The organism is Martinezella sp. CNPSo 3964 (assembly GCF_057784375.1).
In genome coordinates this window covers 54,827-111,698 of sequence record NZ_JBXSOW010000017.1, presented here as the reverse complement: position 1 = coordinate 111,698, position 56,872 = coordinate 54,827, and the positions used below count along the sequence as shown (strand labels likewise).

54 protein-coding genes and 1 riboswitch (2 of these 55 cut by a window edge) are annotated in these 56,872 nt (G+C 59.9%); of the genes, 30 read left to right on the top strand and 24 right to left on the bottom strand.

Features of this window, described 5'->3' with window-relative positions:
* A protein-coding gene (locus AC13Q5_RS32830) for a diguanylate cyclase (RefSeq protein WP_488504556.1) crosses the window boundary here: on the top strand, positions 1-1,084 show its 3' portion. Its footprint begins 248 nt before the window's first position; 1,084 of the gene's 1,332 nt are visible here — the last part of the coding sequence; its start codon lies beyond the left edge, outside the window; the stop codon is at positions 1,082-1,084.
* 40 nt (positions 1,085-1,124) lie between these two features.
* Here AC13Q5_RS32830 and AC13Q5_RS32825 read toward each other — a convergent pair whose 3' ends face one another.
* The 3 genes from AC13Q5_RS32825 to AC13Q5_RS32815 form a co-directional block, all read right to left on the bottom strand.
* Complete coding sequence (locus AC13Q5_RS32825) at positions 1,125-2,144, bottom strand: GlxA family transcriptional regulator (protein ID WP_348627044.1); 1,020 nt, start codon at positions 2,142-2,144, stop codon at positions 1,125-1,127.
* A gap of 303 nt (positions 2,145-2,447) precedes the next feature.
* A complete protein-coding gene (locus tag AC13Q5_RS32820) occupies positions 2,448-2,651 on the bottom strand; it encodes a YjiS-like domain-containing protein (RefSeq protein ID WP_075850811.1) in 204 nt (67 codons plus the stop codon).
* A gap of 74 nt (positions 2,652-2,725) precedes the next feature.
* On the bottom strand, positions 2,726-2,971 hold the full coding sequence (locus AC13Q5_RS32815; RefSeq protein WP_075850810.1) for a hypothetical protein: 246 nt from the start codon (positions 2,969-2,971) through the stop codon (positions 2,726-2,728).
* A 123-nt stretch (positions 2,972-3,094) separates the two neighbouring features.
* Here AC13Q5_RS32815 and AC13Q5_RS32810 point away from each other — a divergent pair, with 123 nt between their 5' ends.
* Positions 3,095-3,994: a LysR family transcriptional regulator gene (locus AC13Q5_RS32810; RefSeq protein ID WP_488504555.1), complete on the top strand. Its 900-nt coding sequence runs from the start codon at positions 3,095-3,097 to the stop codon at positions 3,992-3,994.
* 16 nt (positions 3,995-4,010) lie between these two features.
* Here AC13Q5_RS32810 and AC13Q5_RS32805 read toward each other — a convergent pair whose 3' ends face one another.
* The 7 genes from AC13Q5_RS32805 to AC13Q5_RS32775 form a co-directional block, all read right to left on the bottom strand.
* A complete protein-coding gene (locus AC13Q5_RS32805; protein ID WP_488504554.1) occupies positions 4,011-6,053 on the bottom strand; it encodes an ASKHA domain-containing protein in 2,043 nt (680 codons plus the stop codon).
* Positions 6,054-6,065: 12 nt separating this feature from the next.
* On the bottom strand, positions 6,066-6,401 hold the full coding sequence (locus AC13Q5_RS32800) for a hypothetical protein (RefSeq protein ID WP_488504553.1): 336 nt from the start codon (positions 6,399-6,401) through the stop codon (positions 6,066-6,068).
* A gap of 1 nt (position 6,402) precedes the next feature.
* Positions 6,403-7,368: a methyltetrahydrofolate cobalamin methyltransferase gene (locus AC13Q5_RS32795; RefSeq protein WP_075850806.1), complete on the bottom strand. Its 966-nt coding sequence runs from the start codon at positions 7,366-7,368 to the stop codon at positions 6,403-6,405.
* Between the two features lie 103 nt (positions 7,369-7,471).
* The gene (locus AC13Q5_RS32790; protein WP_075850805.1) at positions 7,472-8,578 is read right to left on the bottom strand and encodes a methylenetetrahydrofolate reductase; all 1,107 of its coding nucleotides are present in this window, start codon (positions 8,576-8,578) and stop codon (positions 7,472-7,474) included.
* Between the two features lie 3 nt (positions 8,579-8,581).
* On the bottom strand, positions 8,582-9,160 hold the full coding sequence (locus AC13Q5_RS32785) for a methylenetetrahydrofolate reductase C-terminal domain-containing protein (RefSeq protein WP_174179716.1): 579 nt from the start codon (positions 9,158-9,160) through the stop codon (positions 8,582-8,584).
* Positions 9,153-9,455: a virulence factor gene (locus tag AC13Q5_RS32780; protein ID WP_457881745.1), complete on the bottom strand. Its 303-nt coding sequence runs from the start codon at positions 9,453-9,455 to the stop codon at positions 9,153-9,155. The genes AC13Q5_RS32785 and AC13Q5_RS32780 overlap by 8 nt, the downstream gene beginning before the upstream one ends.
* A 237-nt stretch (positions 9,456-9,692) precedes the next feature.
* A complete protein-coding gene (locus AC13Q5_RS32775) occupies positions 9,693-10,331 on the bottom strand; it encodes a DUF1638 domain-containing protein (RefSeq protein ID WP_488504552.1) in 639 nt (212 codons plus the stop codon).
* Positions 10,332-10,351: 20 nt separating this feature from the next.
* On the opposite strand from AC13Q5_RS32775, the gene AC13Q5_RS32770 reads away from it, so the two are divergent.
* Positions 10,352-10,513, top strand: a complete 162-nt coding sequence (locus AC13Q5_RS32770) for an entericidin domain-containing protein (protein ID WP_075850801.1) — start codon at positions 10,352-10,354, stop codon at positions 10,511-10,513.
* Between the two features lie 167 nt (positions 10,514-10,680).
* Here AC13Q5_RS32770 and AC13Q5_RS32765 read toward each other — a convergent pair whose 3' ends face one another.
* Complete coding sequence (locus AC13Q5_RS32765) at positions 10,681-11,382, bottom strand: corrinoid protein (protein ID WP_075851835.1); 702 nt, start codon at positions 11,380-11,382, stop codon at positions 10,681-10,683.
* 260 nt (positions 11,383-11,642) lie between these two features.
* Between AC13Q5_RS32765 and AC13Q5_RS32760 the strand changes: the two genes are divergently transcribed.
* The 3 genes from AC13Q5_RS32760 to AC13Q5_RS32750 all read left to right on the top strand — a co-directional run bounded on the left by AC13Q5_RS32760 (position 11,643) and on the right by AC13Q5_RS32750 (position 14,831).
* Positions 11,643-13,223 carry a trimethylamine methyltransferase family protein gene (locus AC13Q5_RS32760; RefSeq protein WP_488504550.1) on the top strand — a complete coding sequence of 527 codons (1,581 nt, stop codon included), beginning with the start codon at positions 11,643-11,645 and terminating at the stop codon, positions 13,221-13,223.
* 101 nt (positions 13,224-13,324) lie between these two features.
* Positions 13,325-14,017, top strand: coding sequence for a ferredoxin (locus AC13Q5_RS32755; RefSeq protein ID WP_488504549.1), 693 nt, complete (start codon positions 13,325-13,327; stop codon positions 14,015-14,017).
* 67 nt (positions 14,018-14,084) lie between these two features.
* Positions 14,085-14,831: a phosphodiester glycosidase family protein gene (locus AC13Q5_RS32750; RefSeq protein WP_488504548.1), complete on the top strand. Its 747-nt coding sequence runs from the start codon at positions 14,085-14,087 to the stop codon at positions 14,829-14,831.
* 71 nt (positions 14,832-14,902) lie between these two features.
* Here AC13Q5_RS32750 and AC13Q5_RS32745 read toward each other — a convergent pair whose 3' ends face one another.
* Positions 14,903-16,117, bottom strand: a complete 1,215-nt coding sequence (locus tag AC13Q5_RS32745) for a glycosyltransferase family 2 protein (protein ID WP_075850798.1) — start codon at positions 16,115-16,117, stop codon at positions 14,903-14,905.
* A 297-nt stretch (positions 16,118-16,414) separates the two neighbouring features.
* Between AC13Q5_RS32745 and AC13Q5_RS32740 the strand changes: the two genes are divergently transcribed.
* Positions 16,415-17,404 (top strand): glycosyltransferase family 2 protein, encoded by a 990-nt coding sequence (locus AC13Q5_RS32740; RefSeq protein ID WP_488504546.1) that lies wholly within the window; start codon positions 16,415-16,417, stop codon positions 17,402-17,404.
* Between the two features lie 96 nt (positions 17,405-17,500).
* Here the strand turns inward: AC13Q5_RS32740 and AC13Q5_RS32735 are convergent, their stop codons facing one another.
* Positions 17,501-19,381, bottom strand: a complete 1,881-nt coding sequence (locus AC13Q5_RS32735; RefSeq protein WP_488504544.1) for a glycosyltransferase — start codon at positions 19,379-19,381, stop codon at positions 17,501-17,503.
* Positions 19,382-19,739: 358 nt separating this feature from the next.
* On the opposite strand from AC13Q5_RS32735, the gene AC13Q5_RS32730 reads away from it, so the two are divergent.
* Both AC13Q5_RS32730 and glf read left to right on the top strand, forming a co-directional pair.
* Positions 19,740-20,879, top strand: a complete 1,140-nt coding sequence (locus AC13Q5_RS32730; RefSeq protein WP_488504543.1) for a DUF707 domain-containing protein — start codon at positions 19,740-19,742, stop codon at positions 20,877-20,879.
* Between the two features lie 112 nt (positions 20,880-20,991).
* Positions 20,992-22,167 (top strand): UDP-galactopyranose mutase, encoded by a 1,176-nt coding sequence (gene glf, locus AC13Q5_RS32725; RefSeq protein ID WP_488504542.1) that lies wholly within the window; start codon positions 20,992-20,994, stop codon positions 22,165-22,167.
* A 115-nt stretch (positions 22,168-22,282) separates the two neighbouring features.
* Here glf and bmt read toward each other — a convergent pair whose 3' ends face one another.
* The 5 genes from bmt to AC13Q5_RS32700 all read right to left on the bottom strand — a co-directional run bounded on the left by bmt (position 22,283) and on the right by AC13Q5_RS32700 (position 27,627).
* Positions 22,283-23,296 (bottom strand): betaine--homocysteine S-methyltransferase, encoded by a 1,014-nt coding sequence (bmt, locus tag AC13Q5_RS32720; protein ID WP_075850794.1) that lies wholly within the window; start codon positions 23,294-23,296, stop codon positions 22,283-22,285.
* Positions 23,297-23,460: 164 nt separating this feature from the next.
* Positions 23,461-24,513 carry a quaternary amine ABC transporter ATP-binding protein gene (locus AC13Q5_RS32715; RefSeq protein ID WP_075850793.1) on the bottom strand — a complete coding sequence of 351 codons (1,053 nt, stop codon included), beginning with the start codon at positions 24,511-24,513 and terminating at the stop codon, positions 23,461-23,463.
* Complete coding sequence (locus AC13Q5_RS32710) at positions 24,506-25,417, bottom strand: ABC transporter permease (protein WP_075850792.1); 912 nt, start codon at positions 25,415-25,417, stop codon at positions 24,506-24,508. Before AC13Q5_RS32710 ends, AC13Q5_RS32715 begins: the two co-directional genes overlap by 8 nt.
* Positions 25,418-25,665: 248 nt before the next feature.
* Entirely contained in the window at positions 25,666-26,664 is a 999-nt protein-coding gene (locus AC13Q5_RS32705) for an ABC transporter substrate-binding protein (protein WP_075850791.1), read from the bottom strand.
* 819 nt (positions 26,665-27,483) lie between these two features.
* Positions 27,484-27,627 (bottom strand): hypothetical protein, encoded by a 144-nt coding sequence (locus AC13Q5_RS32700; protein ID WP_092855131.1) that lies wholly within the window; start codon positions 27,625-27,627, stop codon positions 27,484-27,486.
* A gap of 235 nt (positions 27,628-27,862) precedes the next feature.
* Between AC13Q5_RS32700 and AC13Q5_RS32695 the strand changes: the two genes are divergently transcribed.
* The gene (locus tag AC13Q5_RS32695) at positions 27,863-29,317 is read left to right on the top strand and encodes a cobyric acid synthase (RefSeq protein WP_488504541.1); all 1,455 of its coding nucleotides are present in this window, start codon (positions 27,863-27,865) and stop codon (positions 29,315-29,317) included.
* 98 nt (positions 29,318-29,415) lie between these two features.
* Here AC13Q5_RS32695 and AC13Q5_RS32690 read toward each other — a convergent pair whose 3' ends face one another.
* Positions 29,416-31,212, bottom strand: a complete 1,797-nt coding sequence (locus AC13Q5_RS32690) for a chloride channel protein (protein ID WP_488504540.1) — start codon at positions 31,210-31,212, stop codon at positions 29,416-29,418.
* Between the two features lie 180 nt (positions 31,213-31,392).
* Positions 31,393-31,790, top strand: a riboswitch (cobalamin riboswitch).
* Between the two features lie 141 nt (positions 31,791-31,931).
* On the opposite strand from AC13Q5_RS32690, the gene cobU reads away from it, so the two are divergent.
* From cobU to cobO, 5 genes are read left to right on the top strand one after another with little or no spacing between them, the layout of a single operon-like run.
* On the top strand, positions 31,932-32,456 hold the full coding sequence (cobU, locus tag AC13Q5_RS32685) for a bifunctional adenosylcobinamide kinase/adenosylcobinamide-phosphate guanylyltransferase (protein WP_488504539.1): 525 nt from the start codon (positions 31,932-31,934) through the stop codon (positions 32,454-32,456).
* A gap of 5 nt (positions 32,457-32,461) precedes the next feature.
* Positions 32,462-33,511, top strand: a complete 1,050-nt coding sequence (cobW, locus tag AC13Q5_RS32680; RefSeq protein WP_488504538.1) for a cobalamin biosynthesis protein CobW — start codon at positions 32,462-32,464, stop codon at positions 33,509-33,511.
* A gap of 9 nt (positions 33,512-33,520) precedes the next feature.
* Entirely contained in the window at positions 33,521-37,519 is a 3,999-nt protein-coding gene (gene cobN / locus AC13Q5_RS32675) for a cobaltochelatase subunit CobN (protein ID WP_488504537.1), read from the top strand.
* The gene (locus AC13Q5_RS32670; protein ID WP_488504536.1) at positions 37,516-38,115 is read left to right on the top strand and encodes a dimethylsulfonioproprionate lyase family protein; all 600 of its coding nucleotides are present in this window, start codon (positions 37,516-37,518) and stop codon (positions 38,113-38,115) included. Before cobN ends, AC13Q5_RS32670 begins: the two co-directional genes overlap by 4 nt.
* Positions 38,112-38,756, top strand: coding sequence for a cob(I)yrinic acid a,c-diamide adenosyltransferase (gene cobO, locus AC13Q5_RS32665; RefSeq protein WP_488504535.1), 645 nt, complete (start codon positions 38,112-38,114; stop codon positions 38,754-38,756). Before AC13Q5_RS32670 ends, cobO begins: the two co-directional genes overlap by 4 nt.
* A 15-nt stretch (positions 38,757-38,771) precedes the next feature.
* Here the strand turns inward: cobO and AC13Q5_RS32660 are convergent, their stop codons facing one another.
* From AC13Q5_RS32660 to AC13Q5_RS32650, 3 genes are all read right to left on the bottom strand, one after another.
* On the bottom strand, positions 38,772-39,575 hold the full coding sequence (locus AC13Q5_RS32660; RefSeq protein WP_488504534.1) for a helix-turn-helix domain-containing protein: 804 nt from the start codon (positions 39,573-39,575) through the stop codon (positions 38,772-38,774).
* Complete coding sequence (locus tag AC13Q5_RS32655; RefSeq protein WP_488504533.1) at positions 39,572-39,937, bottom strand: nuclear transport factor 2 family protein; 366 nt, start codon at positions 39,935-39,937, stop codon at positions 39,572-39,574. Before AC13Q5_RS32655 ends, AC13Q5_RS32660 begins: the two co-directional genes overlap by 4 nt.
* 100 nt (positions 39,938-40,037) lie before the next feature.
* Positions 40,038-40,823: a TSUP family transporter gene (locus AC13Q5_RS32650; RefSeq protein WP_457877747.1), complete on the bottom strand. Its 786-nt coding sequence runs from the start codon at positions 40,821-40,823 to the stop codon at positions 40,038-40,040.
* A gap of 147 nt (positions 40,824-40,970) precedes the next feature.
* On the opposite strand from AC13Q5_RS32650, the gene AC13Q5_RS32645 reads away from it, so the two are divergent.
* From AC13Q5_RS32645 to AC13Q5_RS32580, 14 genes are all read left to right on the top strand, one after another.
* Positions 40,971-41,375, top strand: a complete 405-nt coding sequence (locus tag AC13Q5_RS32645; RefSeq protein ID WP_488504532.1) for a cobalamin biosynthesis protein — start codon at positions 40,971-40,973, stop codon at positions 41,373-41,375.
* 163 nt (positions 41,376-41,538) lie between these two features.
* On the top strand, positions 41,539-42,498 hold the full coding sequence (locus AC13Q5_RS32640) for a nucleoside hydrolase (protein ID WP_488504531.1): 960 nt from the start codon (positions 41,539-41,541) through the stop codon (positions 42,496-42,498).
* 289 nt (positions 42,499-42,787) lie between these two features.
* On the top strand, positions 42,788-43,636 hold the full coding sequence (cobA, locus tag AC13Q5_RS32635) for a uroporphyrinogen-III C-methyltransferase (RefSeq protein ID WP_488504530.1): 849 nt from the start codon (positions 42,788-42,790) through the stop codon (positions 43,634-43,636).
* Positions 43,633-44,940: a cobyrinic acid a,c-diamide synthase CobB gene (locus tag AC13Q5_RS32630; RefSeq protein WP_488504528.1), complete on the top strand. Its 1,308-nt coding sequence runs from the start codon at positions 43,633-43,635 to the stop codon at positions 44,938-44,940. Before cobA ends, AC13Q5_RS32630 begins: the two co-directional genes overlap by 4 nt.
* Positions 44,937-45,956 carry a threonine-phosphate decarboxylase CobD gene (gene cobD / locus AC13Q5_RS32625; RefSeq protein WP_488504527.1) on the top strand — a complete coding sequence of 340 codons (1,020 nt, stop codon included), beginning with the start codon at positions 44,937-44,939 and terminating at the stop codon, positions 45,954-45,956. Before AC13Q5_RS32630 ends, cobD begins: the two co-directional genes overlap by 4 nt.
* 90 nt (positions 45,957-46,046) lie before the next feature.
* Positions 46,047-47,027 (top strand): adenosylcobinamide-phosphate synthase CbiB, encoded by a 981-nt coding sequence (gene cbiB / locus AC13Q5_RS32620; RefSeq protein ID WP_075850776.1) that lies wholly within the window; start codon positions 46,047-46,049, stop codon positions 47,025-47,027.
* Between the two features lie 117 nt (positions 47,028-47,144).
* On the top strand, positions 47,145-47,573 hold the full coding sequence (locus tag AC13Q5_RS32615; protein ID WP_457877740.1) for a L,D-transpeptidase: 429 nt from the start codon (positions 47,145-47,147) through the stop codon (positions 47,571-47,573).
* Between the two features lie 221 nt (positions 47,574-47,794).
* Positions 47,795-48,073, top strand: coding sequence for an acyl carrier protein (locus tag AC13Q5_RS32610; protein WP_069613139.1), 279 nt, complete (start codon positions 47,795-47,797; stop codon positions 48,071-48,073).
* A gap of 123 nt (positions 48,074-48,196) precedes the next feature.
* Positions 48,197-48,670: a 3-hydroxyacyl-ACP dehydratase FabZ family protein gene (locus AC13Q5_RS32605; RefSeq protein ID WP_075850774.1), complete on the top strand. Its 474-nt coding sequence runs from the start codon at positions 48,197-48,199 to the stop codon at positions 48,668-48,670.
* Positions 48,671-48,713: 43 nt separating this feature from the next.
* Positions 48,714-49,919, top strand: a complete 1,206-nt coding sequence (locus tag AC13Q5_RS32600) for a beta-ketoacyl-ACP synthase (RefSeq protein WP_488504526.1) — start codon at positions 48,714-48,716, stop codon at positions 49,917-49,919.
* Positions 49,920-49,929: 10 nt separating this feature from the next.
* Positions 49,930-51,210, top strand: coding sequence for a beta-ketoacyl-ACP synthase (locus AC13Q5_RS32595; RefSeq protein ID WP_488504525.1), 1,281 nt, complete (start codon positions 49,930-49,932; stop codon positions 51,208-51,210).
* Between the two features lie 54 nt (positions 51,211-51,264).
* Positions 51,265-52,293 carry a zinc-binding dehydrogenase gene (locus tag AC13Q5_RS32590; protein WP_075850771.1) on the top strand — a complete coding sequence of 343 codons (1,029 nt, stop codon included), beginning with the start codon at positions 51,265-51,267 and terminating at the stop codon, positions 52,291-52,293.
* 5 nt (positions 52,294-52,298) lie between these two features.
* Positions 52,299-53,231: a lipid A biosynthesis lauroyl acyltransferase gene (locus tag AC13Q5_RS32585; RefSeq protein ID WP_075851831.1), complete on the top strand. Its 933-nt coding sequence runs from the start codon at positions 52,299-52,301 to the stop codon at positions 53,229-53,231.
* 272 nt (positions 53,232-53,503) lie between these two features.
* The gene (locus AC13Q5_RS32580) at positions 53,504-54,226 is read left to right on the top strand and encodes a PAS domain-containing protein (protein WP_457877621.1); all 723 of its coding nucleotides are present in this window, start codon (positions 53,504-53,506) and stop codon (positions 54,224-54,226) included.
* A 187-nt stretch (positions 54,227-54,413) separates the two neighbouring features.
* Here the strand turns inward: AC13Q5_RS32580 and AC13Q5_RS32575 are convergent, their stop codons facing one another.
* The gene (locus AC13Q5_RS32575) at positions 54,414-55,619 is read right to left on the bottom strand and encodes a GTP-binding protein (protein WP_488504524.1); all 1,206 of its coding nucleotides are present in this window, start codon (positions 55,617-55,619) and stop codon (positions 54,414-54,416) included.
* Between the two features lie 80 nt (positions 55,620-55,699).
* Positions 55,700-56,674: a zinc ABC transporter substrate-binding protein ZnuA gene (znuA, locus tag AC13Q5_RS32570; RefSeq protein ID WP_488504523.1), complete on the bottom strand. Its 975-nt coding sequence runs from the start codon at positions 56,672-56,674 to the stop codon at positions 55,700-55,702.
* 100 nt (positions 56,675-56,774) lie between these two features.
* On the opposite strand from znuA, the gene AC13Q5_RS32565 reads away from it, so the two are divergent.
* On the top strand, positions 56,775-56,872 hold the start of the coding sequence (locus tag AC13Q5_RS32565; RefSeq protein WP_488504522.1) for an ATP-binding cassette domain-containing protein. The gene runs 790 nt beyond the window's last position; 98 of the gene's 888 nt are visible here — the first part of the coding sequence; it begins with the start codon at positions 56,775-56,777; its stop codon lies off the right edge, out of view.

The window sequence follows — 56,872 nt, the reverse complement described above, 5'->3', positions numbered from 1 at the left end:
CCTGGATGTTGCCGTCGCCCATGACGTTCCTACCATCGTCTTTACGGCGTCTTTCGACATGGCGACGCGCAATCGCATTATGGAGCGCAATGTCGTCGACTATGTGCTCAAGGATGGAGAGTTCGCTCTCGACAATCTCGTCTCTTCCGTAAGGCGCGCCATTGCCAACCGGTCGATGCGTGTTCTGGTTGTAGATGATGTGCCTTCGGCCCGGAAAATGCTGACGGATTTGCTGCACGCACAGCAATTCAAGGTCGCCGAAGCCGGCACGGGTGTCGAAGCCCTGGCGATGCTCGAGACATTCGACGACATCGAAATCGTCGTCACCGACTACAATATGCCCGACATGAACGGCCATGAACTGACCCGCCGCATCCGCCATCGCTATGGCTCGGACCGAATGCGGATCATCGGCATTTCGTCTTCGAACGATCGTTTGCTGTCTGCGACATTCCTGAAGGCGGGCGCGAGCGATTTCATCTATCGCCCCTTCGTTCAGGAGGAGCTGCAATGCCGCATCGCATTGAATGTCGAGACGCTGTCGCAGCTGAAGCAATTGCGAGCGGCAGCGGCAAGCGACTATCTGACCGGGCTCTACAACAGGCGCTATTTTTATGATCACGGCCCGCGCCTGGTCAACGAGTGCCTGCGTCGCCAACGTCCAAGTTCGGTCGCCATTCTCGACATCGATCACTTCAAGCATCTGAACGATACTTATGGTCACGAAATCGGCGATCAGGTGCTGAAGGCCGTTGCGGGCCGGCTTCATGGACTGTTGGAGGGCACCGATAATCTGCTCTCTCGCCTTGGGGGTGAAGAGTTCGCCATTCTTTTTGCTGAAATGAATTCGCGCGCGGCGACCACGCTATGCGACGAGGTCCGCCTTAGCCTCGCCAGCCTGAAGGTTCATGCCGACGACGAAGAGCTTTCGGTGACGGTTTCCATCGGCGTGGCGGAGATTGCTGGTTACGAGTCCTTCGACAACTATCTCAATGCCGCGGACCAGTTTCTCTACATGGCGAAGCACAATGGCCGAAATCAAGTCTATTCCGATTTCAAGATGGCCCAAGAGGCGGCCCAGTAGGCCGCCTGCAATGATCCGATTGCTTTGATTTCCAGCATTCTCAGACGACGATACCCGTGCGGTTGGTCGACATGGTCAGCTTGCGTTCCGCGCGCTCTTGCTGCGGGGAACGATTATAGAGTTCGCGATAACACTTAGAGAAGTGCGAGGCGGAAACGAAACCGCAGGCGACGGCCACTTCGACAACAGGCATGGAAGATTGCACCAGCAGATGCCGGGCGCGATCCAGGCGGATTTCGAGGTAATAGCGGGCCGGCGAGCGACCCATTTCCTGTCGGAACAAGCGCTCGATCTGCCGGCGCGACAGGCCGGCATCGTCGGCAATTTCCAGAAGCGACAGCGGCTCGGCAAGGTTGCTTTCCATCAGCTCGATGATCGATAGAACCTTGGAGTTCTGCACGCCGAGGCGCGCGCGCAACGGCAGACGCTGGCGGTCATGCGGGCTGCGGACACGGTCGGTCAGTTGCTGCTCGCAGACGCGGTTGACGAGGTTCTCGCCGAAATCCTGTCCGATCAGGTTCAGCATCATGTCGAGAGAGGCGGTGCCGCCTGCGCAGGTGTAGAGATTGCTGTCGACCTCATAGAGGTCGGCATAGACCTCTGCTTGCGGGAAGGTTTCCGAAAAGCCCGGCAGGTTTTCCCAGTGGATCGCACAGCGCTTGCCGTTCAGCAGACCTGCCTGGGCAAGCACATGGGCGCCCGTACAGAGGCTGCCGACGGCCACGCCGCGATTGTAGGTTTCGCGCAGCCAGGCATTGACAGACTTGTTGTGGAATTCTTCGACATAGATGCCGGAACAGACCAGCACCATGTTCGGGCGGTTCTCGCCGCCGAGATAGCGGCGCTCGTCGGTGAGGGAGGAATTGACCTCCAGTCCGATGCCGCTCGAGGAATAGACTTTCTGACCGTCCGTCGAGGCGAGCCGCCAGGTGTAGGCAGGGTAGCCGAGCATGCGGTTGGCAATCCGCAGCGTCTCGATCGCGGCGGAAAACGGCAGCATGGTGAAATGCGGAACGAGGAAGAAAACCAGGGAACGCGTCTTGATCGGAGTCTTGCTCATGTTGTGAAAATCCATGCTCCAGGGCCGTTACGTATTCCTTGCGTCAAATACGTCGGCCCGATGGTCTATAAGCGACATTGGCATGGATAATCGCGGCCGCAAAGGGATATTTGCGTCTGCTATGAAAAATACGGCTCTAGAGGAGGGAAACGAAGGGGAGGCGAGCAAGATGCTCAAGCGGCGAAATATATTTGCAGGTAATTCTCAGGATTAAAGTGCGCTTCGCATCTGGATGCGGAAATGTTCAAAAGGCGACGCTCGCTTGGGTTGAGCGTCACCTTCAGCCATTATGCTCTTCAATTATCATCGGGTGGCTTTCGGATTCTTGATTTCGTTCGCGGCCGGCCAGCCCAAGTCCTTGCGCATGTCGTCGGACAGGGATTCGAGCTCGCGAAGGGAGCGCCACTGCTGCCAGCGATTAGCGAGACGAGAAAAGAAGGGCATATAGCTGCTGCCGGACGGAAACGGGTTCCGCGTGCCGGTCTGTCTATAACTGATCGTCGTCATTTCCAGGTTCCTTTCAGTGTCAACCGTTCAAAATGTCACGCCTACCGAGTGTAAATATGGATCTGGCTGGCTCATCAATCAAACGAATAGATCTTATAGCTGCCATTAGTATTTTTGAACGAATGCAGCTTGCCGGGCTTTCGCTCAAGCGCTGCCAAGGTGCGATCCGGCGGGAGGCCGCGCGCATTGACGTCATCGATCAGATGAGCGGGAAAGCGCGTGGCAATCTCGTCGAGCGTGTGCTGCGCCATCCGCTGAATTTTGCGAAGGCGGAGAAGAGAGAAAAGGCGAGAGGCTTCGTCCAATGCCGTGCCAGCCATGACTTTTGCTCCTTTGAGGCTGTCTGTGTGAATTTCCATTACGTCTAATATGGTGCTTCGTTGACATTCAGACAAATGAAATGATATGGTGTTTAGGATCAGAAAAATTGAAAGGTATTCGATATGACCGCACCGTTCCGCCGGCCCATACCGTTGCTTGACAATGAAGTTCTGCGCACCTTCGTCGCGATTGCCGAAACGGGGAATTTTTCGACTGCGGCCGATGCGGTCTTTCGCACGCCGTCAGCCGTTTCGATGCAGATCAAGAAGCTGGAAGAGCAGCTCGGCGTCACGCTATTCCTGCGCGACGCGCGCTCGGTGAGCCTGACGCAGCATGGCGAGATGCTGCTTTCCTATGCCCGCAACATCCTGGCGCTTTCCAACGAGGCGGTTTCGCGCTTCATCATGCCCGAGCTTAGCGGCGTCGTGCGTCTCGGCGCTCCCGACGACATCGGCGAACGGTTGTTGCCGACCATCCTGAAGAGCTTTTCCGAGAGCTATCCGGGGATCATGGTTGATGTCGTCGTCGATATGAGCATCCAACTCAAGAAGCGCATTGAGGAGCAGCGGCTCGACCTTGCACTGATCAACTGTGCGACGCGGCCCTTCCCGACGGAAGGCGAGGTGATCTATACGGAACGTCTCGTCTGGGCCGGCGCCAAGTGCGGCACCGCCTATCGTCGCGATCCGCTGCCGATCTCGATCTGGGAAGAGGGCTGCATCTGGCGATCGGAAGCCATGGCGCAGCTGGAGCGGCAGAAGCGCGCCTATCGCGTTTCCTATCTCAGTGCCCATACGATGGCGCAGCGCGCGGCGATCGTTTCCGATCTTGCAATTGCTCCGTTCCCGCGCTCCTACATCACCGATGATATGGAAATCCTCGGGCCAAATGAAGGCTTGCCGGAGCTGACGTCGTTCGACATTCGCCTGCTGACAGCTTCGCAGATGACCGGGCCGATGAAGGCGGTGGCCGACAGCATCCGCCAGGCTTTCGTCGAGATCGGGCGCAAAATGGCCGCGTGAACGCGGCCAATCCCTCTTATTCGCGGCTGCGGCGACGCCTGCGGCCGCCGCCTTCTCCGCCATCGTCGGAGATCTGCTTGCGCTCTGGCAATGTCACCACCTTGGAGAGTTCCGGGAAGGCGTCGACCTTGTTCGGCAGGGCCATGGCGTAGACGAAATGCTCTTGAAACTTTGATTCAAGCGCCGTCTCTATCTTCTCGATTTTCCTGACGGTTTCTTCGATCTCGCGGCGATGGCCGCGGTTCAGCAGCGCCATGCGTGCGCCAGTGCCGGCGGCATTGCCGACAGCCTTGACCTTGTCGAGCTCGCAGTCCGGTATCAAGCCCAGCACCATCGCATATTTCGGGTCGATGAAGGTACCGAAGGCGCCGGCAAGGCCGATGCGGTCGACATGATCGATGCCCTGCTTGTCCATCAGCAGCTTGACGCCGGCATAGAGCGCGGCCTTGGCAAGCTGGATGGCGCGGATATCGTTCTGGGTGACCGTGATGCGCGGTTCGCCATCGCGCAGCAGATAGGAGAAGGTACGGCCATTCTGCAGGATGCGCGGCGAGCGTGCCGCCATCGAGCCGTCGACGACGCCGTCTTCCGAGATGATGCCGGTCAGGAACATTTCGGCGACGACCTCGATGATGGCCGAGCCGCAGATGCCCGTTACGCCGACCTTGGCGGCTTCCTCGTCAAAGCCCGGCTCATCCGACCATGGCTCGATGCCGATCACGCGATAGCGCGGCTCGAGGGTTACGGGATCGATACGCACGCGCTCGATGGCGCCGGGTGCCGCGCGCTGGCCACTCGAAATCTCGGCGCCCTCGAAGGCGGGGCCGGTCGGCGAGGAAGCGGCGACGACGCGATGGCGGTTGCCGAGCACGATCTCGGCATTCGTGCCGATGTCGACCAGCAGCATCATCTCATCCTGGCGATGCGGACCTTCGGCAAGTGTCGCGGCGGCCGCGTCAGCGCCGACATGGCCAGCGATGCAGGGCAGCATATAGATGCGGGTGCCGGCGTTCATCGGCAGGCCGATCTCGGCCGATTTCAAATGCACGGCACCGGATACGGCGAGCGCAAAGGGCGCGCCGCCAAGCTCGGTCGGGTCGATGCCGAGAAAGAGGTGGTGCATGATCGGATTGCCGACGAAGACGGCGTTCAGAATATCCTGGCGCGACACGCCGCCATCGGCACAGACCTTGTCGATCAAGCCGTTCAGGGCTTCGCGGACCGCGTTCGTCATCGCCTCGCGACCGTCCGGATTCATCATCACGTAGGAGACACGGCTCATCAGATCCTCGCCGAAGCGGATCTGCGGATTGGAGGCGCCGGCCGAAGCGACGGTTCTGCCCGAGAGCAGCGACGACAGATGCATGGCGATCGTCGTCGAACCGATATCGCAGGCGATGCCATAGGCCTCGTTCTTCAGGCCCGGATAGAGCGCGATGAGGCGAGGGCGCTCGCTGTCCTGGTCGCGATGAATGGCGGCCGTCACCTTCCATTCGCCCTTGCGCAGGATCGACTGTACCTGCGGAATGAGGTGAAAATCCACTTCGAGATTATCGTATTTCCAGTCCGCTGCGATTGCCGCTTTCAGCCGATCGAGATCGCCAAGCGGCTTGTGCATGTCGGGTTCCTCGACCTCGACGTAACACATGTGCACGGCCGGATCGCGGGCGATGACGCGCTCGTCGGCGGCCTTTCGCACCACCTGCGCATTGATGACGGTATCCTGCGGCACGTCGATGACGAGATCGCCCTGGATGAGGGCGGAGCATGAGAGGCGGCGGCCGTCGGGCAGGTCGCGCACCTCGGCATAGCGCTTTTCCTTCGGCCCGATCGGCGAAAGATGGTCGTTGGAGGAGACGATCTTGTGCTTGGCGAAATTGCCTTCCTGCACGGAGATCTGGCAGCGTCCACAGGTGGCGCGACCGCCACAGACACTTTCGACATAGACGCCAAGCTGGCGGGCTGCCTCCAGCACGGGCGTTCCCACGGGGAAATGGCCGCGCTTGCCGGATGGCATGAAAAGGACGAGGGGTTTCGCGCTGTCGCTGGCTTCGGCCATGGATCAGCCTTTCTATTTGCTAAGGCGGCGCGCATTCGAGCGAACACGCCTGCTATAAGGTTTTATCGCGGCCTCGGCGACCGCGTCGGCAACGCGGCGCGCCGATTGGCGCGAATGGCTTGTCGCCGTCAGGAGCGCGAGGCCTTGCTGCATCAATTCGGCGTTGACGGCAGCGGCGCTTTCGGCCGCAGCCATCATCTTTTCTGAGACCATCCGGTTCATTTCGGTCGCGTTCACGCTGCCGGTCAGCGCGTCCATCCACATCTGCTGCAGCCTTATCGCGATCACGACAGGTGCCTGCAGCCAGAGCGTGGCAAGATCATTGGAAAGGCCGCGACCGGACGACATCTTATTCCCTCACAGCTCCTGCGCCAGCGCGCGCAGCACGGCCACCACGACGTCCGCCACCGGCGGCGGGTGCTGCCGTTGTTGCGGCCGCGACGCCGCCTTCTGCCGGCTTGTAGTCGCGATAGGTCATGATCCAGTTGGTGCAATTGGCGTCCGTGCCGTTCAGCACGTTGGCGGCGCGCACGGCTTCCATCTCCTGCGGGCGGCAAGGGTTCATGATCGCCGAGGTCATGCCGGCGCCGATCACCATGGGAATGAAGCCGGCATTGATGCCGTGGCGATGCGGCAGGCCGAAGGAGATGTTGGAAAGGCCGCAGGTCGTGTTGACCTTGAGCTCGTTGCGCAGGCGGTGCAGCAGCGCAAAGACCTGACGGCCGGCATCGCCGAGCGCCCCGATCGGCATGACGAGCGGGTCGACGACGATATCATGCGGCTTGATGCCATGATCCATGGCGCGCTCGACAATCTTCTTGGCAACTGCGAAGCGCACATCCGGGTCCATGGAAATACCCGTTTCGTCGTTCGAGATGGCGACGACGGGCACGTCGTATTTCTTGACCAGCGGCAGGATGGCTTCGAGCTTTTCCTCTTCGCCCGTGACCGAATTGACCAGTGGCCGGCCCTTGGCAACCTTGAGCGCCGCTTCGATCGCGGCTGTGACCGAGCTGTCGATCGAGAGCGGTACGTCGACCAAGCCCTGCACGATCTCGAGCGTCTGCACGAGAAGGCCCGGTTCTGTCTCGTTCGGGTTGACCGAAGTCACGCCCGCATTGACGTCGAGCATGGTCGCACCGGCGGCCACCTGCTCCAAGGCGTCCTTGATGACGGTGTCGAAATTGCCTTCGATCATCTCGGCGGCGAGCTTCTTGCGCCCCGTCGGGTTGATGCGCTCGCCGATCACGCAGAAAGGCTGGTCGAAGCCTATGATGATCTCGCGGGTGGCGGAGGCAACGATGGTACGCGTCATGTCTGATCCTCTGGTCAGTTGGCCCGATAGCTGGTCTATCGTGCGGTGATTTGGGTTACAAGCCGGCCGGTTCCTCTCCTGGCCCGCTGCTGTCGTCTCGAATTCAATGTGCCTGCTGCGGCGTATGGTGGGCAGCGATCTCCGCCATCGCCTGTTGGTTTTCTTCCCTGCCTTCGCTGATCTGATGCAGTCGTTCGGCGACGAGCGCGTCCGTGCGGCTAGCCTCGCGCTTCCAAGGCTGACGGCCCTTCAGCACGCCGGAATCATGCACCATTTCAGCGACATATTCTTCCTGGCGGTAGGCCATGACGTGGATGCCGGAAACGCCCTCGATCTCCTTCACCTCGTTGATGATGTCAATGCAGAGCTGCTTGCCTTCCTTCTTTTGATCCTGCGCACCTTCGATGCGCTTGATGACCGCATCGGGGATATGGACGCCCGGCACGTTGGAGCGCATCCAGCGGGCGGTCTTTGCCGAGGCGAGCGGGCCGACGCCGACGAGAATGAAGCATTTTTCGTTGAGGCCGAGGTCGCGCACCTTCTTCATGTATTCGCGGAACATCGGCACGTCGTAGCAATACTGGCTCTGGACGAACTGCGCTCCGGCCTCGATCTTCTTCGCCAGCCGGTAGGGCCGGAAGTCGTAAGGCGGCGCGAAGGGATTGATGGCGGCGCCGAGAAAGACTTTCGGCGGCGACGTCAGCTTGCGGCCGGAAAGGAATTTGGCGTTGTCGCGCATGATGCGCACGGTTTCGAGCAGCGACATGCAATCAAGATCGAAGACCGGCTTGGCCCCTGGCTGGTCGCCGGCCTGAACGCCATCGCCGGTCAGGCACATGATGTTGCACACGCCCATGGCGGCAGCGCCCAGCACGTCGCCCTGGATGGCGATGCGGTTCTTGTCGCGGCAGGCGATCTGCATGATGGGCGCATAGCCCATGCGGGTTAGCAGGGCGCAAATCCCGACCGAGGACATATGGCAATTGGCGCCGGAGGCATCGACGGCGTTGATGCCATCGACCCAGCCTTCGAAAATGGCGGCGCGCTCGTAGACGTCTTCGGCATTGGCGCTGTCGGGCGGGTTCAGCTCGGCTGTCACGGCGAATTCGCCGCGGCGAAGCACGCGCTCCAGCCGCCCGAGCGAATAATGGCCGGGCAGGGGATCGAGCGGCAGATGGACGCCAAGCGGATTTTCATCGATATGCGACATCGCTCAGGCTTCCTTTTTCGCCGCTTCGCGGGCTGCCGCCGCTTCCGCCGTGACGCGGAGCCAGGAGGAGGTTTCGCGCAGCGACTGGTTGACGGGCTTCTGCACCTTCAGGATCGCATCACCCTGAGTCATGTTCTGCGAGCCATTCCAGGCTTGTACCCAAACGCAGGGCATGTCGGGCTCCACCTCGCAATTGCCGTTGGCACGAACGCCGCCGCAGGGTCCGTTGCGCAGCTGCTTGGGACAGTTCATCGGGCAGGACATGCCCGTCGACGACAGCGCGCACTGGCCGCACATGCGGCAATCGAAGAGGAAGCCCTTCACATTGCGCTCGATGAAGGTGATCGGTCGCTCGACGCGATCATAGCCGAACGCCTTCCACAGCGGATGAAGCAGGAGGAAAGCGTCGGCGAAGCGACGATAGAACCATTCGAAGAAGCGCGAGTGACGCACCGCCCAGAGGCGGACCGTGTATTTGCGCCGGGCGCGGCGGTTGGGCGAGACGCCTGCCGGCGTGTAGGCGCCGCTGGCAGCCTTTGCGCCCGCTGCGGCATTGCCGGGCTTCTGGACGGCATCAGCCATTGTCGCGGCCTCCGGCCTTCACCAGCGCCACCAGCCGCTCGCGGTCATAAGCGGCCTCGAGCTCGCCGGCTGCCTTGTCTGCTTCAGCTTCGAGATCGTCCGATACCGGCATCGGGTCGGCCTTCCGCCATTCGGCGAGATAATCGTCGGTTTCGGCAGCGCCCGTGCGCATGGCGCACATGTCGATTGCTTCGGTAAAGCGCAGCGAAAGCTCGCGTTTTGCCGTCTGCCTGCCCTTCTTGATAATCACCTGGGCGGGGATGTCCCGCCAGTAGACGACAATGCGATCCGCCATGCACAAAATCTCCTCTTCACGCAAGAATGCACGTCGGCCGATCATCAGACTGCGCTCGCCACGACGCGCCACATGCCGAAAAGCGACGCGACATGAAAACCTCGTCCGCAAGTACAGCCAACGCGCTTTATCCTTTGAAACGGCCAGGTTCGAACTGTGATTGAATGTCGATGACTCGTCCAGCATGTCGGTCTCGGCAAAGAAGCGCGAGGCCAGAAAGCGACGCGGATGTCGCAGCTAGACGGTCAGCAATTCGCGCGCCAAATCGCCGTAGCCAGTGAAGCGATATTCGTAGTCCAGTCCTAGATAGGCGGCAGCTTCCTTTGCTTTTGCCTGCAGCGCCGGATCTTCTTCCTGCGAGAGGTAGACCACCTTGCGGTAGTTGCCGAAATACATGTCGCGCAGCTCCGGATGGCGATCGAGGCCGAGCGGGACGACAACGAAGGCTTCGAACTGGCGGGCCAGGAAATCGGTGAGGAAGAACGAGGTGATATCGTCGTCGCGCTCGGCGAAAGCCTCATTTCCGGTGAAGAAGGAATAACAGTGCGGGCCGGAAAGGCGCTCTATCCCCTCTCGCTCGCAGATCCTGTCGATATCGCCGCCGGTGCCGCAATCGGCATAGCCGATGAAGATCTTCTCGAAGCCGCGCGCGCGTGCATCGGCAATTGCTTGTTCCAGAGCCGGTGCGATCTTTTGCGGATAGGAATGATAGATTGCGGGAAGACAGTGAAGATCGATGTGGTCGAGCCCGTTTATTCTGGTGACCACCAATATTTCGCGCGCGATTGCCCCGCACGCGATTACATGAACCTTTTGCTTTGTTATGCGTTTATTGTGCGGAGGGGTTGTCTCCGCATTTTGCCGATCAACATCCATTCCAAAAGAGGCTCCTGATCATGACCGCATCGACATCTAGCAAAATCGCCGCTGCCTTCGCCGTACTTATGGTACTCGCTTCATGCTCCAACACAATTCGCGGCATGGGCAGAGATACGGCCAACGCCGTCAACGCAACGGAAGATGCCGGTCACAAGGTCAAGCGGGCTGTTCAGAACTAAAGCGCGTCGCGATCTTTCAGATTCGCGTCTCGCGCTTTAGGTCTTTGATTTTGCGCATGTCGTTGTCGCAAAACCGCTGCACACTTTCGCGCGACATGCTCTAATGTGAGATGTGGATCGGCCGGCGACAACCCTTTGTTCGTCGCCGGCTTCGAAAAACAAGGCGATCAGGCGCCGGCAGCCAGGCTGTTGTGCTTGCGCTTCATGAATTCCTTGGCGGTCTCGACCGCCACGGCAGCGTCACGGCAATAGGCGTCCGCACCGACGGCCTTGCCGAATTCCTCGTTGAGCGGCGCACCGCCAACCAGTACGACGTAATCGTCGCGCAGGCCCTTTTCCTTCAGCGTATCGATGACGACCTTCATATAGGGCATCGTCGTGGTCAGCAGAGCCGACATGCCGAGAATGTCGGGCTGCTCGCGTTCGATGGCGTCGAGGTAGTTTTCGACCGGATTGTTGATGCCGAGGTCGATGACGTCGAAGCCGGCGCCTTCCATCATCATGCCGACGAGGTTCTTGCCGATGTCGTGAATGTCGCCCTTGACTGTGCCGATCACCATCTTGCCGAGCTTCGGTGCACCGGTCAGCGCCAGAAGCGGCCGCAGGATCGCCATGCCGGCCTTCATCGCATTGGCGGAAAGCAGAACTTCCGGAACGAAAAGAATGCCGTCGCGGAAGTCGATGCCGACGATGCGCATGCCTTCGACCAGCGCCTGGGTGAGGACATCGTAAGGCGTCCAGCCGCGATCTAGAAGGATCTGTGTTGCTTCTTCGATTTCTTCCTTCAACCCGTCATACAGGTCGTCATGCATCTGCTGCACGAGCTCTTCATCAGAAAGTTCCGAGAGAATGATTTCGTCGTCAGACATGCGCTCCATCCCGTTTTCGTGCAATGCATCAGAGACTTGTATAAAACACTGCCGCCATTATCGATAGACCGGAAGGCCGCCAAAACTCTTTTTGAATGCGACGTCGCGCGGATCAATCGCGACGGAGGAAGAACAGTTGATATTCGCAGCCCATGTCTGTCCTATGCTAATTGCTGGCGCATTAAGGAACGTCCGCTTGGCGGAATCGGATAGCATAGGGTCATGATAGACGCATCCATGCGCAGGAGTGAGGAAACATCATGGACGATATGATTGAGCAATCGGCTGCAGGCAATGACGGCGGTGGACGGCGTTCGCGCAGCGAGGGTAGGGGTGCTGCAGCACGGCGCGCTTCGCGCAGCGGCGGAGGTCCCGGCCCATCGCTTCCCTATATCACCCGCAAGATCGGCGTCTACGAAGTGCTCGACGAGGAAGGCCTGCAGCTCATCGAGCGCAACGCCGATACGGTTCTGGAAGAAATTGGTATCGAGTTTCGCGACGATGCGGAAGCTCTGGCGCTCTGGAAGGAAGCCGGCGCCGACGTGCGCGGGCAGCGCGTGCATTTTCCGAAGGGGCTTTGCCGCGAACTTCTGAAGACGGCGCCGAAGGAATTTACCTGGCATGCCCGCAACAGCGCCCGCAACGCCCATGTCGGCGGCAAGGCGACGATCTTCGCGCCGGTCTATGGCCCGCCCTTCGTGCGCGATCTCGAGGGCAACCGCCGCTATGCGACGATCGAGGATTTCCGCAATTTCGTGAAGCTGGCCTATATGGCGCCGTCGATGCATTCGTCCGGCGGCACTGTTTGCGAGCCTGTCGATATCCCGGTCAACAAGCGCCATCTCGATATGGTCTACAGCCATATCAAATATTCCGACAAGCCATTCATGGGCTCCGTTACCGCGCCGGAGCGTGCCGAAGACACGATCGCCATGGCGAAGATCGTGTTCGGCGACGATTTCGTCGAGAATAATTGCGTGACGCTGAACCTCATCAACGCTAATTCTCCGATGGTTTTCGACGAGACCATGCTCGGTGCCTTGAAGGTCTATGCCCGGCACAATCAGGCTTCGGTCGTTTCTCCCTTCATCCTGTCCGGCGCGATGAGCCCTGTCACGGTTGCGGGTACGCTGACGCAGATTCTCGCCGAAGTGCTGGCCGGCGCTTCCTTCACGCAGCTGATCCGCAAGGGTTCGCCGGTGCTTTACGGCACTTTTGCTGCCTCGATTTCGATGCAGTCGGGTGCGCCGACCTTCGGTACGCCGGAACCGTCGCTCGTCTCCTATGGGGCAGCTCAGCTCGCCCGCCGTCTCGGCCTGCCGTTCCGTACCGGCGGCTCGCTTTGCGGCTCCAAGATTCCGGATGCGCAAGCGGCGCATGAATCGGCCAATACGTTGAACATGACGCTGCTGGCCGGGACGAATTTCGTGCTGCATGCGGCGGGATGGCTCGAAGGCGGCCTCGTCTCCTCCTACGAGAAGTTCATGATCGACCAGGACCAGCTCGGCATGATGCAGAAGATGGCCGAGGGCATCGATCTCTCAGAGAATGGTCAGGCGCTCGATGCCATCCGCGAAGTCGGTCCGGGAAGCCACTATCTCGGTTGCGGCCACACGCAGGCGAATTTCCAATCCGCCTTCTATCGCTCGCCGCTCGCCGACAACAATTCCTTCGAGCAGTGGGAAATCGAAGGCCAGAAGCGCATCGAGGACCGTGCCAACGCACTTTGCCGCTCCTGGCTCGATCATTACGAAGCGCCGCCGCTCGATCCGGTCATCGACGAGGCACTTCTCGCCTATATCCAGAAGCGTAAGGACTCCATGCCGGACGCCTTCACCTGAAGAGAGCCCGAGGCCGCCAGGGAGCAAGGCGGTGCGACGCGCGTTGCCGACCTGATCCAGAAGGAGGTCTGGCGGCCGCACTATGAATATAAGGGGCCACGGTGAGCCGCGGCCCTGTCATATTCGAACAGCTCCGTGCGACGCTCGGCGTCCACGGAGTTTTCGTTCGCGGCAGCCTGTCGTTCAGCGAAGGCGAGGGGCCGCTCCTCGGCGATGGCATAGCGGCTCGCAGCGTCATCCTGCTCGGCAATATCGGCGGTTCGATCTGGCCGGCGTTCTCGACATGGCTGGATATGTCCGCCAACAGGACACGCAAAGATCCCCTCGACGATTGGTCGAAAGCGATCATCCGGCCAGTCGCAATCGAGTTGGGGGCCACGGCCTATTTTCCGTCGGACCCTCCCTGGCAACCGTTCCAGCGATGGGCAATGCAGGCCGAGGGCCTGAAAGCGTCACCGCTCGGCATCCTGATCCATCCGGATTATGGTTTGTGGCACGGCTATCGTGGCGCATTGGGATTTGCCGATGCTTTGGAAGGAATAGAAGATCCGGCATTTTCTTCGCATCCCTGTGATCGGTGCATGGAAAAGCCTTGTCTTGCCGCCTGTCCCGCCGCCGCTGTAACGGCAGCCGGTTTTGATGTTCGGGGCTGTCGCTCGCATTTGCGCACGCCGGAAGGGCTGGCCGGCTGCATGGCCGGCGGTTGTCTTGCACGCGACGCCTGTCCGATCGGCGCCGATTATCGCTATCTCCCCGAGCAGCTTGCATTCCACATGGCGGCGCTGCGGCTTTAAACCTCGCCTATTCCTTGTTTCGCCGCATTGCGATGCGTTCTGAAGCCTGTGCTATTCATGCGGGGTCATGCGCTTGATTCGATTGATCATCATCCTTGTCGTTCTCGCTTTTGCCGCCACCGCATCGGCCGGCGAAGCCTGTCGCAAGGTTCGGCATCTCGGCGACGGCTATACGGTCTGCACTTTCGATCCCGCCGGCGACGATATCCAGATTTTCCAGAATGACCGCAGCGGCAAGCCTTATGGCTCGTTCCGGGCGCTCGAAAACGATCTGCGCCTGGATCGTATCTATGTGCGCTTCGCCATGAATGGCGGCATGTATCTCGACGACCAGTCTCCCGTTGGCCTCTTCGTCGAAAACGGACGCGAGGTGAAGGCGATCAATACCAACAAGGGATGGGGCAACTTCCATCTCCTGCCGAACGGGGTTTTCTTTCTCGGATCGGGCAAGGCTGGCATCATGGAAAGCAAGGCCTTCGCCGTGTCCGGCATCAAGCCTTTCTACGCAACGCAGTCCGGTCCGATGCTGGTCATCGGCGGCAAGCTCCATCCGTCATTTCTGGCGGACAGCCCGAGCTTGAAGACGCGCAACGGCGTTGGCGTTACAGCCGACGGCAAGGTCGTCTTTGCCATTTCCGATGATGCGGTGCGCTTCCACGATTTTGCGACGCTGTTTCGCGACGAGTTGAAATGCCCGAATGCGTTGTTTCTGGACGGCAGCATTTCCAGCCTCGACATTCCGGAATGGCAAAGGCGCGACAGCCTGTTCCCGCTCGGGCCGATCATTGCGGTGACGGAAATGCTACCGGGCTGACGCGCGCCTGAAACGCAAAGAGCTCCGCAGCACATTTGCATCGCGGAGCCCTCGCTTGTTGCCACCAAATCTCAGACGAACTGATCGATATAGGTCATGATGCTGAACAGGCCGTCCTTTGGACCCGGATTGGCCGGGAAATCCTCGGTGAAGCGGAGATAGGCTCTCGGCTTGCCGCCATAGGTGCCGGACTGCGGCGCTTCTCTCGAAAGATGCTGCCGGATCGACTGCGGAAGAAGGTTGATCGTGGCATCGTCGATGATCGGCTCGATGATGACAGGTTCGCCATTGAAGGCGATCGCTTCCGTTGCGGCGGTGGAGATGCCCGCCAGCTTGCGGATCTGATCGTAGGATTCCGGCGGCAGCGGCGTCGGCAGATAGGCAGCCATGCGGTGATACATGATATAGGCTTCGACCCAATTCTGCGCATTGACATGCAAGCGCATGGCGACCGCCTGGCGCTGCAGCATGAATTCGGTGATGCGAGGCATCAGCGAGCCGCGATAGTCAGGCGGATAGCGGTTGTCGCGCAGAGCCTGCGAGGCGAGGTATTCGAGGCCACCCCTGTAGGTATCCCACTGGAACATGCATTCCTTGTTGCCCTGCTGTAGGCGCGGATCGTCGGAAACGGCGGTGACGCGCGCGAAAGGTTCCGGCATGAACAGCACGTCGGCCTTGTCCAGAGCGCGGGTCGTATAGAGGAATGCCCAGAAGATGAATGGCGTCGGGCTGGAAATCGATTTCAGCAGAACGTCACGCCGGATGATCATGAATTCCGGGAAGATGTGCTTGTCGAGAATGAATTCCAGCATCGCGCGGAAGTCACCCTTGGTGTGACGTGTCGGATAGGAGAGGTGATAGAAGGGCTCCATATCGCCGCCGCCCGGCCGGCCATCGACCAGAAGCCACGGCGCCTGGATCATGCCGATATTCTTGTCGTCTACCATGATGCGAAGATATTCGACGACTTTCTCCGGGATCAGCAAGTCGTCGTCGCCGAGGAAAACCGCATAGTGGCCGCGGGCTCTCTGCATTGCAAAGGCGTAGTTGCTGATGAAACCGGAATTGCGCACTCGGCGATAGGCGCTGATTTCCGGGTGATGCGAGATCGACTGAATGTAGGCTGCGGTCTCATCCGTCGAACAATCATCGACAATGACGATCTCGAAAGGGAGGCCTAGCCGACGGAATTCTTCCAAGTGGAAATTGACGTTCCGCTCGAGCATGAACTGACGGTTATAGGTCGGAACGCAGATCGAAAGGACGGGGACTTGAGCAGAAGACATCGATATTCTCCACGAGGCATCAGCGTGATTCTATGCACGGACTTTGATTCATGAATAAGCCGGATTGCTTTCGCGGGGCTGGAGAGTTTTGAGCGATCTGATTGCGGGAAGCGCCCGTGCTCCAGTTCAGTGCAAGTTCCGCTCCCTATGCTCCAGCCAGCGCATTCTGCAATCCCGGCAGGAAGCGATTGCCGTCTTCGAGGTTGCCTCTCCCTCGAAAACGGTTGGATAGCCAGAGGCACATGGATCAACCGATACCTCCAGGGTTTGGCATCCATGTCAGTATCAGGAGACCCCGTGAGCAAAGTCAGTGTCATCATTCCCGCCTATAAGGCGCAGGAATCCATCGGTGAAACGATTGCCGCGGTTCTGGAAAATCGTGATGTTCTGGAGGTGATCGTTGTCGACGACATGTCTCCCGATGCCACTGCGATGATTGTCGAACGACATGCTGAGCGCGATCCGCGGGTGCGGTTGCTGCGCAATCCGCAAAATGGCGGGGCGGGATACAGCCGGAATGCCGGCATGGCCGCCGCCCGTGGCGACTATTATTATTTCCTCGATGCCGACGACATGGTGGCGCATCGCTCGATCGATGAAGTCGTCCATCACATGGAAGCCAGCGGCTGCGATGTGATGGTGTTTCGCTATCGTTATGTCACGGATAGGGACGGTCGCCTCGATCCGATGCTGCCGATCGACAATGATGCCTGGCGCGAGCTGGTCGGCGATACCGACATAAGCGTTTTTACGCTCGATCAGTGCGGTCGGTTGCTGTTCACCGTGAATTTCCCCTGGAACAAGATCGTTAGCGCCAAGCTATGCCGGGAGACGGCTCTCCGCTTCTCGGAGACGCGTGTCCATAACGATATCTATGCTCACTGGCACATCTATCTGCATGCCCGGAGGATCGGCATGATGAACCGCTATCTTATCGGCCATCGCGTCTACCAGGATAGGGCGCAGCTGACCAATGTCTTCACCGAAAAGCGGTTCGAGGTCTTCAAGGCCTTTGCCGAGGTGGAAGCGCTGTTTGCCCGCCTGCCTCAGATGAAGCAGGCCTACTATCAGTGGTTCCTTCGCAGCAAGTTCGATTTGCTCGATTGGATCTACCCGCAATTGCCGTTCGATCTCAGGGAGCGCTTCTTCGCGCTGGTTCGGCAATGCTACGAAGAATATGGCCAGGCCGACTATGAGAACGTGCGCCGGCAGTCGTTCGAGACCGCGGATATCGCGCTCAGGCTGAAACAAGCCCCGCATCTGATACTCGGCAAGACGCCCAGATAGCCGGCTAAGATAATGTTTGTCGCTTGATCCATTCGCAATATAAAAAGAGAGGCGCCACGGTATGACCGTGGCGCCTCTCTTCCGTTTCAGGCTGGTTTATCTGATGGCGTCTAGCTCGTTCAGATCCAGTGCGTTTTCGAATTCGTCGCGGCTGTAGATCGCAAAATCCGCTTCGGTCGATTCCTTGAACTTGTAGGGGTTCTCCACCAGCTTCAGCAGGGTCCATTGCGGGAACCGGTTCGCAATGTCCGTCGTGAACTTGCGGTGCCGGACATGCGATGCGCCACGAATATCCGGACCATCGAAATTGGAGGCGTAGATAACCACATAGCGCTGCGGCAGGGAGAAGAGCTGGTCGAGGTAATTGACGTAGATATTGTCGTCGACCAGATGGTAGAGCACGTCGAGCGACAGGGCGCAGTCATAGGCGTCCTCGTGTGTTTCCCAATCGAGCGACGGATCGCCCAGCCAGATGAAATTGTAGTTCGGCTTGTCCCTGTACATCATCATCGTGCGTTCGATGACCGTCTTCGAGACATCTAAGCCGGTATAGCGGTCGAACGAGAAATATTTAAGCTGATTGCCGTCGCCGGAGCCCATCTCCGCAAAGGATTTCAGGCCTTTCTTCCGGGCGAGACTATTCAGGAACTGTCCCTTGTATTTGGCGAGCACATCGTAGGAGCCGGCACCCGAATTGCCGCCATTGCGGTAACGGCCTTCCCAATAGCCGTTGGAGTCAAAGGAAGGCGCAGCTTCCGATCTCCGCATCGGCTGTTCCAGCGGCGTAACAGGAGCAAGCCGTTCCACGGATGGCGCCGGGATGGGGTGCGGCTGTGTCGGATAGGGCTGCTGCATCGGCTGCATCGCTATCTCGGCAACCGGCATGGCTTCGCGAACCTGCTGCACCGATATGGCCTGCGGAATAGGCGCGGGTTGTTGCTGCACGGCGGCAGGCCGCTGCGCCAGCCAAAGCGGGACTGGTCGCTTCATATTTGAACCCGCCTGCTGTTCCAGAGATGCCCAATTCAAGGTTTTGGGGGCTTCGGCTACCCGATCGCCCATGACGACATCGAGTTCGCGCAGCTGCTTGGCGAGAGGGAATTTCTCATGGACATATTGCGTCCATTGATGGGTCTGACCTGCAATGATCTTTTCGACGGCCTCATCTACCGACGAGAAGCGAATTTCGTCGGGCCAGAATTCTTCCGCACCAGGATAATCATGGACCACCGGGAGGGCACCGATAGCCATGGCTTCGGCAATGTTATAACCAAAGCTCTCGTGCACCGAGGTCGACAGTATCACGCCCTTGTCGGCGAGGAAGGCGGGCATATTGCGCTGCCAGCCATGGAAGAAGACGTTACGGGTGAGGCCCAGCTTTTCCGTCGTGCGCTTCAGATACGGCATCATGACGAACTCTTCCTGTTCGCCGGCCACATGCAGCGTGTAGGAAGGATCGCGCTTCACCAGCGAGTGCATGATTTGCAGGAACAGCGGCTGATTCTTGCGCATGAAGGGTTTGGCGGCCCAGGCGATCTTCTTCTTGTCGAGCGAAGGGATCGGCTTGAATTTGTCGAGGTTGAGGCCATTCCAGATGACATGGGTACGCGTCTTCTGCGTGACCTGCGGCGCCCTGAGCTTCAGGACGCGGAGCATGTCATGGGACACCAGGATCAGATCGTCGATGGCGCCGAAATCGATACGATCGGGAAAATTCGATTCCACGATCTCGAAGCGATGCCAGCGCGCGATGACACGCTTGCCGCGCCGCTTGATGTTCTGGTTGATCGCGTGGACGAAGAGCTCGTTGCAGAATTCGAACCAGACGATGTCGGCCCATTCCACAGCCGTCTCGATCTCCTTGAAAGTCTTTGGCTGTATGGCCATGACTTCGTAGGTCTTTGACAGATGTTGGATTATGTCGCCGATGAAGCTATCGACTTCGATGATTATGGCCAGCTTTTTCTTCTGATGCATCTTCTGCTACCGTAAAAGAGACGAGTGGTTCTTAGTCTCGACCTGACGGACGACACGACCGACCTTCGTGTCCGCCGAGCACCGACGTTGTTGGCAATATTCTGAATGCGCGACTGTCCCCGCACAGAAATTCCAGCTCGGAGATTATGTCGACCAACTTTCGCGAGGCTGGATTGCGCGAAACGTCTCCCGTACGGCAGGCGGCTTTTGATTTCCCGCACAAGCTTCGCAAAAGGAATGATGGCCAAAGTGCCGAACAAACGAGCTCGATCGCGAGCGAATCTCCGAGAGCTACGTCGCCGTACTGCTTTCCTCGGGTCGGGCCGTTACCTGGGTTCGGAATTAGGGGACAGTCCACATGTCATTGGCAGCGAACAGCCTGCACACGCCCGCCTACGGAGCGCATCCTGCGAGCCAGATACAATGGTCCGATGCGCCGCCGCTGACCCAGGACATGTTGAGCGGCACATTCTGGAGCCTTGGCGACGTCAATCGCGGGATGTTTGCACGCTTCGTGGTTTTGGCACCCGACGGCATGATCGGCAATTATTTCGATCCGGCCGTCGATTTCTGGCATGTCATGGGCGGTCGGCTTTGCCTGATCGACAGGGATGGATTGCCGTCGGTCATCTTCGATTCGGCGCATATCGAGAACGGCAATCTCATGGCGTTTGCAGGCCGAGGTGTCGTCGGCGGCGTTGATGCCACCTATCTGCTGGTGCCGGCTGATCATCCTCCGCATCCGCTGTTTTCGACGCCTGCGGGCGTCGAGCGCAAGGCAACCTTCCTCGCCCAGCCTCAGGAAGGGCTGAGGCGCCCCAATCTCGTCGTGGTGCCGGCCGGTTCGAAGTCGCTCCATCCGCGCTGGTTCGAGAAGATCGATGATGCCTCGCGCAACTGGGATCTCTGCATCGGCTATTATGGTACCGAGACGCCCGAGGTTTCCGGCAGCCCTTACGAATATCTTGCGCACATCCCAAAGACCAAGAAGTTCAAGATCATCTACGACCTTTTCCATGAAGGCAGCCCCCTCTGGAATTACGAGCGGATCTGGCTGCCGGATGACGATCTGCTGTGCGACGGCGAGGACATCAACAGGATGTTCCACCTGTCGCACAAGCATGGTCTGGATCTGGCGCAGCCTTCGCTCAAGAAAGGTCCAGGCTCTTATCCGAACCATCCTTTGACGGTTCAGCGACCCGATAGCGTCGTGCGTTTCGAAGGCTTCGTCGAAATCATGTGCCCGGTCTTCTCGCGGCGGGCGCTGCAGATCTGCATCGAGTCCATGAGGGATGTCGAATCCGGATACGGCCTCGACCATCTCTGGCCGTCTTTCCTTGGCCGGCCGGCAGCGCGCATGGCGATCATCGATGCCATCTCGGTTGCCCACACCCGGCCGCTGGGTGCGACCTATAACGTCAACGCAGCGGTGGAGGAACAGGCAGCGCTCTTCAGGACGTATCAGTATACGCCCCTGAAATATGCTGGCGTCTGGTAAGTGTGCCTGGATTTTTCCCTGCGCCGCCGTCACCCCTTCATATAGCCAATTCCGATTGACACGTTCGATTGCAACCGACGCCGAGATTTGGTGGTACCGAAAGTTTTAGAGCATGATTGATTTTTCCAAGGTAGATTTATTGATCGTCGGCGCGGGCTTCTATGGCGCGACGATTGCGGAACGGGTCGCGAACGAGCTGCAGAAGAACGTGCTTCTGATCGACCGGCGCGGTCATATCGGCGGCAATGCCTATAGCGAGTTCGACGGAGAGACCGGGATCGAAGTCCACCGCTATGGCGCGCATCTCTTCCACACGCCGAACGAGGTCGTCTGGACCTATCTCAACAGGTTCACCGCTTTCACTGACTACAAGCACCGCGTCTATTCGACCTATCGCGACCAGGTCTATTCGATGCCGATCAACCTCGGCACGATCTCGCAATTCTTCAACCGGCGCCTTTCGCCCGATCAGGCGAGGGCGCTGATCGCGGACCATGCGGCGGAAATGGCCGGCCGCCATCCGGCGAACCTCGAAGAGAAGGCGATTTCGCTGATCGGCCGGCCTTTGTACGACGCTTTCATCCGCGGCTATACGGCCAAGCAGTGGCAGACGGATCCGCGTGATCTGCCCGAGCACATCATCACGCGCCTGCCGGTTCGCTACACTTTCGACAATCGCTACTTCAACGACAAGTATGAAGGCCTGCCGGTCGATGGTTATACGGCGATCTTCGAGAGGATGCTGAAGCATCCCAAGATCCAGATCGCTCTCGGCGTCGATTTCTTTTCGCTGAAGTCCTCGCTGCCAGCCGGTCTCCCGATCGTCTATACCGGCCCGATCGATCGCTACTTCGATTATTCCGAGGGCGAGCTTGGATGGCGCACCATCGATTTCGAGAAGGAGACGCTGAATACCGGCGATTTCCAGGGGATGGCGGTCATGAACTATGCCGACGAGACGATCCCCTACACGCGTATCCTCGAGTTTCGCCACTTCAATCCCGAGCGCAGCTATCAGAACGAGAAGACCGTCGTGGTGCGGGAATATTCGCGCTCGGCAAAGCGCGCAGATGAGCCTTACTATCCGATCGATACGCGGCAGGACAAGGAAGTCTTCCTGCGCTACCGCGAGCGGGCGGAGGCGGAGACCAACGTCCATTTCGGCGGGCGGCTCGGCACCTACCGTTATCTCGACATGCATCAGGCAATCGGCGCGGCCTTGAAGGCTTTCGACAGTCGCGTTGTCCCGCATTTTACCGAGGGACGCGCGATCGGCGGCGAGAAATAGATGGCGGTACGCGCTATGGCCCTCGGCATGCCCTAAAGACATGGCCGATTGGTCTTCGTGAAAAAATGATTGATTTATAAAAAGAAAGCCCGACGAGCGGGCTTTCTTTTTTCCTTTAAGACCGCCTGCGACGTTCGCGCGCGGGGGCGGCACCGCCCTCGTTGGCGGTCTTGTTGCGCAGGGGGCCGATCTTTTCGACGATCATTTCCAGCGTCGGGCGAGGGCCGGGTACGTAGCTGTCCAACGCCTGCCGCATTGCAGCGAGATGGCCGCAGGAGGTGCCGCAGCAGCCGCCGATGATTTTGGCGCCGGCGTCGCGGGCAAGGCGGGCATAATCGGCCATCAGCGGCGGCGTGCCCGAATAGTAGATTTCAGCGCCACGATATTCCGGAATGCCGCAGTTGCCCTTGACGATCACGATTGCGGAAGCATCCGCCTCGGTCATGTCGAGAAGGCTCGACAGGATGTCCGAGGCGCCGACGCCGCAATTGGCACCGACCGCGAGAGGGCCTGCGCCGATATCGGTGGCGACGGCGTGAATGTCCTTCGGATGCAGGCCCATCATCGTCTTGCCGGCGGTGTCGAACGAGCCGGTATAGGTGTAAGGCAGGCCGACTTTGGCGGCGGCCTCGGCAGCGGCGCGGATTTCTTCCGGCGACGACATGGTTTCGATCCAGGCAACATCGGCGCCGCCGGCCTGAAGGCCTTCCATCTGTTCCACGAAGGCTGCGACCGCATCTTCATAGGTCAGGGCGCCGAGCGGCATCAACAATTCGCCCGTCGGCCCGACGGAGCCTCCGACGATGACCTTGCGGTCGGCCTTGTCGGCCACCGCACGAGCAATCTCGGCTGCCGTCTTGTTAAGGCTATGCACGCGATCCTGCGCATGATGAAGCTTCAGCCGGTGACGGGTGCCGCCGAAAGTGTTGGTGAGAATGATATCGGCACCCGCATCGACGAAATCCTGATGCAGCTTCGTGATCCGGTCCGGATGCTGCTCGTTCCAGAGTTCAGGCGCCTCGCCAGCCTCAAGGCCCATGGCGAAGAGGTTGGTGCCAGTTGCGCCGTCGGCAAGCAGTACGCCCTTTTCGGCAAGGAGATCGGTCAAGGGATTGATTGCGACGGTCATGGTGTGTCCTCGGATACGCCGGCTCTCGGGATGTCAAATGCAGATATAAACATTTCTTTATGTGAACACAATGGCAAGATAGCTGCCCATATGTCGCGCGGCAATCAGGGCAGAAAAAAGCGCCCCGGTGAGGGCGCTTTGCCGTTTGGGATGAAGATGAGCCGTTAGGCTGCCGCCATCTGCGCCGTCTCGTGTGTTGTCGGCGTGACCATGGCTGCGATGATGCTTTGCAGGTCAATCATGCCGATGGGCTTGCCGCCGGCATCGGTGACGACGGCCCCCGTCTGGCCCGCCTCGGTGATCTGCTTCGCAGCGACCTCCAGTATCATATCCCCGGGTACGCGCGTTCCGCCCGGCTCGCCTGCAAGCGGCTTCATGATCGTCTGAGCCTGGATGACGCGGCCGCGGTTCACTTCCTTGACGAAGGCGGTGATGTAATCGTCCGCGGGCTGCAGCACGATCTGTTGGCCGGTTCCCTGCTGCACGACCTTGCCGTCGCGCAGGATCGCGATCTTGTCGCCGAGACGCAGCGCTTCGTCGAGATCATGGGTGATGAAGACGACGGTTTTCTTCAGTTCCTTCTGCAGATCGAGCAGGACAGTCTGCATATCCACGCGGATCAATGGATCTAGCGCCGAATAGGCTTCGTCCATCAGCAGGATATCGGCATCGTTGGTCAGCGCGCGGGCAAGGCCGACACGCTGCTGCATGCCGCCGGAAAGCTGGTTCGGAAAGTGCCTTTCGAAGCCCTTCAGTCCGACACGTTCGATCCAGTACCGGCCCTTCTTTTCGCTTTCGGAGCGCGGTACGCCCTGGATGTCCAGGCCGTAGATCGTGTTTTCGATCACGGTGCGATGCGGGAGCAGCGCGAACTTCTGGAACACCATCGCCGTCCTGTGGCGACGGAATTCGCGCAGATCTTTTTCGCTCATCTTGCAGACGTCGACGCCGTCATAGAGCACTTCGCCGACGGTCGGCTCGATCAGCCGATTGATATGGCGGATCAGCGTCGATTTGCCCGAGCCGGAGAGACCCATCACGACGGTAATGGCGCCGGCCGGCATGTCGATGTTGATATCCTGCAGGCCGAGCACATGACCGTGCGTTTCATTGAGCTCGGCCTTGCCCAAGCCGTTCTTGACCTGGTCTATATAATCGCGCCCGCGCGGACCGAAGATTTTATACAGGCTTTTTATCTGGATCGCGTGACTAGCCATGGATGACCTCCGAGTGCTTCTGGAGCCGTCTGCCATAGGCTTGGCTCGTACGGTCGAAAATGATGGCGATGGCGACCAGAGCAAAACCGTTGAGGAAGCCGACGGTGAAGAACTGGTTGTTGATCGCCTGCAGCGTGTTCTTGCCGAGCCCGCCGACGCCGACCATCGAGGCGACGACGACCATGGCGAGCGACATCATGATGGTTTGGTTGATGCCGGCCATGATGGTGGGCAGCGCAAGCGGAATCTGTACGTTGAAGAGCTTCTGGCGGTGCGACGACCCGAAGGCATCGGCGGCTTCCAGCACCTCCTTGTCCACGAGGCGGATGCCGAGATTGGTCAGACGGATCATCGGCGGGACGGCATAGATGACGACGGCGATGAGGCCCGGCACTTTGCCGATGCCGAAGATCACGACGACGGGAATGAGATAGACGAAGCTCGGCATGGTCTGCATGACGTCGAGAATCGGATTGACGATCGACTGCAGCCGGTCGGAGCGCGCCATCAGGATGCCGATCGGCAGGCCGATGACGATGGCGATGAGCGTACAGACCGTCACCATGGCGAGTGTGACCATAGTGTCGGTCCAAAGGCCGAAGACGCCGATGAGGATCATGGAGATCGCGGTGCCGGCGACAATTTTGAGATTGCGGCTTGCGGCATAGACGACGAGCATCATGACGATGAGTACGATGAACCAGGGCGTATTGGTGAAAGCCCATTCAAGGTAGTTCAGAAACCATTGCAGCGGCTGCACGATGGCGTCGATGAGATTGCCGTAGGCGCGTACGGACGCCCTGAAACCGTCATCGATGTTCTTGCGTGCGAGACGTATGATCGACTCGTCTATTGCCGGAAAGTTGCAGAGCACATTCGGCAGGATCGTACACTGGATAGCCATGTATTTCCCCTTCTTAGTCCGGTTCTGTCCTGCTCCGCCCGTGTGGCCTTCACTTGCGGATGGCTTTGCAGCGCTGCCACCGGTTCTTCAGGCTGCCCCTGAATTCTTACTACATTCGCCGCCGTCAATCTGCACTCGTTGCGACCTTGCGCCATGTCGCTCTGTCGGTATGAGCGTCATACCGATTGCGGCGCGCGAATGTAAAATCGGCGGTAGGCGCGTGCCTGCCGCCGATTCTGCAGCATGGATTAGAGCGAAGCCTTGACCTTGGTGGCAACGTCCGGAGAAACCCACTTGGTCCACATGTCGGGGTAGGTCTTGAGGAAGTACTTGGCGCCGTCCTCGTTGGTACCCTGGTTGTCGGTCATCCAGGCCAGAACCTTGCCGACCGTCGCGTTATCCCACTTGCGGGTCTTCATATAGTCCATGGCAATGCCGGCCTTTGCCGCAAAGTCCTTGGTCACGACGGTATAGACATCCGAAACCGGATAGGAGTTCACCTTCGGATTGGCGCAATCCTGGATCGCGGTGCAGGCGTCCCATTCCTTCTTGTCGTGCGGCACGTTGAAGCTCAGGCGCACCATGTCGTACTTGCCGAGGATGGCGGTCGGCGCCCAGTAGTAGCCGAGCCAGCCGGTCTTCTTCTCGAAGGCGTTGGCGATCGAGCCGTCAAGGCCTGCCGCAGAACCGGTATCGACCAGCGTGAAGCCAAGCTTTTCGGCGCCGAGGGCCTTGTAGAGATTGGCGGTCGAGATCTGGCAGTTCCAGCCGGCCGGGCAGTTGTACACCGCGCCCTTGGAAGAATCTTCCGGGGCAGGGAAGAGTTCCGGATGCTTCAGCGCGTCCTGAACGGTCTTGATATCCGGGTGGGCGTCGGCGAGGAATTTCGGAATCCACCAGCCTTCCACGCCGCCATCGCTCAAGAGCGGTGCCGCCTCGATCAAACGGCCTTCGGATACGGCCTTGTCGAGCGCGGTGCGCACGGCATTGACCCAAAGCTCGGGCGCGACGTCCGGCTGGCCCTTTTCGTCCATGGAGGTAAAGGTCGGCTGCGTGTCGCCGGTCACCAGAGTGACGTTACAGCCGTAACCGCTTTGCAGGATGATCTTGTCGACCTGGGCGGCAACGCCTGCCGATGCCCAGTTCATTTCAGCGATGGATACGCTGCCGCAATCCGCGGCGTGCGCCGAGCCAGCCAAAGCATAGGCGCCGAATGCGAAGATGGCCGAAGCGAGAAGCTTCTTCATTGATATCGTCTCCCAATTTTTCGTTACGTTGCGGAAATCGACTCCAAACGCGTTCGATTTCTGTCGTTCCCCTGTCAGCGCGGTCTAATTGCAACCGTTCATACGCCGCTGACGACGCCCGTACGGTCCCCTTTGCTGCCGTCGTGCATTTGGTCTTTTTGCGACCGCGGAACCCTGTCGCGGCCGGGCATTCGTTGCATCGACATTGGGCAGCGTAAGGATTTGAATGAAGAAATCAACAGCCCGTCGACCAACGGAAGTTATCGTGCATCTTGGAGAAGCTCAATTAAGCGCCTGAATTAGCCTGTTTTCTGCTATTCGTGGCTGCAAAACGATCATTGCATGGCTTTCATGAAGCTTTGCCGCCAAGGCGGATTTAAATGCCGCTCAAATATCGCGTCCCTGAAAGACGTTTTGTGTTCCATTTGCGTCGTTTGCGATTTCTCAACGCAAAGGGGAAAATTTTCAAAAAATTTTCGGATTCACTCTAATTTAAGCACTTAATAACCCTCCGGTAACGATGTCGGTTTATCAATCGATGCGTGGCGGGGGACATACCGCTGCTTCCCTGGATCAGGTATTGCGTACCGGGGAAAGCGAACCTTGCGGTGTTTGTGCAGGGGAGCCGGCGTTTTTGGCAAGCCGCGTTGATCCTCGGATCGCGCGGTTTTCGCGCTTTAAAGGGTCCCGTTTTGAGACACCTTGTCGTCAGCAAGAAGCGGCGTTGTTAATTTCTCATCTTGATATCGAGCAAAATAAGGCCGCCGATGCTGTCGCATGGCGGCTTCTCACGTGTCGGGCTGGCGGCTTGACGCTGTGTCAGCCGACATTATAGGTGCGGATGAAGCCGATCGTGCCGAAGCGCGTGTCAAGCTGCTGCAGGCGGCTCTCCGGGCGGCGAGCCGGAAGCTTGCCATTCCAGGCGATCTGAATGGAATTCTGTCTGTTGAAGATGAAGAGCATTGGGGTATCCTCCGACCCGGACCGGCCGGTTTCGTTGTGTGTTTTCGCGATGGAGATAATCCTCTTCGGCGTAACTCACAATGGATGAAATCGTCATCCAATGTCGCAAACAGAGCATGTTTGAACGTGATGCATTTTTGTATCGTCGCAGCCGTTTCCAGCGGTTAGAGATCGCGGCGAAATCAAGGCAAAACTCCGGATTTTCAGTGGCTGTGGCCCATAGGGGTAGTGGGGAATGACAAGAGCGATCATGCTGCAGGGAACCGGCTCCGATGTCGGAAAAACGGTATTGGTCGCGGGACTGTGCCGGCTGTTTGCAAACAGGGGCGTGAGGGTGCGCCCGTTCAAGCCACAGAACATGTCGAACAATGCGGCCGTTGCCGAAGATGGCGGCGAGATCGGGCGCGCGCAGTGGCTGCAGTCGCTGGCGGCACGCGTTCCCTCATCCGTGCACATGAATCCGGTGCTGCTGAAGCCGCAATCGGAAACCGGCAGCCAGATCATCGTTCAGGGCAAGGTCTGGGGGCATGCCAGGGGCCGGGATTATCAGGCACTCAAGCCGCAGCTGCTCGGCGCGGTGCTTGAGAGCTTCGCCACGATGCGTGCGGGAACGGATCTCGTGATCGTCGAAGGGGCGGGTTCGCCCGCTGAGATCAATCTGCGACGCGGGGATATTGCCAACATGGGCTTTGCGACGCGCGCGAATGTCCCCGTCGTACTGGTCGGCGACATAGACCGCGGCGGCGTGATCGCGTCGCTGGTCGGCACATACCATATATTGCCGGAGGAAGACCGGCGGATGATCCGCGGCTACCTGATCAACAAGTTTCGCGGCGATATCTCGCTATTCGGTGAGGGCATAGAGGCGATTGGCGGTTTTACGGGCTGGCAATGCCATGGTGTCGTGCCGTGGCTGAAAGCGGCGGCGCGCCTGCCGGCCGAGGATTCCGTGGTGTTGGAGCGGCTTGCCCGAGGCTCCCCTGGCGCGTTGAAGGTTGCCGTGCCCGTGCTGTCGCGTATCGCCAATTTCGACGATCTTGATCCGCTGCGGGCCGAGCCCGATGTCGATCTCGTCTTCGTCCGCGCAGGTGAGCGTTTGCCTGCCGATGCGGCGCTTGTCGTACTGCCGGGCTCCAAGTCCACGATCGGTGACCTCCTCGATCTGCGCGAGCAGGGGTGGGATCGCGATATTGCTGCACATGTGCGCCGCGGCGGCCGCGTCATCGGCATTTGCGGTGGCTATCAGATGCTCGGTCATACCGTCTTCGATCCACTCGGCATCGAAGGATCGGTGACCGAGACGCCCGGATTGGGCCTGTTGGATATCGAGACGGAAATGGCGCCGGAAAAGACGGTGCGCAACAGCCTCGCGGTCTCAAAAGAATATGATGTGCCGCTGTCGGGTTATGAAATCCACCTCGGCGTGACGCGAGGTCCGGACTGCGAGCGGCCGTCGACAATGATTGATGGGAGGCCCGATGGAGCCGTATCGCCGGATGGACGCATCATGGGCACATATCTGCACGGTCTTTTCGGCAGCGACAGCTATCGCGCAAAGCTGCTGGCAAGCTTCGGCCTTTCCAGCGAGCGTATGAACTATCGCGCCAGCGTCGATGCGGCGTTGGACGAAGTTGCGGCAGAGCTGGAAAGCGTACTCGATCCTGCGTGGCTCGACAGTCTCGTGCGCTAGAGCGGTTCAGCTTTTCACGGAAGCTCTAAGCTGATCTAGCTCCTGGTTTCCTTACAATTCCGGACGGAAAACCGCTGCGCACTTTTCCTGGAGTTGCTCTAGAGTTCGCCCGATACCTCGCGGCGGCGGCGGTCGAGCTCCTCGCTGTAGCGACGCAGCGTGTAGCTCTCCGTCAGCAGGCCGATGACCTTGCGTTCGATCAGATCGTTGACCACGACGAGCGCTTCGGCCTTGGTCTGGTCGAACATCGCGGCGGCTTGCTTGGCGTTCATCTGCGGCTGCAGGAACTCGTTGCGCAGGCGAATGAAATCGGCAAGTCCGTGCTCCTCGTCGTCTTTTTCGATCGGGCTCGCGTAGACATCGGGCACGAGGACCATTCCGGAATATTTCTCGTTCTTGTCGATGAGGATGACGCGCTGGGCCGAGCCGATCGGGAAATTCCTGCGGAATTCCTCGATGCTCATGTCGATGCTGCCGGTATGCACGTCGGGGCGCATCATGCGGGCGACGGTCAGATTGCGGATCCAGCCGACGTCATGGGCGCTGCGGATGCTTTCGCCACGCAGATGGAAGCGCCATGTCGCGAAGGAGTAGCCGAAGGTGGTGCGCACCACCAGCGACGAGGTGATGACGGCGGCCAGCACGAGAGCGGTGATCGGGAAGTCCCCGGTGATTTCAAGCGCCAAGAAGGTCATCGTCAGCGGGCCGCCGATGATCGCGACAGCGAGCGAGCTCATGCCGACCACGGCATAGACGACCGGCGTCAGCGTTGCGTGATCGAAATAGGGGGCGCAATAGGCGAAGATCTTGCCGAGCAGCGCGCCCATGAACAGCGAGGCGAAGAACAGACCACCTCTGAAACCGGAGCCGATCGATATCGCCGAGGCGAGCGATTTCAGCAGGAATAGACCCACCAAGGCGCCCGGCGTCACGTCCGTAGACAGATTGAGATGCAGTGCGCCATGGCCGGCCGAAAGAACCTGCGGCGAGATCAGCGCCAGTGTTCCGACGACCAGGCCGCCCAGTGCGGGCCGGAAGGGCGGCGCGATGGAACTCTTGCGTGCCAGTTCCTCGACCCAGGCAACGCCCTGCATGATCAGGATGCCTATACCGGCACAGAAAGCGCCGAGCAGGATGGCCGGGAGATAGTCCGCCGGGACGATCGCACCGAAGTGATCGATGTCGATGGCGAAGTCATCGCCGGCAAGCAGTCTTGCAATCATCGTCGATATCAGTGCCGAGACGACGACGGGCGTCAACGTGAGGATCGAATAGCTGCCGATGATCAGCTCGAAGGCGTAGAAGGCACCGGTGAGCGGCGCATTGAATGCGGCGGCAATAGCGCCGGCAGCGCCGCAGCCGACGAGCATGCGCAGATCCGCGCGACGCATCTGCATCTTGTAGCCGAATTTCGAGGCGATGCCGGCGGCGAGCTGTGTGTAGCCTGCTTCAAGCCCGACAGACGCGCCGAATCCATTCGAGATTAGGTTCTGCACCGCGACGATGATACTGTCGGTGAGCGACATGCGACCGCCATGCAGGGCATTGGCTTCGATCGGGTCGACCATCGGTTTTTTGCGTGTGCGCGACAATACATAAAGGATGATGCCGAGGATGATGCCGCCGGCGATCGGCGCGATGAACAATACCGATTTGTCGGGAATCGCCATTGCCGCCGAACTCAGTCGCTCGTAGTCGGTTATGCCATAGATGACGCTGTGAAGTTTGCGCGAGATGTAACTCATCGCCGTCACGGCGCAGCCCGAAGCTATTCCCACCAGCGCGCCAGCGAAAACAAGTCCCAATTCGCCACGGCGCAGCAATGCCCTGAACCGACCAAGATCGAATAAGGCCGAGAAGACGCCGAGGCGGCGCGGTTGGAATTTCTGCAACATGGGAAGCTAACGGTACGTTTTTGCTAGAATGTGAGGGCTGACCCTCTATAAACTCCTAACATCAAAGAAATACGGCAAAAAAGCCGTTGGTTTTATGGGAATTTTCAACCTATTTCGCAATCAGGATGGCGCAGGTCGCATCCATGCCCTTGATTGACTTGAACTAAGTGAAAGCCTAATCATTGTGGCATAACGAATGGTTCCTGAGCGGCGATCTGCCGCATGGGATGAAAAGGGAATGTGACGGGACGGACCCAAGCCGGGCGTTCTCATCACAGCCGACCCCGCGACTGTAGAGCGGTCAGGGTCTTTCGTTCGGTTTGAAGTCTATTTCGTCGATGGTTCGCATGGGGCGAACCGGGCGGGGCGGGCGCAAATCGAAAAAGCCACTGGCGTGGCATCATGATCAACCGGGGCTGGACGCCTCTCATTCTACGAATCGTCCGCCTTTTCATGATGGATGCTGGGAAGGCGAGAAAGACCCGCTGGCGCACGATCGGGGGCGACCGGTTTCGGTCTGCCCCCGTCGCGGCGCCTTATCCGCGAGCCAGGAGACCTGCCATGCGTGCCGGGCACAGAGCCTGTTCTGGAACGTGAGTTCCGCTGCCAGCACGGAGGTTGTCGTGGCACAAGATGAGTTTTTGGCGTGTAGACGCCCTTTTTCCGGTTTCAGCTGTAGGCTGCCGACCTCCGCTTTTGCGTGGGAGCGGGCATAAGGCATGTCGTCTTCAATTTCCCGAGCAGTCTTCGTCCTTGGGGGCGCGCGTTCCGGCAAATCCAGATTTGCCGAATCCCTGATTTCGGATGCCGGCCTCGAACGTCACTATGTGGCGACAGGGCAGGCGTGGGACGACGAGATGCGTGAGCGCATCGCCCAGCATCGCGCTGACCGCGGTGATCAATGGCAGACGCATGAGGAGCCGATAGACCTTGTCGGGCAGCTCGCCGCCATCGACGCCGAGGGGCGGGCAGTGCTTATCGACTGCCTGACGCTCTGGGTCACCAACCTGATGATGGCCGAGCGGGATATGGTCGCGGAGTTTGCTGGCCTGACTGCCTTTCTGCCGACCGCACGATCACGGCTCGTTCTCGTATCGAACGAGGTCGGCCTTGGAATCGTGCCTGAAAATCGCATGGCGCGCGAGTTTCGCGACCACGCCGGCCGCCTGCACCAGATGGTCGCGGCGGCGAGTGCCGAAGTTTATTTTATCGCAGCGGGGCTGCCGCTGAAAATGAAGGGTTGATGAATATGAACCAGGAAAAGATTCCCGCCACCGTCATCACCGGCTTCCTGGGAGCCGGCAAGACGACGATGATCCGCAACCTCCTGCAGAATGCCGGCGGCAAGAAGATCGCTTTGATCATCAACGAGTTCGGCGATCTCGGCGTCGACGGCGACGTACTCAAGGGCTGTGGCGCGGAGAACTGCACCGAAGACGATATCATCGAGCTGACCAACGGCTGCATCTGCTGCACCGTCGCCGACGATTTCATCCCGACCATGACGAAGCTTTTGGAGCGCGATGCGCGTCCGGATCACATTGTCATCGAAACCTCCGGCCTTGCTCTGCCGCAGCCATTGGTCGCCGCCTTCAACTGGCCGGACATTCGTACGCATGTTACCGTCGACGGCGTCATCACCGTGGTCGATAGCGCCGCCGTCGCCGCCGGCCGCTTCGCCGATGATCATGACGCAGTCGAAGCCCGCCGTGTCGAGGATGACTCGCTCGATCACGAAAGCCCGATCGAAGAGCTTTTCGAAGACCAGCTGACCTGCGCCGATCTGATCGTGCTCAACAAGACCGATCTGATCGATGTCGATGGTCTCGGCCGCGTCCGCGCCGAAGTCGCCTCGCGCACGGTGCGCAAGCCGACGATCATCGAGGCGAAGAACGGCGACGTACCAGCCGCCGTCCTGCTCGGCCTCGGCATCGGCACCGAAGACGATATCGTCAACCGCAAATCCCATCACGAGCTGGAGCACGAGGATGGCACGCCGCATGACCACGACGAATTCGACAGCTTCGTCGTCGAATTCGGCCCGATTGCCGACCCGGCCGCATTCATCGATGCGCTGAAGGGCGTGATCGCGGAGCATGACGTGCTGCGCCTCAAGGGCTTCGTCGATGTCCCCGGTAAGCCCATGCGCCTGCAGCTGCAGGCCGTCGGCAGCCGCATCGACACCTATTTCGACCGCGCCTGGACGCCGGGCGAAGCGCGCGCGACACGGCTTGTGGTGATCGGCCTGCACGAGATGGACGAGACCGTCGTGCGTAGGGCGATCGAAGCGCTGGTCTAAGGGAAATCCATGCATCTCCTCCTGGCACAGAAGGGAACGATCAGCGACGGCGAAGAGGCAATCGATCTCGGGCAGTCGCCCGGCGATATCCTCTTTCTGTCTGCCGCCGATACCGAGCTTGCGGCGATTGCCGCAGCGTACGGCGAGGGCGGCCGTTCCCTTCGACTTGCGAGCCTGATGAGCCTCAAGCATCCGATGTCCGTCGATACCTATATCGACAGGACGGCCCGGCATGCGAAGCTCATCATCGTACGGGCGCTCGGAGGCGCGAGCTATTTCCACTATGCTCTGGAGGCGCTGCATGCCTGTGCGGCGCGCCAGGGTGCAATGATTGCGGCGCTGCCGGGAGATTCGAAGCCCGATCCGGGGTTGACGCCTTTTTCCAATGTCGCGCTCGATGACCTCAATGCGCTGTGGTCCTATCTGATCGAAGGCGGCGAAGCGAACTCCAGGGCATTTCTTGCCTATGCCGAGGCGATGCTCTTGGGTGGCGAGAAGCCTATGCCTGCCGCGCCTCTAATGAAGGCCGGCATCTGGTGGCCGGGCAAGGGCGTGATCGGCGTCGAGGAGTGGAGAAGAGTTTCCAAAGCCGAGATGGCGATCCCTGTAGGATTCGAACCCCCGACGGTTGCCATTTCCTTCTATCGCGCGCTGGTCCAGAGCGGTGAGACGAAGCCTGTCGAAGCCATGATAGAGGCGCTTATCGCCGAGGGTATGCGGCCGCTGCCGGTCTTTGCCTATAGCCTGAAGGATGCAGTGTCAGTCGGCATTCTCGAAAGCGTTTTTACCGAGCTGAAGCCGGGCGTGGTCATCAATGCCACCGGCTTTGCGGTTTCGGCGCCGGGCGCGGATCGTCAAGCGACGGTGCTGGAGACGGGCGAGGCCGTCGTTCTGCAGGCCATCTTCTCGGCGTCGTCGAAAGAAGCCTGGGAGGCGTCCTCACAGGGGCTTTCGGCCCGCGATCTCGGCATGAATGTAGCGCTGCCCGAGGTAGATGGCCGCGTTCTTGCTCGCGCCGTGTCCTTCAAGGCGGCTGCCCGCTATGACGAGAGGGTTGAGGCCAATATCGTCGCCAGCGAACCGCTTGAGGACCGCATGCGCTATACGGCGCGGCTCGCCGCCAATTGGGCGCGGCTGCGCAGCACGCCGCCCGGCGATCGCCGTGTCGCGCTTGTTATGGCGAACTATCCCAACCGCGATGGGCGTCTCGGCAACGGCGTCGGGCTGGATACGCCGGCAGGCACGATCGAGGTGCTGAAGGCGATGCGGGCTGCGGGTTACGGCGTTGCCGATCTGCCTGCCGATGGCGATGCACTGATGCGGCATATGGCGGAAGGCCCGACAAATTCCGGGCATGATGGCCGTGTCGTTCGCGAGATGCTTTCCTTCAGCGACTACAAGGATTTCTTCGCGTCACTTCCGAAACAGATTCAGGATGAGATTACGGCGCGCTGGGGTGAGCCGGAGGCGGATCCTTACGCGCTCGACACCGGCTTTGCTCTGCCGTTCGCCCGCTTCGGCGAGATGCTTGTCGGCATCCAGCCGGCGCGCGGCTACAATATCGATCCGAAGGAGAGCTATCATTCTCCCGATCTCGTTCCGCCGCACGGCTACCTTGCCTTCTATGCCTTCCTGCGTCGCTCCTTCGGTGCTCATGCCGTCATCCATATGGGCAAGCACGGCAATCTCGAATGGCTCCCGGGCAAGGCGCTGGCGCTTTCGGAAGCCTGCTATCCCGAAGCGATCCTCGGGCCGTTGCCGAACCTCTATCCTTTCATCGTCAACGACCCCGGCGAGGGCACGCAGGCCAAGCGCCGCACGAGCGCCGTCATCATCGACCACCTGACACCGCCGCTGACGCGCGCTGAAAGCTACGGTCCGCTGAAGGATCTGGAGGCGCTGGTCGATGAATATTACGAGGCTTCAGGGGGCGACCCTCGCCGTATCCGTCTGCTCCGCAAGCAGATCCTTGATCTCGTCGCCGATATCGGCCTGGATCAGGATGCGGGCATCGCCAAGGGCGAGGGCGAAGATGAGGCATTGCGCAAGCTCGACGCCTATCTTTGCGATCTCAAGGAAATGCAGATCCGCGACGGCCTGCACATCTTCGGCGTTTCGCCCTCCGGGCGGTTGCTGGCGGATTTGACGGTGGCGCTGGCAAGAGTGCCGCGCGGGCTTGGCGAGGGTGGCGATCAGAGCCTGCAGCGGGCGATTGCGCGGGATGCTTTTGCGATGATGGAGAGTTTGGCGGGTGTGGAGAGTGCGGCACCCCCCTCTGTCGCCTTCGCGACATCTCTCCCACAAGGGGGGAGATTGGTGGCTCGCGGTGCCCCCCGACATCAAATCGAGATAGAGTCCGCTGACGCTAATGATAAAGATCTGGCAAGGCGAAGCGGCACACTCCCGCCAATCTCCCCCCTTGTGGGAGAGATGTCAGCGAAGCTGACAGAGGGGGGTATCTCTCCGATCAAACCGTTCGATCCATTGGATTGCGACATGGCCGCCGAATGGACCGGCCCGCGTCCCTCTATTCTGCAAAGTATCTCTGACACCCCCTGGCGCACCCAAGGCGATACCGTGGAGCGGATCGAACTCCTGGCCGCACAATTGGTCTCTGGCGAAACGGCATGCCCCGAGAACTGGCCAAACACCCGCGCGGTTCTCAGCGAGATTACCTCGAAGCTCCAGCCGTCCATCCTCGCTTGCGGCGATGCGGAAATCTCGGCCCTGCTCAAAGGCCTCGACGGCCGTTTCGTTCCGCCTGGCCCCTCCGGTGCGCCCACGCGCGGCCGGCCGGACGTTTTGCCGACGGGGCGGAACTTCTACTCGGTCGACAGCCGTGCCGTGCCGACGCCGGCCGCTTACGAGCTTGGCAAGAAATCGGCCGAGCTGCTGATCCGCCGTTACGTGCAGGACCATGGCGAATGGCCCGTCTCCTTCGGCCTGACCGCCTGGGGCACGTCGAACATGCGGACGGGAGGCGACGATGTCGCGCAGGCTCTGGCGCTGATCGGCGTCAAGCCCGTCTGGGACATGACGTCTCGCCGCGTGACGGGCTATGAGATCATACCGCCGGCCATGCTGCGGCGGCCGCGTGTCGATGTCACGCTGCGTATCTCGGGTTTTTTCCGTGATGCGTTTCCCGAGCAGATCGCCCTGTTCGACAAGGCAATCCGCGCAGTCGGCATGCTCGATGAGGATGCGAGCGACAATCCGATTGCGGAGCGCATGCGTGGCGAGATCGCGCGGCTGGAAGCGGCTGGCCTCGACGCAGCCTCCGCCCGCCGCAGGGCCGGCTATCGCATTTTTGGGTCGAAACCCGGAGCCTATGGTGCCGGTCTGCAGGCGCTTATCGACGAGAAGGGGTGGGAGCGGCGCGCCGATCTCGCCGAAGCCTATCTCGTCTGGGGCAGCTATGCCTATGGCGCCGGCGAGGAAGGCAGAGCCGAACGCGGCGTCTTCGAGGAGCGGTTGCGTTCTATTCAGGCGGTCGTGCAGAACCAGGACAATCGCGAGCATGACCTGCTCGACAGCGATGATTATTATCAGTTCGAGGGCGGAATGGCGGCGGCTGCCGAGCAGCTTGGCGGCGCGCGCCCCTCGATCTATCACAATGATCATTCGAGGCCGGAAAAGCCTGTGATCCGCTCGCTTGAGGAAGAGATCGGTCGTGTCGTGCGCGGCCGCGTCGTCAATCCCAAGTGGATCGATGGCATCATGCGCCACGGCTACAAGGGCGCCTTCGAGATCTCCGCGACCGTGGACTATCTCTTCGCCTTCGCCGCGACGACGGGGGCAGTAGGCAATCACCACTTCGAAGCCGTCTACCAGGCTTTCGTGGTCGATCAGCATGTGCGGGATTTCATGGCGGAGAAGAATCCGGCCGCGCTGCGGGAGATGCGGGAACGTCTTCTTGAGGCGATCGACCGCAAGCTCTGGACACCGAAAAGCAATTCGGCGCGCTTCGATCTGGAAAGCCTGAAAGAACGCAAGGAGGCGGCGGCATGAGCGGGGTCGACGAGCTTCTGGTCGCCTTTCGAGATTATCTGCAGTCGCGCAGCGATCTCTTGTTGCAGCATTTCATTGACGGTTTTGATTGGCCGACCGAGGAGCGCGCGCTGGCGCCGAGGGATCTGCCCGTCTTCTCCCATCTTCGCGAGCTCGATCAGGTTGCCACCGGGGCGGAAGGGGCCTTGCTCGGCAGGCTTTCCCATGCGGCGGATCTACTGCATTGGGCTCAGACCTATAGCATCACCGATTTTGGCAGTGATTTCCTGCAGCGATATGGCTGGGTTGAGCTGTTCGGCACGCGCGGGCATTTTGCGAGCGAGGAGATGGCCGGGGGCTTTCTGCTCCTTGGTCCGGACGTCCACTATCCAGATCATCATCACGTGGCCGAGGAAATCTATATCCCTCTGACCGATGGCTCCCTATGGAGTAAGGACGCGCAGCCGTTCCTGCCGCGCTGGTCCGGCGAGGTCATTCATCACCCCTCGAACATCCGCCATGCCATGCGCACGGAAGATCAGCCGCTTGTCGCGCTCTATCTTTGGCGCGGCGGACCGCTGGCACAGAAATCGATCATATCAGGGAGAACGCAATGAGCGACGAATTGGCCGAAACCGGCGCGGACGCACCGAAGAACGACGATGCCCGTCACGCCGACAAGATGGCCAAGAAGAAGGCCGCGCGCGACAAGATCATGGCGACCAAGACCGACGAGAAGGGCCTCATCATCGTCCATACCGGCAAGGGCAAGGGAAAATCCTCCTCCGCCTTCGGCATGATCTTCCGCCACATCGCCCATGGGAAGCCGAGCGCCGTCGTGCAGTTCATCAAGGGCGCCATGTGGACCGGCGAGCGCGACCTGATCGAGAAGCATTTCTCCGATCTCTGCCAGTTCCATACGATGGGCGAAGGCTTCACCTGGGAAACGCAGGACCGCGCCCGCGACGTGGCGGCGGCTTCTGCTGCCTGGGAGAAGGCCAAGGAGCTGATCCGTGATGAGCGGAATTCGATGGTGCTGCTGGATGAGATCAACATCGCGCTTCGCTATGACTACCTCGACATCAAGGATGTGATCGAATTTCTCAGGGACGAAAAGCCCTACATGACCCATGTGGTCCTGACGGGCCGAAACGTCAAGGAAGAGCTGATCGAGATTGCCGATCTCGTGACCGAGATGGAATTGATCAAACATCCATTCCGTTCCGGCATCAAGGGGCAGCCGGGTGTCGAATTCTGACCATTTGCCGGGCGCTCAACCGCCCGGCAGCATCGCCTTCAGTGCTTCTGCCGTCTCAGGGTTCGCGGGAAAGAAGGATTCGATGGCCAATTCCGACAAGGTGACATCGACGGGCGTTCCGAAGACCGTCGTGGCGGACAGAAACGAAAGATGTCCCGCCTCGGTGATAAGCTCCAGAGGTACAGCGATGCCGGCGAAATCCCGCTCCGGAGCTGCCGATTTCGGGGCAGGCGGCGCGGGATAAGCTGACAGTTCCTGCAGCAATTTTGCCAGCACGGGATCGCCTGTTGCCGACACTTGCTGGCGCAGGCGCTCCAACAGATGTGCACGCCATTCGGCGAGATTGGCGATGCGAGGCGCCAGGCCTTGCGGGTGCAGGCTCAATCGCAGGACGTTGATCGGCCCCTCGGTCAACGAGGTGTCGACGACACCGGCAAGCAGCGGTGCGACGGCGGCATTGGCGGCGATCAGCGTCCAGTGCCGGTCGATCGCCAGGGCCGGGAAGGGCTCGTGGCCTTTCAGCAGCATGTCGATCGCCCGCCGTGCCGGGGCAAGCGCCGGGTCGTCCAGTTTACGTTCGGGAAAGACGGGGGCAAATCCGGCCGCGAGAAGCATCGGGTTGCGTTCGCGCAAGGGTACACCGAGCCGTTCGGCGAGATGTATCAGCATCTCGCGGCTTGGAAGCGCCCGCCCGCTCTCGATGAAGCTCAGATGTCGCTGCGATATATCGGCTTCAAGGGCGAACTCGAGCTGGCTCAGGCGGCGGCGCTGCCGCCATTCGCGCAGATGGTCGCCGAGAGAGCGAGCCGGGTTCATCATGCGGCAACCGGCAGCTGGTCGATGAAGCCGTGAACGGACTTCAGCCGCTCGCCTTCCAGGATCGCGAAATCCGTGCCCTTGATCAGCGGCGCGGCATCGGCCGGGCCGAAACCCCAGGAGAAGCGGAGGTTGTCGCCGTGCCGCTCGCCGTTAGTGATCAGGGTGAAGCGGAAACCGGGGAAGCGCTCGTGTGCGGCCGTGACCAGCGCATGGATCTGCTCGCGGTTGTCGGCGCGCATCATTGGGTCGATATAGCTGCAGTCTTCCGCCCATGCCTCGGCAATGAGCGCGCGGCGGCGGTCGGTGTCGGCCTCGTTCCAGATGGCGATATAGCGGTCTGCAATTGTGTTCGCGTCAGTCATCGGTCAACTCCTTTGGATCGCCTGAACCGTTCAGGCGGGGCGATCATCGGCGCGTACCGAAGCAGTATCAATTACGTCGGAGGTAATCAAAGGCTGGATCTTACAATCCGAGCCAGATCCAGACGGGATGGGTGGGGTCGGCCAGCAGCTTGACCGCAAAGGCGATGCAGACGACGACCAGCAGCGGCTTGATCAGCTTGGCGCCGATGCGCATGGCGAGCCGTGAGCCGAGCTGGGCGCCGAGGAACTGGCCCACACCCATCGTCAGCCCGACCTTCCAGAGGATGGCGCCGGAGAAGATGAAGACGATGAGGCCGCCGAGGTTCGAGCCGAAGTTGAGCAGCTTCGTATGAGCCGTCGCCTTCAGCAGGCCGAAGCCGGCGAGCGTGACGAAGGCGAGCATCAGGAACGAACCCGTGCCCGGTCCGAAAGCGCCGTCATAAAAGCCGATCAGCGGCACGAGCGTCACACCGAAAAGTCCTGCACTCATGCGCCGATGCTTTTCGACATCGCCGAGATTGGGCTTCATGGCGAAGTAGAGTGCGATTGCGATCAGCAGGAAGGGCAGGATGATGCGCAGAACTTCGCTCGGCATGACTGTCGCCAGCAGCGCACCGAGCATGCCTCCAAGGACCGCCATTGCGGCCATCGGAAGCTGTTCGCGAAGCTTGACATGCCCTTGCCTAGCATAAGCAATCGTGGCCGAGGCCGCGCCGCAGATCGACTGCACCTTGTTCGTGCCGAGGGTCTGCAGCGGTGGAATGCCGGCCAAGAGCATGGCGGGCACGGTGACCAGCCCTCCGCCGCCCGCAATGGAATCGACGAAGCCGGCAAAGAATGCGGCGGCAAACAGCAGAAGCAGGATCTGGAATGTGATGTCTGGCAAGGCGGGAACTCGAGGGCGGGAAATCAGCGGCCTTCTGGCACTTCGCCTGCCGCAAGGCAATTGCTATCAGGACACACCGGGCGAAATTGACGTGCCGAAAGGCGCCCGCTACAGCTGTCATATCGGCCGATGCCGTTGGGAGCGACTATGACGACATATGCCAATTCCACCCGCCGCTATCTTCTGGGCCTCGGCTGCGAGCGCGGCACGGACTGGAATGAGGTGCGGATGCTTGCGGAAAGAGCATTCCAGGAGGCAGGCATCGGGAGTGACCAGGTTCTGGCTGTTGTCTCGATCGATACGCGCATGGATGAGCCGGCCATTCTGGAGACTGCCACGCATTTCCGCCTCCCGGCTCGCTTCTTCAAGGCGGCCGCATTGGAGCGGGAGACTCCGAGACTAAAGAACCCTTCCGAGATCGTCTTTGCTCATGCCGGTTGCCACGGCGTCGCCGAGGCTGCGGCGCTGGCGGCCGCCGGCCCGGATTCGGAGCTCGTGCTTCCCAAGATCAAGTCCAGCTTTGCGACGGCCGCGATCGCCAGGATCGTCTGAGCAGCGAATTCGCTCCGCAAATCTCATCAATGCTCCATGGGACCATCGTGGTACCATTTCGCCGGCGGCGGTTCTCGTGTATGCCGATAGTTCAAGCGTGATCCGCGACGAGAGGGATTTTCCGAAAGATCAAGCTTATTCAGTATGTTGGTAAGGAAAAATCATGCATAAGGTCATTTATGATACGGATCCGGGCGTCGATGACGCCATGGCGCTTCTCTTTTTGCATCGTCACCCGGATATCGACCTTCTCGGCGTAACGACGGTTTTCGGCAACGCCTCTGTCGATACGACGACGCGCAACGCGCTGTTTCTGAAGCGCGAGTGGAATATTCCGTGCCCGGTCGCGCGCGGTGCCAGCGTCACCTTCGATCCCTCGCGGCAGGAACGGCCGTGGCCGACCGTCGTTCACGGTCACAATGGTCTCGGCGACATCGACGTGCCCGAGACGATCGACCTGCCGGCCGATCCGCGGCCGGCCTACCAGTTCATCATCGATACCGTCCGTGCCAATCCGGGCGAGGTGACCCTGGTCGCCGTCGGCCGCATGACCAATCTGGCTCTGGCGCTGAAGCACGACCCCGAGATCGCCTCGCTCGTGAAGGGCGTCGTCATCATGGGCGGCAATTTCTACGTACCGGGCAATGTCACTCCGGTCGCGGAAGCCAATATTCACGGTGATCCGGAAGCTGCCGATTTTATCATGACGGCGCCGTGGAAAGTGGTCGTGGTCGGTCTCGACGTTACGTCGGTGACGACGATGAGCCGCAGCTATCTGGCTGACATGGCAAAGGCGGGCGGGCCCTCCGTGCAGCTGCTCGCGGACCTCTCGCAGTCCTATATCGATTTCTACAAGCATGCGGTCGAAGACGGCATGATGGTCCACGACAGCTGCGCTTGCGTCTACGTCGTCGCGCCCGAGTTGTTCGACACGATCGAGGGATCGATCCGCGTCGTCTGCGGCGGCATTGCCGATGGCCAGACGATCATCAAGCAGGATGGCCGCCGCTTCCCGCCGGGCGATTGGGACAATCTGCCGAGCCAGATCGCCTGCACCGGCATTCGCTCGCAGCAGGTTCTCGACCTGATCCGTGACGTGATTCTGGGCAAGGTGAAGCACTGAGCCCCGTGAAGGGGGCGCGCGATAATGCCCCCTTCACAATTCGCTGAAGGCCATTCTCCAGTTCTATCGGGAACCTATTTGAGTTTCCGGATATATTGAGTCCGGAATGCCATGCGATCGATCGACTATTTTCCTTTCCTGTCGTCGTTGGAAAAGCCCATAGCGTGCTGTCGCTCATGCCGAGAGGATGTGTGACGTAATGTTTGCAGTGGGAGCGATGTCGAACCGAGATCGCCTTATCCCGTTCTCAACATTGCAATTTCGCCCATCCGGGCATAGGACACATGGGATGAACGATACCGCCTTTTCCAATCTGCCGGCCCTCGAGCCAGGGTCCGTCTGGCTTGTCGGCGCCGGGCCGGGCGATCCGGGGCTTTTGACCCTGCTGGCCGCCAAGGGATTGGCCGAGGCTGATATCATCGTGCATGATGCGCTCGTCAATGAAGATTGCCTGAAACTCGCGCGTCCGGGTGCCGTGCTGGAATATGCCGGCAAGCGCGGCGGCAAGCCGTCGGCCAAGCAACGGGATATCTCGCTGCGGCTGGTGGAGCTGGCGCGGGCCGGCAAGCGCGTCCTGCGCCTCAAGGGCGGTGATCCCTTTGTTTTCGGGCGCGGCGGCGAGGAGGCGCTGATGCTTGTCCAGCATGGGATTCCGTTCCGCATCGTGCCCGGCATTACGGCCGGGATCGGCGGCCTTGCCTATGCTGGCATTCCCGTCACCCATCGCGACGTCAACCACGTCGTCACCTTCCTGACCGGCCATGATTCGTCTGGCGTCGTGCCTGATGCGATCAATTGGGAGGCGATCGGCAGGGGCTCGCCCGTCATCGTCATGTATATGGCGATGAAGCACATCGCCCAGATCAGCGCCAATCTCATCGCTGCCGGCCGCTCTGCGGATGAGCCTGTTGCCTTCGTCTGTAATGCGGCCACGCCCTCCCAGCAGGTATTGGAAACGACGCTCGGGCGTGCGCTTCAAGATGTCGAAGCCTCCGGCCTCGAGCCGCCGGCCATCGTCGTCGTCGGCGAGGTGGTGAAATTGCGGCCGTCGCTCGATTGGCTTGGCGCGCTTTCCGGCCGTACGCTGGTGCCATCAGTCGAACGGCCGGGCGAAAGCGGACATAAGGTGCCGGCATGAGTGGCCTTCTGATCGCGGCACCCTCTTCAGGCTCCGGCAAGACCACATTTACGCTCGGTCTGCTGCGGGCACTGCGAAACAAGGGTGTTGCGGTCGCATCCGGCAAGGCGGGACCGGACTATATCGATCCTGCCTTTCATGCGGCAGCCGTGGGATCGCCCTGCCTCAACTTCGATCCCTGGGCCATGCGTGCCGAACTCATTTCCGCCAACTCGGCGCTTCATCGCGCCGGCGGGCGGATGCTCGTCATCGAGGGGATGATGGGCCTCTTCGACGGCGCTACCGATGGTACGGGCACGCCGGCCGATTTGGCAGCTTTGCTCGGCCTGTCCGTCGTGCTTGTCGTCGATTGCTCGCGCATGTCGCAATCGGTTGCGGTCGTCGTCAGCGGTTTTGCCAATTTTCGCGCCGATATCCGCATCGCCGGTGTCGTGCTCAATCGCGTTGCCAGCGACAGGCATGAGAAAATGCTGCGTCAGGCACTGAATGCGGTGCGTATGCCCGTCGCCGCCGTCATCCGCAGTGATGTCAGCCTGGCATTGCCGGAGCGGCATCTTGGCCTGGTGCAGGCGGGAGAGCATGGGGCGCTCGAGCAATTTATCGAGGCGGCCGCCGAGGTCGTCTCGAAGACCTGTGATTTCGAACTGCTCTTGCGGGCGGCGCATCAGCATGTCGTCCGTCCCTCGGTTGCCAATATCGCGCGCCTGATGCCGTTCGGCCAACGCATTGCCGTAGCGCGGGATATCGCCTTCGCCTTCTGCTACGAGCATATGCTGCTCGGCTGGAGGCGGCGCGGCGCGGAAATATCCTTCTTTTCTCCGCTCGCGGACGAAGCCCCTTCCGTCGATGCCGATGCCGTCTATCTCCCAGGTGGTTATCCGGAATTGCACGCCGGAAAGCTCGCTGCCGCGCAGCATTTCCAGGATGGCGTGAAGGCGGCCGCCGCGCGCGGAGCGCGCATCTATGGCGAGTGCGGTGGGTACATGGTGCTCGGCGAGGGGCTTGTGGATGCGGCGGGTGTGCATCACGGGATGCTCGGCCTCTTGCCCGTCGTGACCAGCTACGAGAAGCGGCAGCGCCATCTTGGCTATCGGCGCGTGGTGCCGCTTGCCGGCTCCTTCTTCGAGAAGCCGATGACTGCGCATGAGTTTCACTATTCAACGATCGTGTCGGAAGGCGAGGCGGACCGCCTGTTTGCGGTCAGCGATGCGCTCGATACCGATCTGGGTGAAGCCGGCCTGCAACGCGCCAATGTCGCCGGTTCCTACATGCATCTGATCGATCTTGCCGGTGACGCCGCATGACGAACAGGATCATCCATGGCGGCGGCATCACTGCGGCGGCGCGCCAATATGGCGGACATCCGGAGGAATGGCTGGATCTGTCGACGGGTATCAACCCCAATCCGGTCTCCTTGCCCGAAATCCCCGTCGCGGCATGGCATCGGCTTCCGGATCAGCATTTGCAGGAGCGGGCGCGTGAGGCGGCGAGGGGCTATTATCGCAGCGGCGATATCTCGCCATTGCCGGTTCCGGGCACGCAATCGGTCATTCAATTGCTTCCAAGGCTCGTAGCCGGCGGCCGGGTTGCGATCCTCTCGCCGACCTATGGCGAATATGCGCGTGCCTTCACGCTGGCCGGCCTGCAGGTTCGCCAGGTTTCGACGATTGCGGAACTCACCTCCGACGACCGGCTGGTCGTTGCCGTCAACCCCAACAATCCCGATGGGCGGACTCTGTCGGTCGAGCAGTTGCGGGAGCTGCATGACAGGCAGTGCGAGCACGACGGCATTCTTCTGGTCGACGAGGCTTTCGGCGATGTCGAACCGGCGGCAAGCATGGCGCCTTTTGCCGCCGAGATGCCGAACCTCATCATCTTCCGCTCCTTCGGAAAGTTTTTCGGCCTGGCCGGCCTGCGGCTGGGTTTCATGATTGCTGAAGCTTCGATCATGACCCGTTTCGAGGACTGGCTCGGCCCCTGGGCGGTTTCCGGCCCGGCCCTTTCGATTGCTGCTTCTCTGATGGAAAGCGACACGAGCGCCATTCGGAACTGCATCCTTCAACGGCATGTGGCGCTGGAAGGGGTTCTTCGTCGATCGAAGCTTCAGGTCGCCGGCGGCACCCGCCTGTTTGCACTGGTTGCAGACGACCGCGCCGAGGGCATATATACGCATCTCTGCCGTCATCATATTCTGGTCCGCAAGTTCGATTATGCGCGCAATTGGCTGCGTTTCGGACTGGCTCCGGATGAGGCGGCAGATCAACGACTCGCCGGGGCACTAGAGTCGGATGATTCTAGGTCTGTTCGACCTAGAATCTGAATCCGCTCTAGAATCAAAGAAGTAGAGCATGATGTTGTCCGAAAGCCGCTCAAACACTTTTCGGCATCATGCTCTAGAGGAATATTCGACATGACCGCCGACGAACATTTGCTCATTCTGGTCCTTGCTTTGCTGCTCGACCGTATCGTCGGCGATCCCGACTGGCTTTGGCACCGCGTTCCGCACCCGGTCGTGCTGTTCGGCAAGGCGATTTCGTCCTTCGACCAACGGTTCAATGCCAAGCATCTGCCAGGCGTGCTTCGCCGCCGCAATGGGTTGATGTCGATTGTCGCACTGCTGATGGGAGCCGTGATCGCCGGCTGGGCCATTCATGGTTTTCTGGCCTTCTTCGGCTGGCTCGGCATCTTGGTCGAGGCGGGGCTTGTGGCAGTTTTCATGGCACAGAAGAGCCTTGCCGATCATGTTGGCGAGGTGTCGCGGGCATTGCGTTCCGATGGTCTCGAGGGTGGGCGTCTTGCCGTTTCCCGCATCGTCGGCCGCGATCCCGAGACCTTGGACGAGCCGGGTATCTGCCGCGCCGCCATCGAAAGCCTGGCCGAGAACTTTTCCGATGGCGTTGTCGCTCCGGCGCTGTGGTACGGGGTTTTCGGGCTGCCGGGCCTGTTTTTCTACAAGATGCTCAACACCGCCGATTCGATGATCGGGCACAAATCCGAAACTTATGTCGATTTCGGCCGCGCTGCCGCGCGGCTCGACGACATCGCCAACTGGCCGGCCGCGCGCCTGTCCATCCTGCTGATTGCCGCCGGCGCTCTGATCAAGCGGGGGATTTCCGCGCTTGGAAATGCCATCCGCATCGCCGTCCGTGATGGCGGGCTGCACCGCTCTCCCAACTCGGGGAGACCTGAAGCGGCTATGGCCGGTGCGCTTGATATCCAGCTTGCCGGCCCGCGAATCTATGGGGGAGAACTCGTGCGCGAGCCGATGATCAACGGAGCCGGCCGCGATACGGCGACCGTCAGTGACATCGAAGCCGGCATTTCGATCTTCTATTGCGCATGCTCAATGCTGACACTTCTCGCTTTCCTGGGATTCCTGCTGCTGCTGTAAGTACCCCAAATTAAGCAATCACTCACTATATGTATTAATTTGGTATAATCAGCATAGCGATAGACTCTCCCATCGTCTGAATTGCTTCGAGAGGAAGCAAACAGTCGGAGGGGCAAGATGAAGCGTATCGCGTTGGCAGTAACAGCATGCCTATGCATGCAATTCCACACCATTTCGGCCCATGCCGGAACTGTTGTTGCGGTGGTCGATCTTCGATCGCAAACAATGACCGTTTCAGAGGATGGAACTCTGAAGTATCGCTGGCGAGTGTCGACGGCGCGCAGAGGGTATGTGACACCGACCGGCTCCTACACGGCCAAATGGTTGTCGAAGGATCATCGTTCGAAGAAATATGACGATGCGCCGATGCCTTACGCCGTGTTCTTCAATGGCGGCTATGCCGTTCACGGCACCTACGAGGTGAGACAACTCGGCAGGCCGGCGTCGCATGGCTGCGTGCGGCTTGATACCCGCAATGCTGCCACCTTCTTCGCGATGGCAGCGGATGCAGGGCTTCACAATACGCGCATCGTCATCAGCGAGTGATCTCTAGCGAAGGGATAACGCTTTGTCCTTGCAGTTCGGCCGCAATGCTGCCGCATCTGACGGTCATGTCGCCATAATTCCGCAATTGTGACGCGACCGTCATTTTGCTGTTTGCGCAACAGTGCGTCGCCAAATTGCCGTGGCTTCAGGTGGAAACCATTGGCTTTTGGAATGGATTTCCCTATGAGGGGATTGAATTATTATTTCAAGAGGTATGGGCAGTGACTGCTACATTTGACAAAGTTGCCGACATCATCGCTGAAACCAGCGAAATCGACCGTGACACGATCACCCCGGATAGCCACACGATCGACGACCTTGGCATCGACAGCCTGGACTTCCTGGATATCGTTTTCGCGATCGACAAGGAATTCGGCATCAAGATCCCGCTCGAGCAGTGGACGCAGGAAGTCAACGAAGGCAAGGTCTCGACCGAAGAGTACTTCGTGCTGAAGAATCTCTGTGCCAAGATCGATGAGTTGCGCGCCGCCAAGGGCTGAGCGACATCCTTGCATTTTTTTGACGCCCAGCCGCCCTTGAATATGGCGGCCGGGCGGTTTCATTCTTAAATAGCGTATCCCGCCCGCAGCATCCTGGCTTGCCGGGTTGGATCGGAGGCGTTGATGCTGCTGGAATATTTCCAGATGATCGACAGGATCGAATCCGTCGATCTGTCCAAGGGCCAGTTGAAGGCTCGTTCCGTCGTTCCGGCGAAAAGCCCGGTCTTCGAGGGCCACTTCCCAGGCATGCCGCTCGTTCCCGGCGTTCTCCTTATCGAAACGATGGCGCAGGCCTCGGGCATGCTCGTGCTTGCGGCGACAAAATTCGCCTATATGCCGTTCCTGATGTCGGTCGACGGCGCCAAGATGCGGACCTTCGTGGAGCCGGAAGCCGAACTCGATATCGAGGCCGATCTGGAACACGAGGGTTCGGGCTTTGCAGTGACCAAGGCGCGCATCACCATCGCCGGAAAGAAGGTTTGCGATGCGCAGTTGAAGCTGCGCACCATGCCGTTTAATGAGGTGCCGCTCGGCGATATCGTGCGTAAGCGGGCAGGCGAGGTCGGGCTTCTCGACGCGATCGCCGCCAACGGTTGACGATGCCGGCTTGATCGGCGCCGCATTGGAAGAGGATTGATGAATGAGCAAGGCTCAGAATGATGTGGTCATCACGGGTATCGGCATTGTTACCTGCCAAGGCGTTGGCAAGGACGCGCATGTCGCGCTGCTGAAGGCGGACAAGGCGCCGCCGACCATCGTCGAAACCGAGAAATTCAAGCCCTATCCCGTGCATCCTCTGCCAGAGATCGACTGGTCGCAGCAGATCCCGAAGCGCGGCGATCAGCGCCAGATGGAAAACTGGCAGCGCATCGGCGTTTTCACTGCCGGGCTCGCGCTCGACGACGCAGGCTTCAAGGATGATCTGGAAGCCTGCGGTACCATGGACATGATCGTTGCGGCCGGCGGCGGCGAACGCGACACCAATGTCGACACACTGATCGTCAACGAAGGACTGAAGCGGAACGACCGCGAGCTGCTCTTGAACGAGAAGCTGACGACCGAACTGCGGCCGACGCTGTTCCTGGCGCAGCTTTCCAACCTGCTTGCAGGCAATATCTCCATCGTCCACAAGGTTACGGGCTCGTCCCGCACCTTCATGGGTGAGGAAGCCTCCGGCATTTCCGCTGTCGAGACTGCTTTTCATCGCATCAAGTCAGGCGAATCGAGCCATGCCCTGGTAGGCGGCGCATTTTCCGCCGAGCGCCTCGACATGATCCTGCTGATCGAATCGATCAACGCGCATGCGATCGGCGATTGGCATCCCATCTGGTCGCGCAAGCCGGAAGATGGCGGCGGCATGATCATGGGTTCGGTGAGCGCCTTCCTCGTTCTTGAATCGCGTGCCCACGCCGAAGGTCGCGGCGCGCATATCTACGCAACCATCGACGCGGTCGAGGGCGATCGCGGCAAGCGTGATGGGGGCAAGTTCGAAGCGCGGCTGGAGCGCATGCTCGCGCCTGCCAAGCAAGCGTCCGGCGATGCGACCATCATCTTTTCCGGCACGACGGCAATCCCCGATCTTGCCCAACGCGAAAAGGCGGTGCTCGAAGCGCAGCTTCCGGGCTCGGCCATTCGCGCCTATTCCGGCGTTTCCGGCCACGGGCTGGAAAGCCAATTCCCGCTCGGGCTCGCCTTTGCGGCACTTGCTGTGGCCAATCAGGCCAAGGTGCCGCCTTTCGATGCCGCACATGAAAAGTCGATGCCGACGGGTGCCCGCAAGGCCGTAGTCACGACCGTCGGCCATGTGCGCGGTGAAGGCATCGCCGTACTATCAGCTGAAGCGTGAGGAACAGGATATGACCGCTTACAAGGATCATCTCGGACGTCCGATCGTTGCCGTCACCGGCATGGGGATCATCACGTCGCTGGGGCAGGGCCTGCAGGATAACTGGAATGCGCTGTCTTCGGGCACGTCGGGCATTCACGGCATCACGCGCTTCCCGACGGACGGGCTTTCGACACGCATCGCCGGCACAGTGGATTTCATCGATATTCCTGTTCCGAACGCTGTCGAGCGCTCCTACGCCTTCGCCCGCGAAACGACCATCGAAGCTTTGGCTCAGGCCGGCATTTCCGGCGATTTCGACGCGCCGCTTTTCCTTGCCGCCCCACCGATCGAGCCTGAGTGGAGCGCCCGCTTCGAATTGGCCGACCGCTCTCCTCCGGCCGATCATGACGGCGATGCCTATGAGCGCTTCCTTGCCGCCATGCGCCAGCGCCCGGATCCCACTTTCCACGAAGCCGCTCTTTTCGGCGCCATTTCCGAGCGTCTCGCTGACCGGTTCGGCACGCGTGGCCTGCCGGTGACGCTGTCGACGGCCTGTGCATCGGGCGTGACCGCGATCCAGCTCGGCATCGAGGCGATCCGCCAGGGTCGGACGACACGGGCTCTGACGGTTGCGACCGACGGCTCGTTGAGCGCCGAAGCACTGATCCGCTTCTCACTGTTGTCGGCTCTGTCGACGCAGAACGATCCGCCGACCAAGGCATCGAAGCCGTTCAGCAAGGACCGCGATGGCTTCGTCATCGCCGAGGGCGCCGCGACGCTGGTGCTGGAATCGCTCGAGGCGGCTGTTGCGCGCGGGGCGAAGATCCTCGGCATCATGAAGGGCGCCGGCGACAAGGCCGATTCCTTCCATCGCACCCGCTCGTCGCCTGACGGTGGCCCGGCGATCGCGACGATCCGTGCAGCGCTTGCCGATGCTGGCATGGCCGAGACCGATATCGGCTATATCAACGCTCACGGCACGTCGACGCCGGAGAACGACAAGATGGAATATGGCGCGATGTCCGCCGTCTTCGGCGAACGGCTTCCGACCATTCCGGTTTCGTCTAACAAGTCGATGATCGGCCATACGCTGACGGCTGCGGGTGCTGTGGAGGCGGTGTTCTCGCTGCAGACGATGCTGACCGGCACGCTGCCGCCGACCATCAACTACAACAATCCGGATCCGTCGATCATCCTCGACGTGGTGCCGAACAAGAAGCGTGAAAAGCAGGTGAATGCCGTTCTTTCGAACTCTTTCGGGTTCGGCGGGCAGAACGCCAGCCTTGTCATGGCGCTTGAACCGGCTTAAGCGGACTTCTGAAAAACAGGATACAACTGCGCCCGAGAGGCGAGGGACTTTGCCATGCGTGCTTTGCAACTGATCGACGACCGCAAACTTGAGATCACCGATCTGCCTGAGCCGGAGGCGCCAGGTGCCGGTGAGGTGACGCTGCGCGTCAAGGCCGTCGCTCTCAACCATATCGATGTCTGGGGCTGGCGCGGGATGGCATTTGCCAAGCGCAAGATGCCGCTGGTCATCGGCGCGGAGGCTGCCGGCGTGGTCGAGGCGATCGGGCCGGGTGTCGCCAATGTCCTACCGGGACAGCTCGTATCTATCTATGGCGCACAGACCTGCGGCCTTTGCCGCCATTGCCGCGAAGGTCGTGACAATCTCTGCGAACACGTCAGCGGCGTGCACGGCTTCCATCTCGATGGCTTTGCGCAGGAGAAGGTCAATCTTCCGGCTCGCCTGCTCGTTCCGGCCCCTCCCGGCGTCGATGCGATCGGTGCAGCTCTCGCTCCCGTCACCTTTGGCACGGTCGAGCATATGCTCTTCGACAATGCCAAGCTCGAGCCCGGCGAAACGATCCTCGTCCATGCCGGCGGCTCTGGTATCGGCACGGCTGCCATCCAGCTCGCCAAGAAGATTGGCTGCACTGTTATCACCACGGTCGGTTCCGATGACAAGATCGAGAAGGCGAAGGCGCTGGGTGCCGATCACGTCATCAACTACCGCACCGACCGCTTCGAGGGCGTCGTGCGCAAGCTGACGAAGAAGAAGGGCGTCGACGTGGTCTTCGAACATGTCGGCAAGGATACTTGGGCGGGCTCCATGCTTTGCATGAAGCGTGGCGGCCGTCTCGTTACCTGCGGCTCGACCTCGGGTGTCTCGACCGAGATCAATCTGATGATGCTGTTCCAGCAGCAGCTGAAGCTGCTCGGTTCCTTTGGTTGCCGCATGGAGAATATGGCCAATGCCATGCAGAAGATGGCGCGCGGCCTCGTTCACCCGGTGATTGATACCGAGGTCGGCTTCAATGATATCGATCGGGCACTGGAGCGGATGGAATCGCGCCAGATATTCGGCAAGATCATCCTGAAGATGGATTGAGCCGCGTGAAGCTCTTCATCACCCGGATCGTCCTTGCGCTCAGAAATTTCCAGCAGTGGCTGGTGGCGCAGGTCATTTTCGGATTCCTGAATTTCCTGAAGCTGTTTCCGGCGGATGCGGGCATCAATTTCGCCGATTGGCTGACCCGCAAGATCGGTCCGCGCATGCGGCGGCATCAATTGATGCTGACCAATCTGCGCAATGCCTTTCCGGAAAAGAGCGAGGCAGAGATCGAGGAAATTGCGCGTGCAAGCTGGGGCAATATGGGCCGGCTGGCGGCGGAGTACGTCTTTCTCGACCGGCTTTTCGACTTCGATCCCCATAGCGACAAGCCGGGGCGCATCGAAGTTTCGGGCATTCCGATCTTTCTCGACCTCAGGGATAATCCGCGACCGTTCATCGTTTTTACCGGGCATACTGGCAATTTCGAGCTGCTGCCGGTTGCGGGCGCCGCCTTCGGCCTGAAGGTGACGGTGCTCTTTCGCCCGCCGAACAATCCCTATGTCGCCCAGAAGGTTTTCGATTTTCGTGCCAAGCGCATGGGCAATCTCGTACCTTCCCATGCCGGCTCGTCCTTCAGCCTTGCACGCGAGCTCGAGGCGGGTCGCGGTGTAGGCGTGCTGGTGGACCAGAAATTTCGCAAGGGTTTGAAGACCTTGTTCTTCGGCCGCGATGTAAAGACGAACCCGCTGCTGCCGAAGCTCGTGCGTCAGTTCAATTGCGAGGTTTATCCGGCCCGCTGCGTCCGCCTGCCCGATAATCGCTACCGGCTGGAGATCGAGCCGAAGCTCGAAATGCCGCGCAATGAAGCCGGCGGTCTCGATCTGACTGCGACGGCGCAGATGCTGAACGACAAGGTGGAAAGCTGGGTGCGGGAAAACCCTGAACAGTGGCTCTGGTATCATGACCGCTGGAATATCAAGAAGAGCGTTTTCTAGGCATCCATTTCGGCGCGTTACCGACAGTTCTGCATGTATATTTGCATCCGGTCTTCATGCAGTCATTACGCCCAGTAAGCCTTGTATTTCAGAAAGTTCTCCTTTCCCGAGAACTTCCGCTCATCCGGATTGAAAGTGGGGGTAAGTCATGTTAATTCACAATACAGAAAGTTTGGTGAGAAAGCGGACACCAAGCTGAATATCCTTGGGCATGGCTACGCCGGGAAACGAGGCCCCTGCGTCCTGTTGTGCTTAGGGACAGGAGGGCAATTTTGCTGGCACTCTTTCATGCCTTCTCCACGAAATGTAATCAGATTCAGCGTGCGATAAAACTTGGCGACGATGAGCTTGTAGCGTCACTGGATCGCGAATTGGAGCCACTTATCGCAGCTATACTGGCCTACAAGGCCACGAGTCTGCTTGAAATTTACATGCAGCTCCAGTTCATGAACAATCTCATCCGAGAAGAATCGGATGATCGTTCGCGCGTTATGCGCAATTCTGCATCGCTTTCGGTGCTGATCGATCGCTATTTCGGCGGTGCAAGCGAGGCAGCAGGCGAAGTTCTTAGGGCGTTTTCAAGCGAGAAAATCGATCGGAACGACGCGTTCGGCTTTGAAGAAAGCAGCGTGCTGAACGATGTCATTCTGGACAGCCTGCCGGATCGTGTCGCTGTCGTGACGCGGGACTATCGCTACCTCTATAGTAACGCCGCCAATTCGGAGTTTCTGAAGTCGAAGCCGATGGAACTCGTGGGACGTCACATCTCTGAATTCGTCGGTGCGGAAGATTTCGAAAGCAGTCTGAAGGCGAAGCTCGATGCCTGCTTTACCGGGGAGAAGGTGGAGTGCCTTTATCCGTCCTATCGCCAGATCGAGCCCGGCAAGGTATTTCACTGCACCATGACGCCGCTGCGCGCCAAGGCGGAAGTGATCGGCGCCTTGCTCGTCATGCATGAGATCATCGCCGTTCCCGCAGGCATGCTGGTGGCCTGAACTCGCGTTCAGGCCCCAAATAACAGCTTCCCAATCACGTCCGGTATCAGGCGAGGGTTGTCTTCGCCTGATTTTGTGATGTCTCGATCCGTTTCGACCGTGTCGGACCGCGATCTATCGTTCGCCTGGTCGTTGTCGCCGCTGCATTCGAAGCAATGGCAGCGAAATCTGATTACTTTCGGCTTCTTCATGCTGTCGGTCTGTTCCAACTGGCGAATGGATCGGGCAGGTTCCGCCAACGCTCAGGTGTGAAGCCGTTTGCCTCGACCAGGCAGGCGTTCAGCTCCTCCGTGATTTGCTGCTCGCTCATCGGATCGGCACCGATGAACACGAGCTCCTGGCGGCGGTCCCCCCATATCGGATCGAGGTAGGGCGCCAGTGCCCGCTTGAAGCCCGGATCGCGCGGCCATTGATCTTGAGGAACGGCTGCCCACCAGAGGCCCATCTTGCTTGTGCGGACGAGCGCACCAGCCTGGCTCATTTCGCCGACATAATAGGGCCGCGTGGCAAGCCAGAAGAAGCCTTTGGCTCGCACGACACCTGGCCAGGAGCGATTGAGAAAGCTCTGGAATCGAAGAGGATCAAAGGGTTTTTTCGCGCGATAGACGAAGGAGCGAATGCCATATTCTTCCGTTTCGGGAATATGATCCTTGAAGCCGTGCAACTCCTTGTACCAGAGCGGATGGCTTTCGGCGCGATCGATGTCGAAGCGACCAGTGCCGAGAACCTCGGTTGGCTTCACCGCGCCGAAATCGGCTTCTATCAGGCGCGCATCGGGATTGAGGCCGACAATGATCTTGCGGGCGGCGTCTCGTTGTTCAGCCGTAGCCGAACCGACCTTGTTCAAAATGATGACATCGGCAAATTCGATCTGCTCGACCAGCAGATCAACGATGGTCCTGTTGTCGCCCTCGCCGGCGGTCTCGCCGCGGTCAGCAAGGAAATCCGTCGATCCATAATCGGCCAAAAGGTTGGCTGCGTCGACAACGGTGACCATGGTGTCGAGCCGGGAAACATCGGAAAGGCTACGACCATCCTCATCGCGAAACTCGAAGGTGGTGGCGACGGGCAGAGGTTCGGCAATGCCTGTGGATTCAATCAGCAGGTAGTCGAAGCGATCCTGCTCGGCGAGTTGACGGACCTCCCTCAGGAGATCGTCGCGCAGCGTGCAACAGATGCAGCCATTGGTCATTTCGACGAGCTGTTCCTCCGTGCGAGAGAGATTGGCGCCGCCATCACGCACCAGTGCCGCATCGATATTCACTTCGCTCATATCGTTGACGATCACGGCAACGCGCAGGCCCTGGCGGTTGTTGAGGATATGATTGAGCAGCGTCGTCTTGCCGGCGCCGAGGAAACCCGAGAGGACGGTGACCGGGAGCTTCTTGTTCATGATAACCTCATTGTAATGTAATATCATTACACTTGTTGTGATGAAAAAAGCGAGCGCGGGCTCGCTTCCTTCGGAAATGTTCAGCCTTGCGCTGAAAGGCAGGTTTTCAACGAGCTTGCAATGCCGCGCATCAGGTCGAAATAGAGATCGGGTCCTTGCGGCAGCGTTGCCGCTTCCGGATCGAGGACGCCCGATTTCGCGGAGGTCCCTTCCAGCACGACATTGACCAGTTTCGGCTCGAATTGCGGTTCGGCGAAAACGCAGGTGGCGCCGAGATCGGCGACCTTGCTGTGGATTTCGGCCACGCGCTGTGCGCCAGGAATCGTTTCAGGGCTGACGGTGATGGAGCCGGAGACGCGCACGCCATAGCGACGCTCGAAATACTGGTAAGCATCGTGGAAGACGATGAAGGGCTTGTCCTTTACCGGAGCAACCGTGGCTGCGATTTCCGTATCCAGGGCGTCGAGCTTGTCGTTCAGCGCTTTCTGGTTTGCTTCATAGGTGAGCGCATTGGCCGGATCGGCGGCGACCAGCGACGTGGTGATTTCGGCAACCATCGCCTTGGCATTGTGTGGATCGAGCCAGAGATGAGTGTCGAATTCGCCATGATCATGATCGTGGCCATGCGCGTGATCGTCATTGCCTTCATGCTCGTCGCCGTCATCATGTGGTTCGAAGGCGCCGCCTTCGCGGAATTTGAGTTTCGCTATTCCCGGTACGTCATCAAGCTCGACGACGGTGGCGTTGGCACCAAGAGAGGCGAGCGGCTTTTGCAGGAAGGCCTCCATGCCAGGCCCGACCCAGAAGACCAGCTGTGCCTCTTGCAGGCTTCGGGCATTCGACGGCTTGAACGCGTAAGTGTGCGGCGAGGCGGCGCCATCGACAATCAGATCCGGCGTACCGACCCCTTGCATGATCGCGGCGACCAGCGAATGGATCGGCTTGATGGAGACGACGACGCGCGGTGCATCGGCTGCGGTGGCAGCCGTACTCACAAGCAGACCCGAAAGGAGAAGGGAGGCGGCGAGGGGAAGGAAAGCTTTTGCTGCGTTCATGCGATAAATGCCCTTGAATGGGTCTGTTATGTTATTACATCAATTGCGTTATGCTATAACGTGTGCGATAGCATGGCGCAATAGTGCAATTGGAAATTTCATGCTTTCTTCCATCGACAGCAAGAGCCGGCCGCTCGTGTCGCTCCATGATGTCGGCGTCCGCCGCGGCGGCCGCTGGCTGGTGCGCGGTGTCGATTT

Coding starts and splice junctions, on each gene's coding strand:
- AC13Q5_RS32735 (WP_488504544.1), bottom strand. CDS start 19,381: ATGCATCAGAAGAAAAAGCTGGCCATAATCATCGAAGTCGATAGCTTC.
- AC13Q5_RS32730 (WP_488504543.1), top strand. CDS start 19,740: ATGTCATTGGCAGCGAACAGCCTGCACACGCCCGCCTACGGAGCGCAT.
- AC13Q5_RS32600 (WP_488504526.1), top strand. CDS start 48,714: ATGAGCAAGGCTCAGAATGATGTGGTCATCACGGGTATCGGCATTGTT.
- AC13Q5_RS32815 (WP_075850810.1), bottom strand. CDS start 2,971: ATGGCTGGCACGGCATTGGACGAAGCCTCTCGCCTTTTCTCTCTTCTC.
- AC13Q5_RS32820 (WP_075850811.1), bottom strand. CDS start 2,651: ATGACGACGATCAGTTATAGACAGACCGGCACGCGGAACCCGTTTCCG.
- AC13Q5_RS32765 (WP_075851835.1), bottom strand. CDS start 11,382: ATGTCTGACGACGAAATCATTCTCTCGGAACTTTCTGATGAAGAGCTC.
- AC13Q5_RS32790 (WP_075850805.1), bottom strand. CDS start 8,578: ATGTCGCATATCGATGAAAATCCGCTTGGCGTCCATCTGCCGCTCGAT.
- AC13Q5_RS32690 (WP_488504540.1), bottom strand. CDS start 31,212: ATGTTGCAGAAATTCCAACCGCGCCGCCTCGGCGTCTTCTCGGCCTTA.
- AC13Q5_RS32810 (WP_488504555.1), top strand. CDS start 3,095: ATGACCGCACCGTTCCGCCGGCCCATACCGTTGCTTGACAATGAAGTT.
- cobU (WP_488504539.1), top strand. CDS start 31,932: ATGTCGTCTTCAATTTCCCGAGCAGTCTTCGTCCTTGGGGGCGCGCGT.
- AC13Q5_RS32655 (WP_488504533.1), bottom strand. CDS start 39,937: ATGACTGACGCGAACACAATTGCAGACCGCTATATCGCCATCTGGAAC.
- cobD (WP_488504527.1), top strand. CDS start 44,937: ATGACGAACAGGATCATCCATGGCGGCGGCATCACTGCGGCGGCGCGC.
- AC13Q5_RS32575 (WP_488504524.1), bottom strand. CDS start 55,619: ATGAACAAGAAGCTCCCGGTCACCGTCCTCTCGGGTTTCCTCGGCGCC.
- AC13Q5_RS32825 (WP_348627044.1), bottom strand. CDS start 2,144: ATGAGCAAGACTCCGATCAAGACGCGTTCCCTGGTTTTCTTCCTCGTT.
- cobN (WP_488504537.1), top strand. CDS start 33,521: ATGCATCTCCTCCTGGCACAGAAGGGAACGATCAGCGACGGCGAAGAG.
- AC13Q5_RS32780 (WP_457881745.1), bottom strand. CDS start 9,455: ATGGCGGATCGCATTGTCGTCTACTGGCGGGACATCCCCGCCCAGGTG.
- AC13Q5_RS32670 (WP_488504536.1), top strand. CDS start 37,516: ATGAGCGGGGTCGACGAGCTTCTGGTCGCCTTTCGAGATTATCTGCAG.
- AC13Q5_RS32710 (WP_075850792.1), bottom strand. CDS start 25,417: ATGGCTATCCAGTGTACGATCCTGCCGAATGTGCTCTGCAACTTTCCG.
- cobW (WP_488504538.1), top strand. CDS start 32,462: ATGAACCAGGAAAAGATTCCCGCCACCGTCATCACCGGCTTCCTGGGA.
- AC13Q5_RS32660 (WP_488504534.1), bottom strand. CDS start 39,575: ATGATGAACCCGGCTCGCTCTCTCGGCGACCATCTGCGCGAATGGCGG.
- AC13Q5_RS32785 (WP_174179716.1), bottom strand. CDS start 9,160: ATGGCTGATGCCGTCCAGAAGCCCGGCAATGCCGCAGCGGGCGCAAAG.
- AC13Q5_RS32715 (WP_075850793.1), bottom strand. CDS start 24,513: ATGGCTAGTCACGCGATCCAGATAAAAAGCCTGTATAAAATCTTCGGT.
- AC13Q5_RS32640 (WP_488504531.1), top strand. CDS start 41,539: ATGCATAAGGTCATTTATGATACGGATCCGGGCGTCGATGACGCCATG.
- AC13Q5_RS32615 (WP_457877740.1), top strand. CDS start 47,145: ATGAAGCGTATCGCGTTGGCAGTAACAGCATGCCTATGCATGCAATTC.
- AC13Q5_RS32745 (WP_075850798.1), bottom strand. CDS start 16,117: ATGTCTTCTGCTCAAGTCCCCGTCCTTTCGATCTGCGTTCCGACCTAT.
- AC13Q5_RS32695 (WP_488504541.1), top strand. CDS start 27,863: ATGACAAGAGCGATCATGCTGCAGGGAACCGGCTCCGATGTCGGAAAA.
- AC13Q5_RS32750 (WP_488504548.1), top strand. CDS start 14,085: ATGCGCTTGATTCGATTGATCATCATCCTTGTCGTTCTCGCTTTTGCC.
- AC13Q5_RS32760 (WP_488504550.1), top strand. CDS start 11,643: ATGGACGATATGATTGAGCAATCGGCTGCAGGCAATGACGGCGGTGGA.
- AC13Q5_RS32645 (WP_488504532.1), top strand. CDS start 40,971: ATGACGACATATGCCAATTCCACCCGCCGCTATCTTCTGGGCCTCGGC.
- cobA (WP_488504530.1), top strand. CDS start 42,788: ATGAACGATACCGCCTTTTCCAATCTGCCGGCCCTCGAGCCAGGGTCC.
- znuA (WP_488504523.1), bottom strand. CDS start 56,674: ATGAACGCAGCAAAAGCTTTCCTTCCCCTCGCCGCCTCCCTTCTCCTT.
- bmt (WP_075850794.1), bottom strand. CDS start 23,296: ATGACCGTCGCAATCAATCCCTTGACCGATCTCCTTGCCGAAAAGGGC.
- AC13Q5_RS32595 (WP_488504525.1), top strand. CDS start 49,930: ATGACCGCTTACAAGGATCATCTCGGACGTCCGATCGTTGCCGTCACC.
- AC13Q5_RS32630 (WP_488504528.1), top strand. CDS start 43,633: ATGAGTGGCCTTCTGATCGCGGCACCCTCTTCAGGCTCCGGCAAGACC.
- AC13Q5_RS32800 (WP_488504553.1), bottom strand. CDS start 6,401: ATGTCGTCCGGTCGCGGCCTTTCCAATGATCTTGCCACGCTCTGGCTG.
- AC13Q5_RS32700 (WP_092855131.1), bottom strand. CDS start 27,627: ATGCTCTTCATCTTCAACAGACAGAATTCCATTCAGATCGCCTGGAAT.
- cobO (WP_488504535.1), top strand. CDS start 38,112: ATGAGCGACGAATTGGCCGAAACCGGCGCGGACGCACCGAAGAACGAC.
- AC13Q5_RS32590 (WP_075850771.1), top strand. CDS start 51,265: ATGCGTGCTTTGCAACTGATCGACGACCGCAAACTTGAGATCACCGAT.
- AC13Q5_RS32605 (WP_075850774.1), top strand. CDS start 48,197: ATGCTGCTGGAATATTTCCAGATGATCGACAGGATCGAATCCGTCGAT.
- AC13Q5_RS32770 (WP_075850801.1), top strand. CDS start 10,352: ATGACCGCATCGACATCTAGCAAAATCGCCGCTGCCTTCGCCGTACTT.
- AC13Q5_RS32795 (WP_075850806.1), bottom strand. CDS start 7,368: ATGACGCGTACCATCGTTGCCTCCGCCACCCGCGAGATCATCATAGGC.
- glf (WP_488504542.1), top strand. CDS start 20,992: ATGATTGATTTTTCCAAGGTAGATTTATTGATCGTCGGCGCGGGCTTC.
- AC13Q5_RS32705 (WP_075850791.1), bottom strand. CDS start 26,664: ATGAAGAAGCTTCTCGCTTCGGCCATCTTCGCATTCGGCGCCTATGCT.
- cbiB (WP_075850776.1), top strand. CDS start 46,047: ATGACCGCCGACGAACATTTGCTCATTCTGGTCCTTGCTTTGCTGCTC.
- AC13Q5_RS32775 (WP_488504552.1), bottom strand. CDS start 10,331: ATGGATGTTGATCGGCAAAATGCGGAGACAACCCCTCCGCACAATAAA.
- AC13Q5_RS32805 (WP_488504554.1), bottom strand. CDS start 6,053: ATGGCCGAAGCCAGCGACAGCGCGAAACCCCTCGTCCTTTTCATGCCA.